This is a genomic window from Cerasicoccus frondis, from assembly GCA_031296915.1.
Taxonomy (GTDB): Bacteria; Verrucomicrobiota; Verrucomicrobiia; order Opitutales; family Cerasicoccaceae; genus Cerasicoccus; species Cerasicoccus frondis.
Genome location: JAVDPC010000003.1, coordinates 115344 through 173014 on the forward strand (window position 1 = coordinate 115344; position 57671 = coordinate 173014).

A 57671-nucleotide genomic window follows, 5' to 3' on the forward strand; every position below is an offset into this window, starting at 1 on the left:
TCTCGGCTGATGACGCTCATGCACCGTAATGGTTTTCGGGTGCCGGAAGATGTCATGATCACCGGTTATGACAATGATCCGTACTCCAGCCATGCGGACATCACCACCATGAGTATTCCAATCGAGGAGATGGTGACAGCTGCGTGCCGTTATCTTTTTGAGTACCGGGAAGAGGGGGATCTGCCAGAAGCCAAGACCCAGCGCTTTAAGCATGAGCTGGTGGTGCGAGGCAGCACGAACTTAATCGGCGCTTAGTGACGGCTTTAACGGGCGAGGTCGTTCAGCTTGAGCACTTTAATGCCGCTTGAAGTCAGGATGTCTGTAGCCATGTCGTTGTCTTCCAAGTGGAGGACGAGGCCGCACTTGCCCTGTGGGCGCATCAACATCGGATAGGTGTAGTGGATGTTGATTTCGGTCTGGGTGAGGGCGCAGGTGACATTGCGGATATCCTGCTCGGACTCGAATTCGACGACCATGACTTCATTGAGCGAGAAGGAAAGTCCCTGTTCTTCAAAGAGCGACTTGGCTGCCTCCCAATAATCCGGAATCAGCCGGATAATTGCGCTGTCCGTCGTATCGACCGTGCATATGGAAAGGATGTGGATGTCATGCTGAGCTAACTGCATGATGATGTCGTTCAATCGACCGACTTTATTATCCGCAAAAATGGAGAATTGCCGGATATAGTCATCACCCGGGCTGCGCAGTACTTCGGCACTCATAAGTTTATCTGTTTAAACAGCTTAAAGCAGATTTTAAAGCATAAAGTTTCAGGCGCGGAGAATCGCATGGCACTGACTAAGAATGAATCTATACGCCTTCAGTCCGCAACCAAGGACAGCCTTATTCACTCGAATCAGCTAGCTAACGAGCAAGCTTGAGGTCGACCATCAGGTCGCTGGCAATGGATTCCAATTCTTCCTGAATAGCGTTACGCGCATCTTCGTTTCCACCGCTGAGTCGCATTTTGGCGCGGAATAGTGGTGCGCCGGAGTCTGGCGCAGCTTCCGTGGAAGTCGCTAATTCTTCGATATTGACGCCAGCCACCGCCAGTGCGCGGCTGATCTTTTGCACGATGCCCGGCTGGTCGCTGCCAACCAAGTCCAGGCTGAAATACGGGCCGGAGGGGCTGGGCGCACGCTCTTCGATATGCATGGTCAGTTCCAGATCGGGAACTTCACGCAGGGCGTCGCACAACGCTGCGGCTTGCTCGGTTGCGACGTGCACTTCCAGCAGGCCAACGAAACGTTGGGCCAGGTGCGCCATGCGGCTTTGTTCCCAATTGCCGCCATTATCGGCGATGACACGGGCGAGACGCTCCACCAGGCCGGGCTGGTCGCGTCCACTGAGGGTAAGAATCAACGAGGAGTGGCTCATGGTTTGATGGGAAAGGAAAAAGGAAAAAGATTAAAGGAAAAAGTGGCGTGGAGGTGGTTTAGAGTGGCGAGCCTTTTGGCGCTTTCCAAACCAAACCCCACCAAGCATAGCGTAGCGCCCGAAGGCTACGCGCTCCATATCGCAAATTTGTTCAAGGGCCATGACTCCACGCCACTTTTTCCTTTAATCTTTTTCCTTTTTCCTCCCGCGCCACGGCGCGGGCTCTCATTAAACTTTTTCATGCAAATTTGACGATCTGGTAGCATAATTGCTCTTGCTGGGCGATTGTCTTGCCAAGTGCGCCGATTTTGGCGTCTTTTTTATTCTCCAAGCTGATGGTTCCGACCAAACATCCATTTCCGTTCGATCCAACGTATGGCTACACGTTGGAGACTTTGTTGGAGATCACGCCTCCGCCGGAGCCTGAAGGTTTCGTCGAGTTCTGGAAGGGCGCTTATGAGCAAGCCATGAAGGTTCAGCCCAAAGCGAGCGTCGTCGATACTGGCGTCACTGAGAACGGTTGGCGCTTATTTGACGTCTATTATACATCCACCAATGGTCAGAAGATCGGCGGTTGGATGGTGGTTCCGGCCAAAGGCAAGGTGCGGCGCGGCTTCGTGGTTGGCCATGGCTATGGCGGGCGGGGCAATGGCGATACGCATTACCCGCTGGACGAATCGGCGGTTATTTTTCCGTGCATGCGGGGGCAATGGTCGCGCAGCATGAGCCCGCCGATCTCCCACGAGGCGCGATGGCACGTGCTCCACGATATCGACAAGCGAGATCGCTATGTGATTCGCGGTTGCGTGGAGGATACGTGGATCGCCGTTACGGTTCTGCTAAATCTCTACCCACAAATCGCTGGGCACATTGGTTACTTGGGCGGCAGTTTTGGCGGTGGTCTGGGCGCCTTGGCTTTGCCTTGGGACGACCGTATCAGCAAGGCGCACTTACGGGTGCCGACTTTTGGCCATCATCCGATTCGCCTGCAATGCCCAGGGCAGGGGAGTGGCGAGTCCGTGCGGAATTTCGTCAAGAAATACCCGGGCGTCGCCGAAAAGACTTTGCCATACTACGATGCGGCCATTGCCGCGACGCACATTAAGATTCCGACGCATTCCGCCTGCGCGCTCTTTGATCCCAATGTGTGCCCGCCTGGCCAATTTGCAGTCTACAACGCGCTCGCCGGCCCTAAGGCGCTTTATGTCCAGGACGCTGGCCACTTTGCCTACCCACAGGAGGCTAAGCAGAGCCAGGAAATCATGGATGAAATTTGCGCATTCTTCAAAGACCTTTAACCATTCTAAACCGACCACCACCTGACCACCACACTGCGAATGAAAACAACTGCCAAGGCGCCAAAACCAAAAGCAGCTTCCCGCGCCAAGCGGGCCAAGGCTCCTACTAAAAAAGCTGAGCCTGAAATGATCGATACACGCCCCGAGATAAAGCGTGAATATCACAAGTGGCTCAGCCCGCGCCTGGAGCGTGACATGGAGTTGCTCGTGTTTGGCCACTCCGGAACCAAGATCCTCATGTTCCCAACGGCCGGCGGCACGTTTTACCAATACGAAGACCTGCGCATCATCGACCGTTTGCGCGACAAAATCGCCGCTGGCCACGTGCAGGTTTACTGCTTGGACTCGATTGACGGCGAGAGCTTCTACTGCTGGTGGGCGGAACCGCGCGGGCGCATTGAGCGCCACATGAAGTATGAGCAATACATTCTCGAGGAGGTGTTTCCGCTCATGGAATACAATTCTCCCGGCGCGCCGGTAATCTCCTTTGGCTGTAGCCTGGGCGCCTACCATGCCACCAACATTGCGCTGCGCCACCCGCATCTGTTCTGCAAACTGTGCTCATTCAGCGGTCGTTTCGACCTGACGACGCACATGAACGGGTTCCGTGATCTCTTCGATGGCTACTACGACCAGGATGTCTATTATCACACGCCAGCGCACTTCATTCCCAACTTACGCGATCACAACGTGCTCGAAGCCATGCGCCGCATGGACATCCAGATCGTGATTGGTCGTGAGGACGCTTTTTACCGGCATAATGTCGACTTCAGCACCAGCCTCCGCCGCAAGGGCATCCCGCACAAGCTACACACATGGAACGAAGAAGCCCACCGTGGCTACTACTGGCGCCGCATGACAAGCGCCTACGTATAAGTTGCGCCTCGCCGGAGGCGGGATGCTTGTTGTGGCATTTTGGTGAACTTGGTGAGACTGCATCACCTGCCTTGGCTCAGGGCTTGATGCGAAACGAAGTTATCGCTAGATGATTCCTATGACTGAACGGCAAGCACAGTTGGAAAAACTCTGGCAAAGACACATCGACACCGAGTTTACAGAAAAAGATGAAACTGCGGCCGTCGATACCATGGTGGCAGACTGCTACGTGAACCATGTGCCGGTTATCACTGGCGGTGTGGGGCGAGAGCACGTGGAGTATTTTTACGGCAAATATTTTATTCCGAACATGCCGGACGACGTAGAGCTCGTTCCCGTTTCACGGACCATTGGAGACAATAGTCTGGCTGATGAATTTATCTTCAAGTGTACGCATTCGGTCCGCATGGATTGGCTGTTGCCCGGAGTCGAGGCAACGGGCAAAAAAATCGAATTGGCCAAGGTGGTTATTATTCAGTTTGAGGGAGACAAGCTGGTCAGCGAGCATATTTATTGGGATCATGCGTCCCTGCTCGTACAGGTGGGCTTGCTCGATCCGAACTTGTTGCCGACGGCCGGGGCTGAATGTGCACGTAAGGTGTTGGATCCGTATTCTGTGCCCTCAAATGCGCTCATTAGACGCTATGTTGACGATCCTAAGATTTAAACTCGATGCCTCACGATAATTGGTCTGCCTCAGAATACGCGGACGCTTCCTCCCTGCAATGGCGGCACGCGATGGAGGCGTTGCGTTTCATCGAGTTCAAGCCGGATGCCGCCATCTTGGACATCGGTTGTGGCGATGGGAAAATCACGCGTTGGGTCGCGGAGCAGGTTCCGCAGGGGCAGGTTGTTGGCACGGATTTAACTGCTGACATGGTGCGCTTTGCGAATAAGCGGCACGCGGGGGTTCCCAATCTTTGCTTCGAGCAAATGAGCGGTGAAGCGCTGACTTTCGACGCCGCATTCGACCACGTCATTTCCTTCAGTTGCTTTCACTGGATGCGGGATCAGCCAGCTGTTTGGGCTGGAGTCCACCGTGCGCTGAAACCGGGAGGCAAGGCGTTGGTTGGGTTTCAGGCGAATCAAGAACACTTCTGGACGACGGTTGAGGCAGTTGTGAATTCAGCTAAATGGCGCTCCAGCTTTGACGATTTTTCTGATCCCTACAACCACTTCACACTCAGTGAGATGCGAAGTTATATTGAAGGTTCCGGACTGTTCCTGAAACGCATTGAGGAAATCCACGCGCTTGATGAATGGCCTTCGCGTGAGCATCTATTTCAATTCCTGCTGAGCTGGGTTCCGCAAATTCGACATTTGCAAGGCGCTGAACGTCAGGACTTTGCCCAGGAAGTTCTGGATCGTTATTTGGAGTCCATCGATCCGGAGATGCGGCGGCGTCACGCGATGCGGATGCGGCGATTTATCATCGTGGCGGAGAAGGCGCTCCAGTAGCGTCAGTTGCCGTTTTGCATTTCCATAATCAGGACTGGATATGGCATTGGGCGAAACAGTCTCGGGTATTCGTAGACCGTTACATCGGAAAAGACGGTGCGGGCTAATGCTTCAAAATCCTCACGTGGGCGAACAAACTTGCCACGGTCCATATTGAGAAACGTTTTTTCCAGCCAGGACTCTGACGCGAGGTGACAGCCGTCGAGCGTGAACATCTTTGCGCCTGGCTTGAGGGCCTTCGCTCCCACGCTCAGCAGGCCGAGCACCTGATCGTCTGGCAGGTGGTGAAGCACGCCCGTGCTATGAACGACATCAAATTGCCCGGCTTCTAAAAAGTTTTCAGTCGTGAGTATTTTACAGGTATACTGCCCTGGTTGCTCGCGATTGGCCTGCTCGATATACGCTTCGGACGGATCGTAACCATGGTAATCAACGTCGGGGAAGAAACTGCGCATGGCGCCGGTGCCGCAACCGATATCGAGCACCCGCTGTCCAGGCTGAGGCCGCACATGTTCGCGAATGAAGTGCTCGCGCGCCCGCGTGCCGCCTGCTACCTGCTGAAACCAATCATAGACCTTCGGTATTTCGAGCAATTTCTTCATTATAAAGTGCTCAGATGTTTCGCCGCTTAAGTGGATACGTCAACGGGGAATTCTCTCTTCTTAGCCACCCATTGCGCGTGACCGTTTACTGCTGCCGATTGAGGGCTGTGATTCAGATGAAGTTGTGAAATGCGCATTCTGGGGAGTGAAAATCGTAGCTTGCCCCTCACGCCTCGACTGCCACACTGGCTCGTTTTCAAATTTCTCGAGCCATGTCCGATCTAGCCAAAGCTTACGAACCAAAAGCCGTTGAAGAAAAGTGGTACGCCCAGTGGGAATCTGCCGGGTGCTTTAAAGGGCAACTTCCAGTTGCATCGGAGACGGAGGGCGGCACTGCGTCACCTGAAGCTCACAGCATTGTCATTCCGCCGCCCAACGTCACGGGCGTGCTCCACATGGGCCACATCCTGAACAACACCATTCAGGACATCCTGACGCGTCGCGCGCGCCAGCAGGGCAAGGCTGCGGTGTGGGTTCCCGGCACGGACCACGCGGGCATCGCCACTCAGACCCGCGTCGAGAAGAAGCTCCGCGAGCAGGGCAAGACCAAGTGGGACCTTGGCCGCGAAGCCTTCATCGAAGAAGCCAAGCAATGGCGCGACGAGCATGGCGGCATCATCCTCAAGCAGCTCCGCAAGCTGGGCGCCTCCTGCGACTGGGACCGCACCGTCCACACGTTGGACGATGGTTACTCCCGCGCCGTGCTGACCGCATTCGTCGAGCTCTACCACAAGGGCCACATTTACCGCGGCAAGCGCATGGTCAACTGGTGCCCGAAGAGCCTTACCGCGCTCTCGGACGAAGAGGTGATCATGAAGCCGCAGAAGGGCTTTCTCTACAAGATGAAGTACGCCATCGCCGAGCGCCCGGGCGAGTTCGTGGAGATTTCCACCACGCGCCCGGAAACTCTCATGGGCGACACCGCGGTGGCGATCAACCCGAACGACGAGCGCTACAAACACCTGCACGGCCTGCACGTGATCCGCCCGTTCCCGGAAGCGAAGATCCCCTTTGTCCTCGACGAACACGTCGACCTGGAATTCGGCACCGGCGTGCTGAAGGTCACCCCGGCGCACGACCGCGCGGACTTCGAGATCGGCCAGCGCCACAACCTCGAAGTCATCGACGTGCTCACGCCGGACGGCAAGATCAACTGCCCGGACTGCCCTGAGCTCCATGGCAAGGACCGCTTTGAAGCCCGCAAGCTCGCCGCCGATATGCTCGAGGAAATGGGCCTGCTCGTCGACCGCGAGAAGTACGAGAACAACGTCGGCTTCTCCGAGCGCGCCGATGTGCCGATCGAGCCGCGCCTGAGCGACCAGTGGTGGATGAAGTATCCGAAGATCGAGGAAGCCAAGCAGGTGGTCCGCGACGGCAAGATCAAGTTCTACCCGGAACGCTGGACGAAGACCTACCTCCACTGGCTGGAAAACATCCAGGACTGGTGCATTTCGCGCCAGCTCTGGTGGGGCCACCGCATTCCCGTTTGGTACGCGAAGGGCATCGACCGCAACGCATTGAGCGACGAAGACCTCAAGGACCCGACCAAGGTATTTGTCGGCGTCGATGGCCCCAGCGACCCCGAAAACTGGGAGCAGGAAGACGACGTCCTCGACACTTGGGCATCCAGCTGGCTGTGGCCGTTCGGAGTGTTTGGCTGGCCACGAAAATGGTCGGATGCAAAGCTGCTTAAAGCGTATCAAGGTCCAGCATATGACTGGGATGGTAATATCACTGATGTCGATTTTGCAGAGGGGCAAAATGGTTTTTTTGCATATGACCAAGAGAAGAAACGTCTACAATTTGGCGACGCAGAGCAATCGGATGGCGTTTTCACTGTCATTCACGAGAAGCTTGGAAAGCGTATCGGTATACCAGTCAATCTAGATGAGGTAGAGATTGGGCCAGGTTCAGATGCTCAGATATTGTCTCAGAAGGAACTCGACTTCTGGTATCCCACTCAAGCGCTGGCGACGGGCCCGGACATCATCTTCTTCTGGGTGGCGCGCATGATCATGGCGGGCCTCGAGTTCATGGGCGAAGTGCCGTTCAAGAACGTTATTTTCAACGGCATCATCCGTGACGCGCAGGGGCGCAAGATGTCGAAGTCGCTGGGCAACTCGCCCGACCCGCTGGACCTTATTGAGAAGTTCGGCGCGGACGGCCTCCGCCTTGGCATGCTGATGATCGCTCCCAAGGGCGCGGACATTCTCTTCTCCGAAGACCGCATTCAGCTGGGCCGTAACTTCTGCAACAAGCTGTGGAACGCTTGCCGCTTCCGCTTGATGCAACAGCCCAATGTTGCTGAATTGAAGACTGATCCCAACGTATTCGATATGGGAGACGTTGGAAATATCCTGTCATCGATGAATGCGAACAAGAGGGATCTGGATTCCATCATTGGCCGCCTGGAGTTCGACAAGTTCGACGCCGATGACCACGCAATTCTCGCCAAGCTGCTCGACGCGCTGGCGGGCTACGATGCGTCGTTTGAGACCTACGAGTTCAACCGCACGACGGACACGCTCTACAACTTCTTCTGGAATGACTTCTGCGACTGGTATGTCGAGGTGTCGAAGTCCAAGGCGCAGTCCGACGAGCTTCGCGGCAATTGTCTGGCTATTCAGGACCTCTGCCTGCGGAGCGTGATCCAGATGCTGCACCCGATCACGCCTTTCATCACCGAAGAGCTGTGGTCGACGCTGGGCTTCGGCGAAGGCTTCATTCATGAGACGACGATTCCAACCGCTGACGGCCTCCGCGCGCAGCTTGCCGCTGCCGGGGTAACCCTCGATGCGGCCGCGATTGCGGAAGTGGCCAAGCTGCAGGACTTCGTGAATCAGGCGCGCGCGCTCAAGGCGCAATACTCCTTGGCCGCGAAGAACGACGTGACCTTCTTCCTCGTCGCCGATGAGGGCGACAAGGTGGTGGTCGATTCGCACCTGTCGAAGCTGCGCAAGCTCGCCGGCGCGGGCGCGATCGAGCACCGCGACGATGTGCAGAACATGCCGGCCATGGTGTCGCAGCTCGGCACGCTTTACCTGGACCTTGCGGGTAGCGTGGACGTCGAAGCGGAGATCGCGAAGATCGACAAGCAGCTCGTTGGCCTGGACAAGGCGATCAAGGGGGCGGAAAACAAGCTGATGAACGACAAGTTCGTCAACAACGCCCCAGCCGAAGTCATCGACGGCGTGAAGCAGACTCTCGCGGACAACAAGGCCAAGGCCGAGGAACTACGCAAGCTCAAGGCCGGCTTGGCAGGTTGATTTACGCAGAGAAATTTAGCCGCGGATGCACGCGGATAAACACGGATGCCATCAGCACGGAGCTGGTGGCGTTTGTTTTTTGTATAAGGGCTAAGTCTGCGAGCTCATCGCGTATGCGTCGCTTAGGCATGGACGCTGCCAGATCAGAGCATGCTCAGCTCCGCGTCAATTCCTCGGCGAGGAACTGCCAGTTCCTCGGTTAGGAATCGCCAGTTCCTCGGCGAGGAGTAGCCAGTTCCTGGGCGAGGAATCGTTAGATCCTCGGGCAGACTCAGGTAGATGCTTTAACTATCTTCAACAGGGGCCCAGGTAAGCGAGCAAAACAAGACGGCGTCGCCGAAGAGGAAGCCGGTAAAATATTCTGGGTCGATTTTCACGCCTTGCCAGAACCAGCCGCCTGCCATGGCGCTTAGGTCCATGTATTGCGCCATCATGAGGAGCGGTTCGCGAAAGGCAAATTGCTGGCAGAGGCGGTCGGCTATTTCGGTGTTCTCTGTTGCGAGAGCTGCGCCAATCGCCATGCCCGTGGCGCTCAAACCCATATCCATCACGATTGGGCCGGAGTCATTGTCTTCCCAGCCGGCGACTCCCTGCGGGTACTCGTCGAAACCGTAGAAATTGCCGACTTTGCGCTCCATTGAACGACGGACATTGGAGAACAACTCTTGGGCGGCTGGTGGATCGACTTGGGCGATTAGTTGGACGCGCATCATCAAATCACAACTGCGGGGTGGCTTGGGTTCGGTCGGATCGCCAAAGCCCGCAATGCTGTAGGGGAGTTGAGTCGCGGAGTCTGTGGCATTGGCGTCAATCCACGCTTGATGTCTAGTCCAGAGAGTGTCGACGGAGACGTCGGGCGTCAGTTGAGGCGCCAAGCGTAAGCCGAGTAAGCTCAAGACTGTGTCGGAATTCCAGGCATAGGTTGGGTAGGAGCGGATAGGGCCGCCCTTCGCCTCCTGCAACGCATTCGCCAGTAGTCGATTTACATGCCTGTGGCATTGATCGAGGTCTGGATCCGAGCCACCTGCACGGTGATATAGGCCGAGTGCAATTGACACGGTGCTGAGCGTCGTTGCCTGGCGTTGGTAGTCCTCCAGGTTCAGTAAATTTTCACCCGGCGCTTTAACTATCTTCGCCGCGATGGGGAGTCCGTGCTTTAAGTATTTTTGTGCGTGTTCCAAGTGTAGACGCTGGTTCGCTGGGTCACTGACCGCAAGTTGAGTGAACGCTATCGCGGGCAGGAAATACGGGTAAAGGTGACCTTCAGGAAAAATGCCACACTCTCGGTCTAGTCGCTGCTGGTAGGCGCGGGGAGTCGTGCTCCAGCGGGCGAAGTTACGCTGCATGAGGTCAATGGCTCGTTTACGCTGTTGGGCGCCATTGACTGTTTCCAGACTTGGCAGGGATGGGAAGGCCGTCGCTGGGTTTTCGGCGCAGAGCAGATTGGTCAAAACCAGGAGAAGGCAAAAGGGCGGAAACAGGCGCATGAGATGAAATGGTGTCACTAACTAGACTTTAGCGACAATTCGTTGTTCCCAAGGTTTGCCAAAGGGGATTGTTTCGATCTAGCCTATCTCCATGATCCGAGGGATTTTAGGGAATCCAGGCGCAAGCTGCTGGCGTTTGTGGTTTTCGGTGGCGGCTATTCTGCTGTTGGCCGGATGGCCTGAGCGTGTGCGTGGGCAGGAAGCAGCCGTGGTCGAAGCGGTGGCGCAAGCTGTCGATCAGCCGTCTACCGATGAGTCCACGGATGATTCTGAAGAGGTGGACACCATCGTCAGCAGTGACGCGAACGAGCTCACGATTGATGACTTGAAGCAGCAGTTGGATAAGCTGCCTGCTCCGACGAAGGATGCGCCCGCGACTCGCGAATACAACGATTTGCAGTCTGCTCTGGACCAGCTCAACCAGGAAAAAGACTGGCAGGATAAGCTGGCCAAGCTCAAGCAAAGCATGGCTGCCAAGACCAGCTATGACTCAGACTTGGCCAAGGCGAAGCAAGACGCGGATTCGCTGAAAAGCACGCCTTTGCCTGAGACGTCGGAAGACAGCGAAAATGCGCTCAAGGCGCTGGCCCCTCAATTGGACGAGGTCAACGAGCGAGTGAAGGATTTAAGCGGTTTGTTATCCAATGCGCCGCAGCGTCGGCTGGAGCAGACTCAGCGCCTCAATGCGCTGAAGTCAGAAATGAATGATCTGAAAACTTCGGCGCAAGGCACGGATACAGCGGCGATCCTGGCCAAGGCCAAACTACAATCCGCCAGCGCGGAATCGGATTTTCTGGATTTATCCATTGCCTCGACTGACGCGCGAAAGAGCTCCTTGTCGATGGAATTGGAGATCGCCAAGACGCGTCAGGCGTCCCTCAAGGAACGCAATGACTTGCTGTCAGCTAACCTGAAAAAGCTACGCGCCGCCGACTTGAAAAAACAAGAGGCCGCCATGCGGGAATCTGCACGCAAGGCCGCCATGCAGTCACCTGCTCTGCAGGCGCTGGCCGCGAGAAATGAAGACCTGCTCCAGCGCCGCAAGGATCTGAATCAGTACCTCAATCAAATTGGGCATCGTTATGAGCATTATCAGGAGCAATCCGAGTGGATCAAAAAGCAGCTTTCGGAGATTCAGGAGCGGGTCAGCATTTCAGGTTTCTCACAAACAGCGGCTACGATCATGCTCAAGGAACTTCGCCGTTTGCCGCACGTTAAGGAGTTGGAAGACGAGCAGGATGAGTTGGAAGAAGAAGTCCGCGCCACACAGTTGGAGCTTTATGATCTGCCTCAAGATTTGAACGACTCTCTGAGCGCAGAGCAGCAGTTTGTCGCATTGGGCATTGAACTGACAAAGGACGAGCTCGCCTGGGTCAAAGAACACGAAGACCTGGATGTGCAGCAGCAGCTCTTGCAGCAAAGTCGGGAAATTGTCTCCGGTCTGCGCAAAGACGCCAACGCCTACTTCGAGGCATTGCTGGCGACGGACTCGGAGATACTGGCCACGATGCAGGCAACAGATGATTTCCGCAGTTATGCTTCCGAGAATATCCTGTGGATACCCAGTCGCGACGTCATGTCCACCAAGGACGTGACGTCCTTGCCCGGTTTGGTTGGCACGGCCCTGGATGAGTTTACCTCACTGCTGGATGTTGTCGTGAAGGGGCCCGTTCTACGGACGGTCGCCTTCGTCCTCATTCTCGGGTTATTGACGACGCTGACTCGCTACTGGGTGAAGGTCACGCAGGTGGAGCGTCAGTTGCCAGCGAGCATTGATAAGATCGGGCGGACGCTGCGTCTTGTCGTGTTCGAAGTGTTTGTGGCGTTGCTGCCGATGACGGTGCTCTATCTCTTGGCATGGGTGCTGGATGATCCCCAGCTCAATGGGAGCCTGTCATCCGCATTGGAATTCACCGCGCACACCGTGGCGACGGCGACGTTTTTCCTGACGCTGCTTTACCGCATTACGCGCATCAACGGCCTTGGGCAGAATCATCTGCGCTGGCCGCGTTTTGTCTGTGTGCGGATCAACATGGCGGTGAAGCGCTTCCTCGTTCCGGCGCTGCTATGTGCCTTTGTGTCGATCTTACTGGATAACTACGCGCAGTTTATCGACACGATTTCCGGCACCCGGATTGTGCTCCTGCCGTCTTTTATATTGTCGTTGCTGGCCTTGCACACCGTCTTTTCTCCCAAGTATGGCATTCTCTCCAAAGGCGACACCGTTTGGACGCGGACACCGTCGCTGCGTTGGGGGCTGTATTTATTTTTGATGTCCTGGCAGCTGTTCCTGTGCACGCTGGTGGTGAGTGGTTACATGCTGGGGGCTGTGATGCTGTGGGGGCACACCTTCCGAACTTTGTGGTTGCTGGCTCTGGTGTTCATCCTGAAGGGGCTGGTGGAGCTTTACCTGGAGATCCAGCAGTTCAATGCGCACAAACAAGAGCGGGCGGAGCTGGCTTCCGGTCAACTGGCCGCAGCGCAGGAGAAATTTGATTTCGAGCTGGATGACTCGATGAAGCAGGTCATCAGCTTTGTCCAGTGGATGTTCATTTTGTTGGGAGTCAGCGCGATTTGGGCGGATGCCTTTCCCTCAATGCGCAAGCTGGGCTCACACCCGCTGATAACCTTTCATGACGAACCGTTTTTGACGCTGGGGCAGGGGGGGATGCTCGTATTGTGCGTCGTGACAACGGTCATGCTCGCGCGCAGTTTGCCGCGGCTTTTTGAGATCATCATTCTGCGCCGCATTGCGTCGATTGACCCCGGTAGCAGGCATGCGTTTTCCACGCTGATCGCCTACCTGGTTGTGGTCATTGGCGTGATCTGGGCCAGTCAAATTTTGCTGATTGAGTGGGGAAATATTCAATGGCTCGTTGCGGCGATATCAGTGGGGCTGGGATTCGGAATGCAGGAGATTTTCGGCAATCTCGTGGCGGGGATTATCCTGTTATTTGAACGCCCGATCCGTGTGGGTGATATCATCACGATCGGCCAGACAACAGGTAAGGTGACGCGCATTCAAATGCGTGGCACCACCATCATGGAGTGGGATCGGCGGGAGTTGATTGTGCCCAACAAGGAATTCGTCACTGGGCAACTGACGAACTGGACGTTGAGCGATACGCTGACGCGTCTGACGCTGAATGTCGGCGTGGCCTACGGGTCGGAAATCACCAAGGTGAAGGAGCTTTTACTTGAAGTCATCCGCAAGGACCCTCGTGTGCTGGAAGACCCGGCGCCAGCAGCTTTTTTCAAGCAGTTTGGCGAGAGCTCATTGGACTTTCTGGCTTTCGCTTACCTGGGAACACTGGATGACCGCCTTGGCGTCACCAGTGATCTTCAGCAGGGAATTTACGAGGCGCTGAGTGCTGCAGACATTAAGATTCCATTGCCTCAGCGGGACATTCATATCGTTGATGGACCGGTAGATTGGCCAAGCAAGAAAACAGGGTAAAAGCTCAATGCAGCTTGCGGTTTCCCCCAAAATGGCTTTTCGTTTTTTTAACTAGAAGCTTTAACAAATTAGCTTTACTTCAGAACTGCTATGTCGAGTACCCACTCCGCCCTGATCGTCGATGATGAAGGCCACTTGCGCACAATGCTGCGCACATTACTGAAACGCATGGGCATCACCAAGCTCTACGAAGCCAGCAATGGCCAGGAAGCTTGTGAAGTCTATCGCACGAATACACCCACGATGGTCTTGATGGATGTGAACATGCCAGGTATGAATGGGATTGAGACTTTGCAGGAATTGCGCCGAACGGACCCGGACGCCGTGGTGGTCATGATGACATCCATGACTTCACGTAAGATGGTGGAGGCAAGCATCGACTCCGGCGCCGCTCACTTCATCCGTAAAGATACCCCCATGAAAGAAATCGAATCCATTATTCGCGATATCCTGGCTTCGTGCGAAGGGAGTGGCGCATGAGTGACGGTTCACTTGCCCCCTCGCAAAAGCTCTACTCGTTGGCTGAACTCTCCGCAAGTGTTGAGCGAGAGCGTCGGCAATCTGCTTTTGCAGACGAGCAGGTGGATCAACTGGAAATTAATCGCCTTTTTGCGGCTCGTCGCGGTCGCACCAAAACCAGGCCCGCGCCGCCCGTTCAAGCAGAGACCAAGCTGGAGCCTGAAGCGGAAAAGTTGCTGACGGAAGCATTGGAGTCTGGCGACGTTTTCATGCTGGATCGTCTCGTTGAGGATAAGTTGATTCCCAAGGGCGTCGCATGTCGAAAATGGAGCCAGCAGGTCGGCTACCCGCACGTTGATCCGTTCCAAAGCATTGTCACGCCGGAAGCGATTGCCAGCGTCCCCTTGGAGATTGCGAGTAAGGCCTCGACGTTGCCTCTCTATGTTTTTGATAATGTGCTTACGGTCGCCATGGCGACGCCTGACGATGTGGCGCTGGTCAAGCGTCTGGGCGCCATTACGGACCTGGAGATTAGCCCGGTCTTTTCTTTGCCAGCGGATATCAAGGCGGGCATCGCCATCCACTATGCGCCCAATGAGAGCATCGAGAAAAGCATTGAGGCATTTGAGCAGGTGCATGGCAACATTGAGCAAGCGCTCGAAAGTATGGGTGAGCAGGAAGCAGCTGACGCCAAGCCCATTGCCGGGATCCTCGACGCCGTGCTCCACTTGGCTATTCGCGAGCGCGCATCGGACATCCACCTGGAGCCTTTTGAGGTTGGCGTGCGCATTCGCCTGCGTATCGACGGCAAGCTGCACGAGATGCGGTATTACTCACACGCCGTGCATCGCGCAGTGGCGGCTCGCCTGCGGGTGCTGTGCAAGGTGAATGTCGCGGAGTCGCGTTTCCCGCAGGACGGTCGTTTTTCCATGCCACTGGGGTCCGGTGTGGCTAATTTTCGTATCTCTATTCGTCCCGTAGCCCGCGGGAGTAATGTGGTGATCCGCATATTAGGTTCATCGGGGCGTCGCCGTTTGATGTCGCTGGACAGTATGTTGATTTCGTCCGACATCCTCACGCCGTACCAGCAAGTCATCAAAAGTCCAAACGGCTTGATCTTCGTGACCGGTCCCACTGGCTCGGGTAAGACATCGCTGCTCTATGCGTCACTCGAATGCATCAACAACGGCGAGATCAACATCACCACGATTGAAGACCCAATCGAAGTGGAAATCCCCGGGATTGCGCAAAGCCAGGTGAATTCCCACATCGATCTGACGTTTCCGCTCTTGTTGCGCTCGATGCTGCGACAAGACCCGGACGTCATTCTGGTGGGCGAAATTCGTGACCTCGAAACAGCGCGCATCGCGACCGAAGCCGCTTTGACGGGGCACTTGGTCTTTGCGACTTTGCACACCAATAACGCGATTCAAGCGGTTGTGCGGTTGATTGAAATTGGCATTGAACCCTACATGGTGGCTCCGTCGATCAATGCGGTGGTTGCCCAGCGTCTCGCGCCCCGGCTGAACCCGCGTTACCGTGAGCCCTATGTGCCGTCTTCCACTGTGCTGAACGAGTTTTTCCACGATTGGATGGATGTGCCGGACTTCACGTTCTACCGCCCGCGCAATGATGCGGACGGCGCGCGTTTTGGCTTCCAGGGGCGTATCTCCTTCCATGAAATCGCAATAGTGAATGACCGGATGCGTTCGCTCATCGGGGCGAACGCCGGCACGATGGAGCTCCGTGAAGCCGCCGAAGAAATGGGCTATCGTCCCCTCCGCTACGACGGTCTGAAGAAGGCGCTCCTTGGTCTAACCACCATAGAAGATATTGCCCGCGCCACCCCACAGGAATGGCAAAGCAGTTAAAGCTGTTCGTAAATGTAGCCGTTTGGCCCAGCAGGTAATTCGAGCTCTAGGCTATTGTTAAAGTTACCGGGGCCTTTCGCTGCCTTTACGCGGCTCCACTTGCCTGGAACCTCAATTGACAGTTTGCCGCCAGGGCTTGTCGCGCTGGTGTCGATATAAAGTCGCTTGCCGGTTATCCGGAGGCAGACTGGCATGTCAGCTTTAATGCTGACATGCTCCCACTTTGCTTCCCCCGGAGCGCCCAGCGCCAGCCATTGCTCGCCTTTGCGAAGTTTAACGGAACCGGCTGTTCCATTGAAGCTGACTTGGTCCAGGCTTGAGCGTTCGGCTTTATCCGAGAGGAATACGTAGTCTTCACCTGATTGGTGGCTGACATGAATGATGTGTTGGTCGTCGTTGACGTCGAATTTGGGCGATGCGTCATCAGGAAGCTTGGGGAAGAGCGCGACGAAGTAAGCGCCATCGTCGGGACGTTGCAGGTGGAAAACGTCCTGATACTGGGTTTGTTTGCGGTCAATCTGGTCGTTGCCGCCATAGCGCAGTGTGTTGCGGGGCGTATTGTTGGGAGATGCGACGAAATACTCCAAATTGACGCCAAACTGACCGTGCGCCGTAAAGCGATTGGTATCGGGTAATGGGCGGGTAGGCAAAATTTGCTCCCCTCCTAGTTTGCTGGAAGTTTCTTCTCCTGTGGGGGTGATGCCGTTTGAGAGCGTCCAGAATTGCCAGGCAGTGGGCTCCCCTCCGCTCGTCGTGTCGCGAACAACCAGGTAGGCTGGCGTGGTAGGGGCAGAATCTTCACGAATGAAGGCGACTTGGCGGTCGACGGTGAGCTTGTCCGACCGGGCTTTTTTCAGCTTTGGGTATTGAGGTAGATGGGGAGGGAGCCAGTTTCGCTCGTCGGGTTTTATGTTGGTGCGCACGGTGCGGGCGTAGTCCATCCCGGGCAGTGTGGCAAAGGCGCTGAAGTCAGTGCTGGTGTAGTAACCGAAGGGGCTCCCTTTATCGCCCGGTTGATAATTGCGCGCCAATTGAACGCCCTCGCTGAGTAGCTCATGCCTTTCTTTGGTGCCAGTAAACAAGGTGAAGCAAGTGCTGATCGGTTTGCCGAGGGCATACCACTGGGCGATGTCCGTCACGCTGGGCGCCCAGATATCCAGATTGCGGATGGAGTCGACGCCAGCCAGGAAATTCACGAAGCTTTCCTTAGGCGTGTTAAAGCCCGCTCGAAAGACGACCCCGAAGTCTGGGAATTGCTCGCTATGCCATTCGGGCGCTTGCTGTGGGAGAGTCTTGTCGACGTAATAATATCGGAATCCGCCCAGCCGGTAATCTCCAAGGTAACTGGTGTAGTTTGTCTGCGCCCACAACCACTGTAATTTAGCAGAAAGTTCGGGGTCGGCTTGTGCATACATGCGGGCGGCAATTCCGATCGTCGACATTTTCTCACTGGAGACTCCACGGCCATAATTAGCGGTGACGCGGACGCCGCCTTTTTCTGGATTCGGCGGGGTATAGAGCTTCGCAAAATAAGTGATCAGGCGCTTCAGCCGTGGATCATTGGTGAAATCCCGGTAGCCAGCGCGTTGGGACGCAATCGTGAAGCTGACAATCGCTTCCAGACTTACGTTGCCGTAGTGCGAACCTTCGGGGACCCACTCGCCGCCGGGGCCTACTTCATGGTCGAGCCAATGATCCAGCCAGTCCGCAGCATAGTTCGCCCATTGCTCGGACATCGGATGGTCGCGAAGCACACAGGCCACGACGCCCAGTGTGAGGATGTAAGAGCAGTGCATATTGGGGTTGCCTGAGCCGTACCCGCGCTCACTGGACCAGCACATCGGGTCAGCGAGCAGGTAACCCAGATACGCCATTTGCGCGCGCATGATGCGACGTTCGTCCTTGCTGATCCAGTCTGAGTCAATCAGCGCATCATACATGCCAGCGACGCCAATCGCTTTGCGCATGACATCGTAATTGCCAAGCAATCCAAGCTGATCACTGAGTTTCTTGACCACTCGCTTCACTTGGGAATCTTTTGAATTAGAATTGAGGGACAGGACCAGCGCCGCCCAGTCGGAGTGTTGAACTTGGATTTCTTTCTGCTTTTTCGCAACTTCGTCTGCATCGAGGAAGAGCAGGGGATGTTGATCGCTTTCCTGCCATTCCAGGGTCATGGCCTGAATCTCCTCCAGCTCACGGCCAATGACTGGCTGTCCGTTTGCGACAGCCCATTCGCGTACGCCCGTGGAGCAAGGCGCGGTTAGCTCGATGCCGCCATCTGTAGCGTAGTTGACGGGCATACCGCTTGCCTGCCAGCCAGCCCACATTTTCTCGATCATAGGCAGACTCCAATCTTCCTGGCCATAGTAGGTTTGCATGGCGACGGGTTTGACCCAGTCTCCGGGCATTCGCGAAAACAGCGCTAATTGCTCTTTGCCATTATCGAAATCCAATCGCCAGGGATTCTGCGGGAACAATGCTAAGAGGCTGGTCTTCGGACTGAGCTGAATTTGATTATTTTGGAGCGAAGCAACGTTGATTTTTTTATCACTGCGCGCCCACTGGCCATAACCCTTTGGTTGAATCACTGTGGGCGCGCCTTGGATGGCTGGCAGATTAAAAATAACTTTCGTCTCCGGGTAATTCCCACTGACTGCCATGCGCCAGTAAACCGTGTTGTCACCCGCAATGATGGTGGCGGTAAACGAGGCGTAGGAACCATCTTGGAATTGGTAGCTGGTGCGCACTTTGGCGAAAACCGAACCACTCGCGATCACCTGACTTTGCCAGCTTTGAATGGGGCCAGGATTCGACCAGATGCTAGTCTTCGACAAGGTTCCTTCCTTAAAACGGAGTCCCAGCAGGGGGGGCGGGGGGGAGTCGGAGCCTTGTCCAAGTGGAAATTTCGCACTTAGCTCCTTGGTGCTGATTTCAACGCTCGCTCCACTTTCGTTGATGAGAAGGTCGGGTTTCGCGATATTGCCTGATGCCTGCTCTAGGTTGTAAGTTGCCGAATCATAAGGCTTAAGCGGGCTGGTGATGAACCAAACCACATCGCCTTCTTGTTGATGAGAAATAGGGCTCCCTGTATATGCTATCTGAAATCTATCTGGCGCGTCCGCAGGGAGGTTAACGTGAACCAATTCAGGACCGTAGTTCCGGCCGAGTAGCTCTTCTATTTTAAAGTCTGCTTGTGCACATTGCAGGCTTAGAAGCAGAAGGATAAGGGATCGGAGGAGTTGATAGCGCATGAAATTTTTCTTTAAAGTGCGCCCCTGGGAACGATGGCTGAGCTTGGTCGTTAGCTACTTGGCTGCTCTTTGACCACCTTGTCCAGGAACTGGTAGAGCGTCTGGTCGATGTCTACCTGCTCGGGCGCATTCACGCCAATGAGCAGAAGCTGATTCGTAAGCATGCTGTTCTCGTCGATCCGCTCCCAGAAATTCTCGTAGGTCATGCGCCATTTCTGCGACCAAGAGCCTTTTGCTTGCTCATAGAATTGGTCGTATTTCTCAGTGCTGACGGGCAGCATCATGCTGCGGTAAACTGCAATCCTTTGGGCGCTAATTGGGTTCAGGAATTCATAGTCTTCGTAAACAATGTCGCTCCATGATCCCTTCATGTTTTGGACTTCGACTTTCTTTGTTTGCTCAAGTCCATTAACCGTGCCCATGCAGACTTCTGGCGTGTGGGCATTGGCCCGCATGAGAGGATAACCATCCTCCCAGGACACAAAGTAGTAGGTCACCAGGCTGTTGTTGATGAGGAACTGGCCACTGAGAACTTCATCGGTTTCATAAATGTCCTTTACCAGGTCATTTACTTTCAACTGGCGATGCCAAGGGAGCTGCCTGAGTTGAGATTCATCAATACGCCAGGCTTTCGCCTTTGTCATTGCTGGTATGTCATACCATTGCCAACGGAATAACTCTACGCCGACATACGCGATTAACAACAGGGTGGAGAGCGGTAGGCAAATACCGGGGAGTTTGGCGGCTGGAGCGGTTTTGGCTGTTTGTTTTTTGGGTCCTGCTTTGGGCTCAATGATGAGGAACGCAATAAAGACCAGTGACAGGCCAATAACGAAAGTAATGGCTCCTGTGTTGTCATGCCATCGGTCATAGGCTTCCTTGCCTTCAATGCCGGTTATCCAGCCTAAGGCAAGAGCGCGAATGGCATTCTGGATAAACGAGGCGATCATGCCCGCCACTAAGAGCGCAATGCGTCGAGGGAGCGAAAATTTGCCGTATTCGCCCAAGAAGAGAGTCGTCACCAGCAGGAACTGCAGTGACCGGATTCCGCTGCAAGCTTCAGCCACTTCAACAACTGCATCACCAATGGAAATCTGTATGCCTTGCACCATCGCTGGGATGCCTAGTAGCTGGAGAGACACCGTGACAATGTGAGCGATGTGGCCCGTCAACCAGTCGCTCACGCCTAACTCGATGCGGCCAGGCCATGGAATGCACGCGAGGAAAAATAGAATCGGAAATGCATAGTGGCGCGTATAACGGCCTCCTCCCCAAGCTAATCCCCAGAAGAGCGTGAAGCCTGCGAGACAGAACCCTTCCGTCCAACTAAGCATGTGCCAGGAGCTCATTGTTTCCCACAGCACTCGTAGAACGGCGAAACCGATGAAACAGAATGCAGCAGGGATGAGCCAAGCCTTGGAGCCTCCCTCGGGGGTTGGCTCATCTTCGCCCCGCGTCCATATCAGGAATAGACTGAGCACTGGAATGCCCCAGCCATAGAAGTAATGGGAATCGGGATCCCAGAATTCGTGAAGTTGATAATAAAATGCGAACTGTAAAGCTAGAGGGAGTAGCCAGATTTTTAATGAGGTCGCATTCATCCTTAAGTCAATTTCGAGTAGTTTGCTTCAACCTGCTGCAGATTTTGGTCAGGAGCAAGCATGCACTGAAGTTTGATCCGCATGGTGAAGCCGACGAACATCCAGGCTTTGAATTGGTTTATGAGGCTACAAAGCAGCGGATTCCTTCGCTAGTGCATTGCGAAGATCACGCTCAGTTTTTAAAGGTAATTCACTTTCACTCGGCAGGAAAGTCGTGTCGCCAGTGATGTAAGCGTACATTAGCTTTTGCTGCGGATTGAGGGAATCACTCGGAGGAGGGAGCTCGGCGTTGATAGACTTGGCGATCTCTTTTTCATTACACTTTGCATAGACGTAAGCCAAGGTTCGGTATGCGGTGACATTTTTTGGGTATTCCCCAATCAGTCGCTCGAGGCGCGTGCGGCAGTAAGCTAGGTCTTTGTCATTAATTGCCTGTAAGTAGATCGTGAAATTGAGCAATTCGGGGCGCTTGCTGAAGCGCTCTGGCTGGATCTGCCGCAGTAGGATGCCGAGCTCATTTTCGAGCCCAAGCTGATAGGTGAGGATTAAGTAGCGCTCCGCAGCGAGAATGGGGCTTTCTGGTCGGCCAAACAACTCACGGTAGAAGGCGTGTTGATGGCGAGGTTCAGTATGCTTGACCAGAAGATAGTGGATGTAGTCCCAATCATTGGCGTTAGAGTTTTCGAGACTCTGTAGGAGGCGCACGGAGAATTCCTTATCGTCATGACGCTCATGGGCGATCATCGCCTGCCAGAAACGGCGCATTGCAGAGTTAATGGGCAAGGGGCGCTCTTTGTCGAAATCGAGCATTTTCTCGGCTTTATCAAGGTTGGCGTTTTCCGAGAGAATAAGCCACTCAAGATAAGCAAGCGCGTACGTCCCATTGAGGTATACTTGATCTTCAGTAATCAACTGGTCACGGCCGTAATATATGTCGTAGCGGCTGAGAACTTCGAGTGCATCTGGGATTTCCTTAGGACCATATTCCGCAATGATAGCCTCAAATGCCTCTTTCTGTGGTAGGTCGCCAATGAAGGCTGAGAGTCCATTGGCAGCAATGCGGTCTTCTTTTGTGGCCTCCGGGTGCATTATGATGATTTCCCTTAGCTGGAGGGTGGTGAAAGGCAAATCTTTGCGGGCAGACCGTGGAAGGCTTAGGGTCAACTTCGCTAATTCCAGCCCTACCGCATCGCTTTGTTCCAACTCGCTTTTCAAGGTGGAAATCGCCGAGTTTTTCAGTTTTTCATTCTGTGCTCCGATGCCGTATTCAACGTATACGCGGTGCGCCAGTGCGCTTCGGCTGTCCCCTTCAACCATTTTGATCGATTTAGACATCGCGTCCTCATACTTGTCTTGACGCAAAAGTAGCTCCAACTCCATGTCTGCTGATGTCAGACTGGCCGGGTAGCGTGTTCGCATGATGGATAGGTATTTGGCGCCGAGTCCGAGTTGTCCGAAGTTAATCGAGTGCTCGACAACCTGCGCAAGTGAATCGGGGTCGTAATCCTTGCTCTTTGCGACTTTTTCCGCCCACCAAGTCGTATTCGGGTGACGGAGTTTATCGGCTAAATCCAGCGTTTGCTCTAAGGTCTCCTGGCTATCTGGTTCGAGGAGTGAGGCTGATCTGGATTTTTCGTAAGCCAGTCTGAGTTGTTCGCGATCACGGAGTGACTGGGCTTCTTCTTTCAAGGTGGCGGCGCGCCACAGCTTAACTTGTTGAAAGAGCAGTGGGCTGGTCAACAGACCTAGTGCGAGTGAGCAAAAAATGATACCGTAAGCCGTGCGTAGATATACGTTTTTCTTTTTCCATTCCTTGTAGAGCTTCTTGGGGAAGTCCACCAAGAACTCGAGTACGGTCAGGTAGAGCTCCCATAATTCCAGAACCAGCTCTCGAGGAGTCATTTTTCGCACCTTTTTGAACCAAGTGCGCACACTTTTTGAGGTTCGTTGGGGGAGGGTGCGTATCCATTTGGCTAAATCGGTAATTTTTAGCCTAAACTTCTTTGGCGCTTTTGAAATTGAGCGATTGAGCTTGCGAGCATTTTTCTTGCGCTGTTGCTCACGGATTTTTTGTTCGATTGGCCTGCTCAGGCGCCATTTGCGGAGACTGCTTCTTTGCAGTTTCCACCATTTTTTCAGTCTATTCTTTTGCCGTTTTGCCCCTTGGGTGCGTAAATAATAGAGCTCGTCGAGCTTCTGCTTGATCCAAGATGGTCTTTTATTTTTTCGACGCGACTTCATCGAGTATATACTCTGATACCGGAGCCAGCCTTGGGGGGCTTGACTCGCAAGGCAAGTTCATGTAGTCAAAAAAGAAGCCTGCGGCTTTCAAGTTGCCGCAGGCTCAGTGAAATTTGTGCTTTAGAAGTTAGGCTTCAATTTCTTGAGTCGCCTTCTTTTGCTTACGGCGACGATAGATGAGGAATGCGCCCAAGCCGATAACCGATGCTCCAGCCATGTAGGTTGCAGGCTCAGGAATCGCGACCAGTTCACCTTCCAGTGTGCCTAAGTCACCACCAACAAAGGATGCTCCTACCGGAGTACCACTGTTAACAGCCACCAGATACATCGTATAGCTTTCGGTGTCTGGACCGTAAAGATTGCCAATGGTGCCGAAGGTGCCAACGAGGTCAAAGCTCAAGTCAAAGGCGCCATTGGCCGATGGGACTGTCAGATAAATGTATTCATTGGCGCTGTTCGCAAGGACAATACCGGCCAAATTGTTTCCGGTGCCTGAAATTGAGTATGTCGTTGCCTTAAAAGCGTAGCCTAATGGAGCACCATTACCTGGATCAGGTATATTCAGGCTCTGGATCGTGAATTGACCGATACCGGTGTTATTGAGTGCGAGTGCTGCAGATGTAGGAGATAAAGCACTTACTGAGCCGCCACTGTAGCCAGCGCCAACACCAGGCGTCATGCCCACGAAAGGAGAGCCATCTTGCTGAATCGTCATACCAACGCCAGGATAGAAGAATGGATTGGTATTAGAAATGACCTGTACATTGCCGCCTGAAAAATCTACAGGAGCGAAACCGGTCGTTTCGTCGATTGGTGCGTCTGTGAAGACGAATTCAAGTATTTTGGCCGCATTCATCGATGTAGTAACACCAATCGATAATGCAGCGATTCCGAGCAGTTTGTATGGTGAGTAGCGCATAATTAGATTCATAGTAACTTTATACCCATTTGTGTAAAGCCAATTTTAGACAATTCTTTTAAAGTGCGAGTGCTGCGAGTGCTTCGTCTCGTAGCTGTTTCTCCTCTGGTAATAAAGCCTCGGGTTTGATTGAGGTTAGCATGCTTTGGGCAATCTCTTTATTTCCTAACTTAATTTCTATCAACGCATTCAGGAGTGTAACGTCAGGCTGTGACCTAAGCCAGGAGGGGACGCCTGCCAAACGCTGCTCAGCAGCTTGGTAGTCTCCGGAGAGGTATAGGACAAAGGCAATTGTGGCGTTTAGCTCCGGCGCCTCCAGATTTTCCTGCAGTTCGATTAAGGTGGCCAGTTGGTCGGCGTCTTTGTTTCCGAGTAAGTTATTGAAATAGAAGTAATTGTTGATGTAGGTGGGATTGTTTGGGAATGCCTCACGCAGGTCTTTTGAGATTTTCAATGCCTTCGAGGTGTCATTCAGGTGCAAGGCCACTGTGAATTGCTCTCTTTTCAGATTGGCCGCCAGGAGGGGGTTAGATGCGAGTGCGATGGCATTTTCATAAGCTTGATTAGATAGGTTCCACCAACCTTGGCCTCCTGCCATTCGCGCTAATATCATCATGGAATCAGCTTCCTCAGCTTCCAGCGTGAGATTGAATGTATTCTGCCAGTCCTGCTTGGAGAGGGTTCGGGTGTCACGTAGTTGGAAGTAGAGTTCAAAGGTCGCTGTTTGCGGTTTCGAAGCAGAAGAATGTTCAGCAGCCAGAAGATCTTTAAGTTTATTAAAGTCTTGGTTCTGCAGCGCGGTGTAGTATTGCAACTCCCAGAGTTCCTTGGACTCAGGTATATCATACTGACTGAGTATGGCGTCCGCGTGTTTGGGCTGATTGATGTCAAGCAGCCACTTGCCAACCGCGAGTGGATTTTGCTGGGCTTCGGTTGCAATGGTCTGGGTGATGATTGATTCGGGGGCGGTTTCGCCAAGCAAGATCATCTGTGTTGCAGCCAATAGTCGTGAGTGAATCGTGCTGTGTGGATGGTTGTTCAGTTCTTCGATTAGCCATTTCCGCTCTTCGGGAAAGAGTTTGATCTCTGGTCGTGAACTGAGCATTTCCAAGGCAAGTAGCCCGACTTTAGCCTTCGAGCGGCTAGCCTCTTTTAGCGCAGATTTTGCCTCTATCCAATTGATTACTCGCGACTGCATTAGTAGTATTTGGGCGCGAGTGAACTGGGCGTCCGCGTTGTTTGGGTCGATATTGAGTACTAAGCCCAGCTCATCAATTGCCGAAACGAGATCGCCGCTTTGAGTGTGATAGCGAACTCGAAGTAGCATGAAGCTCGTTTCCCCACTCATGCTAGGGGCCATTTTTTCAATGATTTGATTAGCCTGCTCCAATCGGTTCAAGTCCAGGCAGAGTTCTAAATATGTTAGAGAGCTCTCTTTGAATTGAGTGGATTGAGGGTCTTCTATCAGGGGCTCCAGGGCGGCGAGGGCTGCCTCTGGATCATCTTTCATGGTCGCTTTTGCATAAAGCAGTGAATTGTCGCGAGAAGTTGGCTGGAGGAATTTTAGACGCTTGATGTGAGGCAGCGCCTCTTGATTTTGCTTCTCCTGAAGTGCGCGATCGGCCATCTGGTGCTCATAGCTAACCCATTTCTTGTAGCCCCAGAAACAGATGAGAGCTGTTGCTAGGATAAGCAGTGTAACTCCGAGCCAAACTGGTGGCTTCTTTGCAAATGATTGTCTTGGCATGCTAGTCGTAATAGTTTTGGGGAGCTTTTCCAGGGCCTAGGCTTAATCTGGCTCCCGCTGCAAAACAGACGCAAAATATGGCGATTCCCGCTGAAGGGCCCAGTGGAAAATCGAAAGATGCGAAACATAAGAATAGGCCGATGGTGAGTGCAATCCAGAAGCACTCAAGATACGCTCGCTTGCGTTTGAATGTCAGATAAATCACGCCAATAGGGACGGATAGAAGCAGTGCGTATCCAACGCTTCCCAGTTCTACCCAATACTCCATCCAATCATTGTGCGCATGCTCGTTATGGAGGATGAAGGCGCCCAGCTTGTGCTTGTATTCCGGCCCGGCGAACTTGAAGAAAATGTAAGTATATGAACCGAGGCCCCAGCCCCATACTGGCTTATCTTGAACCATTTTCCAGCAATCACGTGGCGATGCGTAGAATCGTTGGTCGATTTGCTCGGATTCGATTTGGTGGCGTGATTTTGCGATTCCAGCCTTGAGGTAATCCGATGCCAAGGTCGGTCCAATAATGCCTGCAAGTGTGATGCCTATTAGGATGCCGATGCCGAGTCGCTTGCGAGTCCTTCGTTCCATGTCCTCAAAAATAGATGTCCGGTTACGGTAGGCAATCGCTAGGCGGATGCTGGCAATGATGATGAATAGGGTTGCGAATAAGAGTCCTGATCTTGAGCCAGATAACGGAATCGCGATCCAGATGATCGCAGCAATGGCGACCCATACGACATCCCAGCGCTGTCGCGTGCGATCCTGGCGATCAAACTTGTTGAAGAATTGTATCTGTCTTTCAGCAACGGCGGCAGCGGCTCCAAGGCTTAACAGTGCAAATGCGACCCAATGATTATAATAACGAAATGATGCAAAGAAATGAGGGTTTACTGGTTCAAAATAACCGAGGACATTTGGGTTTTTTGAAAGCTTGAACCATGAGCCAATGATCGCCAGTGTAACACCGTTGAGTGCGATGATGCTCAATAGGGCGTAAATTTGCTGCCGACTGCGAATTACGGTGAAAACGGTCGCAGCGGTTGCCAGGCAACCGAGTTGAATCAACGCGAATTCTTTCGTTCTCGCTGGTTCGTAGCAAATGGGAAAGTAGGGGATCGGTGTGTTTTTCTGCCAGGTGATGTAGAGAGAGTCAGAGCTTGCTTCCGGGATGTTCAGTGGATTGAAAATGCTGATTATTACTTGTAGCGACAGTAATAACCAGGGGCTTATACATAGAAGCCATTTCTTTATTCCGTTCCACTCGCGCTGGTTCCAGTAGATTACGAGTGGGACAAGGCTTAGCCAAGCCAAGATAATAATGATGATTGCACAGCCTGGATATCTGCCACCTAGCGCCCAACTGGAGAAGATGACTAATGCCGATGCTTGTGCGATTGCTAGTTTGGGCGCCAGATTGTTCTGAGCTGCAGTTTCATGATCCATAGGATTTAGACAAAAAAAATGCTGGATCACCTATAGGCGATCCAGCATTTTCGAAGAAAATATTCAGTTTAGAATGCGCTGGTCGGGTTGATGATGCCGCCATCTAAGTTGATGGTATTGCCAGTGCGGAGCGGGGTGAGCACTAAGTCACCTTCGTCGGCGCCTGGCGATACCAGAAATGTGTTGTTCTGGGCATCTTCCAGTTCGCCAGCCATTTCATCGATGGCTTGTTGGTCTGCAGCCGTAATGTTCTCGTTGGGAACATCGTCGGTTGCCACAGTAATTTCCAGAGTGCCACCCTCGCCTTCGCCAATGCTAACGGGAATCGAAACCGTCTCACCTGCTTTGACCGTGTATTCTTTTGCGCCAACCTTTAAGACAACTTCACCTTCGCCAACAGAGAGCACGGTGACTGTGCTTGATAGGTCACCGTTGGATGCATCAATGGCGTCGGACTTGGTGAGAGTTGCGAACACGAACGTGGTGCCGCGGATACCAGCGCTTCCGGTTGGGGAATTGATGGTGTATGAGGACTCTGGTTGCAGCTTGCGCACGCTGCCAACTACCTTGCCATAATGCAGTTCAAGGGTGGTGGTGGATTTTGATGGGTCTTCTCCCATGAGCGCATAGTTCTTTACTGGAAGATCGAAGGGCTCTTGAGTGAATTCTGCAATTTTCACGTAGCTGTCCGGGACAACGTTGATCGAGCTGCCGTTAGAGAAGAGCAGAAGCGCAGAGGAGTTGGAGCCAGTTTCAATTGCATAGCCTTCGCTGATCAGGTCCCCGCGCTGCAATGGCGTCTTCTCACCAGACTCAATGTCGATGAGCGTTACGTCGCCTTTAACCAAGTAAACTTGTACGGTAGGAGTCTCGACCATGCCTGCGGATAGAACACCTACGCAAGCTAGCCAGAATATGAAATATTTGATCATTTTCATTGGATTATTTCCTTAATTTGAGTGGGCAGTGTAGTGTACTTCTCTTAGAATGCTATGGTGACGTTACCGAATATTTGCCAGCGGTCATAGGCGAATGTCGAAATGGTCGAATCATTCCATTGGTAGGATGCATTGGCGCCTGCGCTTGCCCAGCTATTGATGTTATAGTTGAGATTGCCGCTGATGATAAATGCATCATCGGTTCGGTTAATCAATCCGCCAGTAAAGAATGTCCGGAGATAAGTGAAGTCTAGCCCTGTGGTAACTTGATCAGAGAATCTGTGTGTTGCTCCAACGCTCGCACTAACGGACTCTAAGCCTTGGTTGGCGGGGGACTGGCCGGTGTCCACGCCAACATTGGCGTTGAATGTGGTTTTGTCGGAATAGTCCCAGTCTACGCCAATATTGACGTACGGATAGACAAAGTTATCTTGATTGCTTGGCTTAACCCAGTCCCGATAGCTAATACCAGTCTGAACATTGCCACTCAGCTTGGGGGCCAGAACACCAAAGGCGCCAACGAATAGCGTGTGGTCCATTGATTCATGAGTTGGACCGCTTGCGCTGCTGGGGACGTATTGATAACGGTAACGATAGCCAGCATCAAAGGTCAACTTCTCGGAGTAGCTATATTGTCCATCAATTGCAGCGGCTACCGATGTGATGTCGGCAAAACCCGGTGTTTTGTAATCTTGATACTGCACTGAAGGTGAGAATCCGATCGACCACTTGCTGTTTAGACTATAAATGAAGTCCGTAGTCAGGTCGTAATTGTAGATGTCAGTTATTTGGCCGACCAAGCTGTTCGCGTTGGTGGTTCGGGCAAAGTTGAATCCCAGGTTGTAGGTCAGGTTGCTTTGTATGCCTTGGGGCCCGGCTAGCGTCGCGTAGAAATTCGGGTTGATCGAGTCATTTTGGGTGCCGGTGTCTCCGTAGCGGACCACGCTGAAACCAGTGCCCATGGTGATGACGTTGATTCCTTGTTTACGGACGAACTGAACCGATGGGGTGACGGTCAAAATGTCGTCTCCGCTTTCGCTGCTGTTCGCGTTGATGTTGGAGTCATAGCCCCATGAGGTGTCCAAGGCCACACCAATTTCACCACCCAAAACTGGGAATAGTGCGTGAGCTTGGGTCGCTAAAGCAAGGCATGCTGTAGTAGTGAGCAGAGTATTTCTAGTGTGCATAGCTATTGTATCGCAGTTAGTTGCAGTTTGTTTTTACGAATAGTTAGTTGGGCGATAGTCGCAAGGCTATTTTTTCACTATTTTCATAATTGGTAAGCGTTTAGCACCGTTATTGCGTCGAAATTTAGTGAGCCATATTGGCGCCAAATTCTCACGGTTTTGCCGCCACTTTTAGGCATTTTTATTTGGTAAATTTTGTTCCAAACGGTTATCTCTGCGATTGATGGCGTCTGATTATCCCATGTGGTTAAGTGGATTAAGGCGGACTGAGAATCGGCCATGCCTGACCAAATTACTTGATTGCACGTGTCTTCAGGGAATCCGAGTTCGCAGGCGTATCCATCTTTAAGTAAGCTCCCAAAGGGTTCAAGAATTCGCCAGACGTCGCAGGCATCTTGGATTTCGGCTTGATGCTCATCGGGCGTAAGGTAAGGCGCATTAAAAATAAGCATGCTGTCGATGTCTCTAAGCCACAGGTGGCGTAATGCTTCACGATAGGCAGAGCGGCTCATGGTTGGAATCTCGGAATTCTTAGAGTCGCGGACAATTCTGGCAACCCAGGGAATCGAACCGATGTAGGGCGCGGCTGCTTGTCTATTGCTCGCATCGATAGAGGTATGTTGAATCAGCAGTTTGAGATAAAATAGATCAACGGCTTTTTGTGGTAGATCGAATGGGAGCTCGGACTTTTCGTATGCGAGTGTGTTGCCGTAAGCGTAGGGGTTGGAATGGGAGAAAAATGACGGGCCGCTGCTTGGCGTTGGCTGGCCGAGAGCATTGATGATGGGCGCTTGTGGAAAGGAGAGATTGACCAGCCAGTTGAGAGTGGTGATGTGTGGGTAGACTTCGCGCGCTGGCGCAGCAATGTAGGTGCTCGCAATGTTCAGTGCAAATTGCCTTCGATAGGCAGGCCAGTCGTCAACGTTTACTTGCTGAGCTGATGGTGGGGTCTGCTCATTCAGAAAAGGTGAGCTGAAGGGATATCCTTCGTAGTCTAACCAAAGAGAACTAATCGTTAGATTCAATTCCTGATAGTGGCTTAGTCTTTCTCTGATTAATTCCCCTACTTTTCGCCAGGACGCGAGATTGAATGAATCTTGTGGCTTTTCTGGAAAAAAGTCGTAACTCCCCTCGGAGGTTGGCAGGGGGAAACGCTTTAAGCCCTCCATTAGTTGAAGCGGAGCGCCTGCTTGATCTAATGTCCGTGCGGTTTCGTCAAAATCTTGCAACAAGGGAAGGTGCTGGTTCAAGCCCAGTGTGCGTAGGGCCTGTATGTCGTCAGGCGCCAAGGGGGCAAAGCCGACTCCGGTCCATAGCAGCATCGGTCCGGCGGGGGGAGGGGTGATTGGCTGATTTTCGGCAGAGAGCGTCCGCACAATTTTTAAAATCTCCGAGCAGTTTGATTGCTCCGAATTTCCCATGAGTATAGGGGCGAGTAGTGCTAGACAGGCTATACTGTGGAAATGTTTAACCATCGGTGCTTCCGGTGATGCCGAACATGAATGGAATAGGGCGGGAAATGATTTTCTCAGGCGGCGGGGTTAGTGAGTAAGCATCTTGCTTTTTGATTACCATTGCGGTGCTGGAGCCGCCATCAAAGTTAAGGGCCCGGTCTACATTCAGTGAAATCAAGTGGTTCGCCATTTCTGGAAGTGATGCGCCTTGTTTTTCGGTGCTGTCGTCTCCAGAAGGGCCGCAGACTGCGAGGTAAAACCAGCGGCCGTCTTTTGAAATCCCGGCAGAGGTGCGACTTGTCCGTTCGATATAGGGGAGGATTGCCCGATACGGCTGACCATCTTTAATCAGCCAGTGGAATGCGCTGAAGGCCCAACTGGCGTCTGTGGGATATGGGCCTGTTGTGAGCCCAATCTCACCATTCTTTCTTTGCCAGAGAGTTGGGTATGAGGGGGCTGCTGGGCCGTCGCCAATGGGTTCGTGGTCGCGCGCCTTGGCGAAGCCACGCAGTGTAACGTTTGTGCCGGGGATAAATGTTTTCCAGCTTTCCGTCGCTGCTGGCGTTTTGTCAGGGAGAGTGTAGGATGTGGCGTTGACTCCGACCAGAAATTTACCCACTTGAGCAATCGTGATCGGCAGTTCTAGTCTCGAATTGGCTGAATCGGGGGCCCTTGGCCCAGGCGGGTTGATGAAGAGGTTCAACGCATATAGGTCAGAATGGAGGTCAAGGCGCACAGTCGTGAATTCGCCTAGTCCGCTTTTTGTTTTTTCCTGCCAATAGACCAGTGGCTCTTCGTTATCTTGCGTGGGCCGCTCCTTAAGTTCAAGTGCTAGCGGAGGGGAGTCGCTGCCTACCAGCAGCGACATGCTTATTGCGAGTATTGCGCTGACTGCGCAAGCAATGACTACTAGCCGTCTGCGATTAGCTCTGCAACAAGGATGCTGAGTCACGAAGGAGGGTCTGAGTTTGTGGACTGGCAGGCAGTCCAGTGCTGTACGTGTTCTGCCAGCTTGGCTCGTCAAGCGAGCTTGGGACGGTGAGCAGCCGACTTAAGCGACATTCTGGACGCAACTGGGTTGAGCCGATTCATTGCGTAGCCATGTGTAGACATCATTTAGCTGCTTGGCGAAACCACCCCATCCGTAGCGTTCTAGGACGAGTTTGCGACCGCGTTGTCCCAAGTCTAAGCGTTGTTGATCTGTCATCGCCATCGCTTCTTTTAGAGCTTCCGCCAAAGGGTCTGCTCCAATGTCGACCCACCAGCCGCAACCATGTGTTTCGATCTCTTGCCAAGGGGCGCCTTTTGTCGTAATGACTGGTGTTTCACAGCCTAGAGCCTCAGCTACGGTCAGACCAAAATTTTCAGTATGAGTTGGGAGGACGAACAGGTCTGCATCGAAGTAGGTTTTCCACTTGCCCTCGTTGCTTTGAGGGGCGCAGAAGGTGATGTCCTGACGTACGCCTAGCCGTGTAGCGAGTTTTTCGAGCTCCGCCTTATGGTTGTCTTCTTCAGGTCCAACGATCTGGATGCGCCAGCCTGGTTGGCGTACTTTGGCCCATGCCTTAATCAGGTTGGTTAAACCCTTAACTTTTTGGATTCTGCCCAAAAAGAGCAAAGTGCGTATCTCTGGGTGAGCCCGTTTGTTTGACTCAGACCGTAGCTTCTCTAAATGCTCGTCAGAAATGATTTCCACGCCATTTGGGATGACCGCTACGGGAGCAGTGATTCCCAAGTCCCTGATTTGTTGCAGCTCACTATCTGCGGTAGCGTGAATGCACGAAGCGCGTTGCAATACATTGCGCTGGTAGAGTCGCCAAGCAATCGCCTTTTTGAGGCGCTTGTGTTTCATTGCCCATGGTGCGGTCATTCCCCGGGGGGAGACTAAATACGGCAAACCGAAACTACGGGCAAAGCGGGGGCCTGCATTGAGGAAGGGAAGCCAGAGTCCATTGACGTGAATGATTGTGCTTTGCTGAGAGTTGATGTGCTCGTTCAGGTACTCATCAGCATTTGATGCATTCGCGTTCAGTAAGTAGCACTTTGGGCCGTCGACTACGAGCGGTGATGGGCTGTTTCGGGAAATGATCGAAACGTCCACGCCTTGTGTAACCAGTTCACGGCAAATCTGTGGAACGGATCGAGACAACCCTCCAGAGCTGGCATCCAGATCCTTAACAAAATGGTAAACACTGGCAGACGCCAGCTTCTTTGCGGATTTAAGCAGCCATGAGCGGTCTCGCAACTGTTGATTTAACTCGCTGGCGGACAGGCTGTTGAGAATCAACCGCGGCGAAGAGGCCGTGTGCTTGGCAAAAACCGGTGCAGTATTCTTCAGTAGTGTAGTCATGGGCGCGATCAGTGGCCGTTTTCAAACTCGGCAAGTCGGTAGCAATCGACTTGTATTGAGACCTTATGGGCTGCGCGGGATAGATAAATTGCAACAATTTTGCCGCGCCGCTGATTGAATCAGTGGTCATTGGCAAGTGATTGTGTGCAAAAGCGCGTGTCATTGTTTAGTAGCGATTAACAGGGCGAGCATGTCTCATACCAAGAACTTCAGCACTTAGTCTGGCGTCTCTTAATTTGAGATGAGTATATCAATTTTTACATTTAACTTAAGCAAAAATTAAGGTTTGGCGAGCCTAGAATTCTAATCAATTGGCTTCAGGGAGGGATCCGGTATCTTCCTCAGGGAAATCGGTATCGTCGTTGGTGGGGGATTCGGTGTCGGGAACTATATACTTATGGACGCCAAAAAAGGCGATTAGAGCTAATACTGTCCCCTTGATTAACTGGTTTAGCACGACAACCAGCTCCGTCTCCGCTTTGATTGCCTGATAAAATATTAAAGGAATCCAAAAGAGGAAATAGGCGTCTTTGTAGCTATGCCGGATGGCCAGGCGATAAAAGAATGCGTAAATCAGGCCCCAAAGGAACATGAAAACGGTGCCCCCAAACTTGCCAAAATTCGCGTATGCTTCACCTAGAATGCTAGTGCCCATTGAGGTGCCGCTTTCCAGATTAAGGCCGGTGAAACGTTCAAAGTTTTCCTGACCGCCAGCCCTCTTTTTATCAGCGTAAATCACCCGCGGGAAGATAGAACTGATGACTGCGTCCTTGATCGTTTCTCCTTCTGCATATGGTTCGACGAGAGGGACATGGAGCATGATTGCTGAAATAATCCATCCTTGGTTGATGCGTTGGCCTGCCGCAATCAGTGTGGGTTCGTCAAGGAATGCTTGCTGCCGAACGAGCTTGTCGTAAACCGTTGCAACTAGGGATGCGCTTTGGTGATTCCAGACCTTTGAGCGGTAGTCTGCCTTGATGACTTGAAGGGTGAAAATGAAGCTGAAGCCCGCGATAAAGAACAAGGCTTTCTTAGGAGGATTCCATCGCACGGTATGAAACCAGAAACATGCGACCAGACCTACCCAGATTATCAGGTCGTGGAACATGGCTGATTCGGCGCTCCGGATCAGCAATGAGACCATCGACAACCCTGCGAGATAATAGCGCATTGGATGGCCACTGTAGAGGAAGTAGATTGCTGCGATGTAGCGCAACTGACTCAACAACACGAAGGCGAAGGTGAGGCCGCCTACGCCCACTCTCAGCGCTAATTCAGAAACCAAACTGATGCCCAGCAACGCCAGCCCACGATAGTAGAGCCGATTGTCACTCAGTGTTGCTAAAAACTCACGCTGTTTGGTTTCGCTGGGGAAGACATAGAGCGCTGCTAGGTAAAAGCATGTGCCAGGTAAGGCGAAGGCATAATACCTCCCAGCCTCGATATACATCTCATAGCGAGGGTCTGATGAGCCAAAGGCGTAGCCAAGAACGGGACCGATCAGCCATTGAAGAGTGGCGATGCACGCAGTGATCTCAAGAATTGGGATATGCGTATCCAATCCACGGTAGAACGACCAAAACGTTGCCACAAAGACGGTTATCGCCAGCAAATCATTCGGCAGTGCTTGGAATGCGCCCAGAATGCCGATTGTGACAAAGACGATGATGTATGGTACGCGGCTACTCATTGAAAAGTTGATCTATTAGAGAAGTCATGGCGTACTCGCAACTGTAGTCTGTCACGAAATTTTGCTTCGCAACCGAACCTACAGTTGGTGGGGACAACTGACTCAGTGCCTTGTAGTCTATCTCTTTGAGCGGAAGTTCAGGTTGCTGGGTCTTCATTTCCACGATTTGTTTCATCTCTGGTGGAAACCATACTTCCAAGCCCGCTGCCCAGTATTCAAACAGCTTATTGGGCGCGTTGTAGACAAAGTTAACGGTATTGCCCTTATAAAGGATCAGACCGATGTCGTAGCGGCGTAGTTGTTCGGGTAGCTCCTCATAATCCCAGCCTTGTGGGTGCGACTCGATGTTAGGAAATTTCTTGTCCTCCAACCATTTCCAGACCGATTCATCGACATTGAATCCGCTGATGGTGAGGCTGAGTTGAGTAGGGAAACGGGCGACCCATTCCACCGCCTCCCGAATAAATGTATCGTGAAAAGAGGCTGAGCCGAGATAAAGTAGTTTCAGGGGGCCCTCTTGCGAATGGCGCACAGACTGCCTTCGCCATGAACGCGGAGGGTAATTAGGCCAAGTTTGGAATTTTTGATGAGCAATGTGCGGAATGTCCTTCTTGAGAAACTCTAAACGGTTTTCGTTGGTCTGGGAAATCCACTCTGCGCGTTGAAATAAGTCCTTTTTCTCCGCTGTATGTCCCCATTTGACGACACGCATACCTGGGCGATCATAGTCTTTGGGCGCGTAATACTCGTGATGGTGGATGAAGAGTCGTGCTTTGCCGCCAAGAATCCGATAATAAAACCACACTGCCAAGGCTGAGTGTGGTTCGATCGATATGATTACTTCGGTTTGCGCTTTTTTCAGCCCCCGGGCGCAAGACCAGTGCCACTGAATGCAACGGATGAGACGACGCACGGCATTGTCCGATGGGTTAACAAAGTCTGGGCGTCGGATCGTGACCTTTTCGCAGGCAAAGGGGGGACGATGTTTGCGGTTTTCACTGCTCCAAACCGTTAATTCGACATCATCGCGAGAGGCGAGTGCGCGAATCGTATTCACTGCCGGTGGGTAATATTCCAGCGGCAAAATATGCACATAGGCTATTTTCATGCGCGATGGGGGAGGGCGCCGGTTTCCGAGAGCAGTTGTGAGAGAATGGAGCGGTAGTCGCGTTGGTCACGCTTCACTCTGGCTGATCCCGCTGTGGCGATTGCGGCCAGCTTGTCCGGGCGCTGGAGTAAGTCGGCTATTTGCTGGGCTAATTGTTCGTGATCCGTAAAGAAAAGCGCTTCGTCTTCATTGAAAAAGGTACGGGTTTCCTCATTGGCTTCCGTGGCCAGGATACTGCCACAAGCCGGAATTTCGAAGGTCCGTGTCGTGTGAAGCTCGGGGAAGCGCTTGGAGACTAGCCCGAGGCCAATCCAGGAATTTGAAATGAATTCTGCGTAATCATCTCCGTAGACCGCAGAGCCTATAAACTTAAAGTGTGGCGTGTTTGCGTGTCGCTGGCAAAAAGGTTCCCAGTTGACGCCTGCGACACGCAGGGGGACACCGGCTTTTAGGAGCGCGTCTGCGCATCGTTCGCGGTCTGGCTCGCACAACCCAATAAACGCCGCCTCGGCGCGTTTACTGGCGAGGTCAGTCCTGGGGTAATGGACCTTTGAGTCGTAAGCTTGAGTGGTGAAGATCAGCCGTTCGCGAGGCATCCACCGCGTGTAGTGCTCTGCTTCAAATGTTTTCGTCGTAATCGCCCAGTCATAGTATTGTAGGGACTGGTTGAACGCTTTGGAGCGATTGGTGTGAAACGCGGTGTCGGGAGTGTAATGAATTAAGTTTCCCGTTTGCTTCCGCATTGCGCGCGTTGTTGCAAGGGAAAGGTTGGCGGCTTTATCTACCCAGATGATGTCTTGATTGGGCTTTAGTTCCTGCTGCACCAGTTTGTTCGTCTGGCTAATGACCGGGCCAAATTTCAACCTGAATGAGAGCGTCTTGGCCCAGCGGGGCGCCTGTAGGTAGGGCGTGTGTGTATCGATCCAGGTCCATTCCCAATCTGGCGTCAATGCCTTGAGCACGTCCGCCCGCATGCGTGAAGTGGCTCCAGGCGTCAGGATGCCGATGTAAGTGGCTTTCATACTAACCAGTTCTCTCCCGAATGTAATCAGCCAAATTAGAGCCAACGGCTTCCCATGTAAACTGCTGTAGCGCCATAGCGCGTGCAGCTTGTCGCATGCGTTGATAGCACTCGGTGTCTTGGATGAGCGTTTCGATGGCGGCTAGAAGTTCATTGGGCTCAACTGGTGGGTCGAGCAATAGGCCGGTTTGTCCGTCGGTGACCAAGCCTGGGATGCCAAATTTACGAACGCTGATAGATGGACAACCAAAATATGCGGCTTCAGTCAGGACGAGGGGACTGGTGTCCTCTCGCGTGGGGTGAATGAGCAGGAAGGCGTTGGCCAAAATGTTTTCGAAGCGCGCTAATTCATCAGCGTTGTCTGGGCGAAGTTTGCCTTCAAATGTTATTTCTGGAATGGATCGCCACGATTCATCTGCTGGTTCACCGCCGATGATGTGCCAGCGGATTTTGGGATGACGCCGGCGTAACTCCTTGAACGCAGTCAGTAGGATATCGCCCCCTTTCTGCTCGAACTTCATGGCGATCGTGACCAAGTTCAGGGATTCTCCATCCCAAGAGTCGCTTTCGGGGGGGGGGATGACGCCGCCTCTGCCCAACGCTACGTAATGGTCGCCAGTTAGCTGGTAAGCCTTGCGCGCCTCATCCAGACCCCATTGAGATTCAAAAAATACACCCGAGGCATTTTCGAGAAATGCCGCTTCTTCCGCCCAAATACGCTGCAGGTCTTGTTGGCAAAAGTCTGCTGGCTTGAAGGTATTGTGGAAGAATGTGTGAAAGACGACGTCCAGGTAGACAAAGTAGGGAACGCTTGGCTTACAGCGACTCCACCTGGTTGCAGAACGAAAGAAAACGGCTTGATGGCCGTTTTCGATCTTCGCGTTTATGCGGTCGGCGTTTTCATCCAACTTGGTTGGTGAAAAGTAGGCGAATTTTCCCGGCTGGTGTAAGACCTTGCGCTTAAATTGCGACCAACGTTGTTCGAGGAGAGAGGCCTTGGGAGTAATTACGATCGGATCGACTGTAGCCAGTCGCGCTTTGAGCTGGGCAAAACAGTGCCAGTTTACAGCAAAGGAACCCCCACCGGATGGGGTTATCGCCAAATCCGTTACGTAAGCAATGCGTCTTTGCTCTGTCATCGATGTGTTCTTAAGCGCTGCGCCGTTCTATCCGCTCAACGCGCTTGTTTTCCTTGCGCTTTAGCATGGAGGACCAGCCGTAACGATAGGCGCAGGTTTGCAGGCGTCGGACATTTTTCCAGCCCAGGACTGGCAGGAGCAGGTTAAGTGCGCGTCCGCCTTGTAAAGCCAGCTTGCTACCGCCAAGCTCTTGCACGGCCTTTTCCGTTTGTTGGCTTAAATCCGGGTATTCTGGGAAAAAATGATAAAGCCACATCTGGTAGCGGTCAGCACAGATTTGACGGATGCGTTCGCTGTTCTCCCTCGCCAGCAATTGATCGCATCCCAGCTTTGTGGTCAGAAAAGCTGAGTCCATTGCCTTGCGACTGCGAGACCCACTGAGTGAAGGAGTGGTCGTTTTACGGTAGGCATAAAGCGCGTTTTCTGCCCAACGTGTTCCTTTGGAGGCGAGCAGAAGACGGATGCTGAAGTCGAAGTCATTGTTTAGACTTAGTTTCGGGTTCCAGCCGCCGGCGCGTGAAATGATTTCCTGAGGGATCAGCCATTTCCAGCCGCCCATCATGCCCTCATTCTGCGTGAGTGACTCGACGAACCACTCGACCGGATCCTGGAAGTCTCTATTCGTGCTTTCAGCCCGTGTGGTAGCAGATTGCCAGTCTTCGACAAAGTAACCCCAGGCGCAATCAGCCAGAAGCTCTTTGCTTCCGTGAATCGCAGCGAGTTGAGATTCCAGATGGTTGGGCGAGAGCGCATCGTCGGCATCGAGAAATTTTACATAATCACCCTTTGCCTCGCTGATGCCTCGATTTGCGGCGGCGGACTGACCGCCGTTCTCCTGCCTGATTAGCCGAATGCGAGAATCCTTGATCGCGGTAACGACATCAGCAGTGTTGTCGCTGGAACCATCGTCAATGACGATTATCTCCAGGTCTTGATGGGTTTGCGCAATGGCGGACTCCAAAGATGCCTCAATCCAAGCTTCGGCATTGTAGGCTGGTGTGATGATCGAGATCAGGGCCATTGATCGAAGCTGGGTTATCCCTTCGGGTAACCTTTGAATCCCTGGAGCAGCTCGGGAAATGTCAGGCCCGAGTCTTGGAATGTTTTCCAGGCAATTCCGGGAGATTTACGCTTGAGCATCATGGAAAGCAGGCGGCGAGCATGAGTTTGTCGAATCCGTTGTGCGATGCGCTTTTTTTCGGAGTCGTTGAGATGCTGGGTGGCTTCCAGGGTCTCAATTTCCAAGTTATTACGAATGTTGAGCACTTGTGGCGTTTTGAGCTCAAGCCGCATCTGCTGTCCCTCGTGCTGGCGCCACCAGACCAATGCAGGTGGCAGGCTGACCAAGGGCCAACGTTCGGTCAGTTTATACCAAAGCTCTGTGTCCCCAATAAATTGTCGACCACTGAATCCACCGACTTCAGTAAATGCGTCGTTGCGAATGATGGCAGCTGTTGGGCCAACGCCGAAGAGGCTTGATCCGTTAAAGTGTGCGCGCATGGCGTCACCGGCACTGGTGTAGAATGGGAAGGGTTGAGGGAGATCTATTTTATTAATTGATAAGGCCAGAGCGGCCTCAGGAAAGCGCTCCATGGCATTGACCATGACCTCCAGCGTATGTGGATAGACGAGGTCGTCGGCGTCTACATACTTGATGTATTTGCCGCGTGCTTTTGCCGCGGCGGCATTACGGTTTCCGTAGTCGCCTAAATTTTCTGGATTCTTATATGCGTGGATTCGGGAATCAGCTTTAGCTAGCTCGCACGCTATCTGGTAAGATTTATCTTTCGAGCAATCATCGACCAATATCAGTTCATAATCTTGGTAGGTGGAGTTGAGGATGCTTTCGACAGTTTCCTGCAGAATATGCTCACGGTTGTAAATCGTGACCAAAACGGAAACCGTTGGAGTCTTGTGCGCGCTCATGTGACCAATTGCGGGTGAAGAATGGCTTATTTATCCGACAGCTTGGGTGGCTGATAATGAAACTGCTTTGCGTCTTGCGCGAATCGTTCGCCTAGTTGTTCGACCAATTCTTTGGTTAGCAGGTTGTGCGGTTTCAGTTTACTGGAATAATCGACGAGCTCACTGGAAACTAATGCGGACAATTTACTATCGGGGGGAAGAGACTGTTTCGCTGGTTTTGAGTCTGCATTGTGGAGGCGAGCGAGCTCAATGTTGGGCATGTTTATCGCGTTCTCAAATTGAGTGACGTCATGGTTCAAGTCCTCAACTTTAAGGACCCATTGAAATTGGTATTTGCCTAAAAATGAATGTTGGGGAAGCCAGTGGGCATCGAGCTCCCTGTTCGGAGTTAGGCTGAGGTACTCGACAAAGTCCTGAAAGCTGATGCCCTCATGATAAGGTATGGCAGGGTCCATGGGCATCTTGATCTCTTGGCCCATTGTCTTCCAAATATACGTACCAGTGCGATTCACTTGATGCCCCTTTCGCCGGTATATCGCTTCCATGACGTCGGCCTTGGGGGGATTGAATGGTTCGCGTACAAATTTATCAATATAACCCGATACGATACGTGACCAGGGATTTCGGACAACCACCATACGTTGGTAATGGTGGATCGCATGTTTCGCCTGTCGTCTGTCGGTGTGAAGCAATGTGTAGTTTTTATCTACGTGTGCATGGGCTTCGGAAATGTCTTTAAAATCAATGTCCTCCCCTAGGCTATGGATAAACCAGTGCTTGAGACTTGTGCAGGCGACTTTCGGAATTGGGCAATAAATGAAGTGGTGCTTGGGGTTAATGAGCCAAGTTTGATACGGCCACAGTGTGTTCGGGCAGATCGCTAAACGAAGCTGGTTGCGCATGCTTTTGCTCATACACTTCCCAGCAGCTTTAATTGCTATAGATCGGATATTGCCCATGTCGATGCTTGCTGAATCTAAGAATTTTTGTTGGCGCCTCTACCTTGTCGAAACGCGGCCCGAAAACCTAACTTGCGATACTCTGATAGCGTGAGGTGACGACGGAAGAATGCATGGTAAACCAACCTGCGGATTGGCGATTTAATGCGTTCAAAAAATTCGACTCCGTAATGATATAGATACCATTTACGAAGAAAAAAGCACCTGACGCTTGGATCATATTCACGAATGTGTCGGGTTACAATCATATGGGGCGTTTCCGGGCAGTCGTCCTGACTGGTCTTGTTTGAGTCCGTGAAATAGAATGTGCCGAATACCAAATCCGATTCACAGACTGAGAATTTCGACAATGCCCGGAGGATGAACCAGTAATCCATCGCGAAATGTAGCTCCTCAGGAAAGGGCCCCGTGGCTTCTTGAACTTCTCTGCGGTAAAAGTAGGAAACCGGGTTTAGTGGAAATCGATATTTGTAATACTGCAGACAACGTCGGTAATCTTTCACTGGCTTGGTCAGTCCTACTGCCTCACTGCCTTCTCGACGGTCATATAAGTTGCCAATAACGAGGCCGTGTTCCGGCGCCGCCTTAAACATTGCTCTGACGTGCTGAAAAACGTTGGCCTCGAACCAGTCGTCTGCATTCAGGTAGACAATGACATCACCAGTAGACAGAGCAAAAGCTTTATTCATCGCGTCCGATTGACCGCGATCTTTTTCGGAAATCCATTTGATGTGTTGATGCCGCTCCAGTATCTGCACCGTACCATCTGTTGAGCCGCCATCCACAACAATGTGCTCGAAGTCTGGATCATCTTGGATCAGTACGCTTTGGATCGCGCGCTCAAGATATCGCTCTGCATTGTACGATGGTGTGAGGACGGATATCTTCATTTAATCCAATGCGTTTTCAAGCTGAGTGAGGGCTGCTTTGGTGATCTGACTCCATTGGTATTTTTGTTCAACCAACTTTCTTGCGTTTATCCCTAGGGATTCTCTCAAGGATTTATTTTGAATTAAGTTCAGGATCGCGCTCGCCATTGACTCGGAGCTCTCGGCCAGAATTAAATCCGTCTCAGGTGTGACCTCCAATCCCTCTGCGCCAATACTGGTCGAAATGACTGGCTTACCCATGCTCATGGCTTCGAGAATTTTGAGTCGTGTGCCTCCTCCGTACTGTAAGGGAACGGCGAAAATATCTGCATCTTCAAAGTATGGACGCATGTCGGGGGGATCTGAAATGACCTCCAACCAATCTCGACCATTCTGCAAATGAGCCCACTCTGCTTTTGCATTTCTTCCGGCCAAGCGAAGTCGGCAGTGGGGCGAGTGATGGTGAACAAGCGGCATGATTTCCTCTACCAATAGCTTGCCTGCTTGTTGGTTGGGGCCGTAGCTAGCGCTTCCCGTGAACAGGATGAGTGGAGATTCGCTATTCGGAGCCACCTTGAAAGTGTGGAAGCAATCGGTGTCGACTCCATTGGGGGCAACGAAAATTTTTTCTTCGCACTCGGGCTCCAAATTGACGAGTCCTTGGCGGTCGATTTTCGAGCAACAGAAGGTAAGCTTGCATTCTCGCAGCATTTGGCTCTCCCAATAGCGAAGCATGTCAGATTCTAACGTTCCCCATGCTCGGGCTAGCGGAGTTTTGTATTTTCCTGCGGTTCGCTCTTGGAGCTCCCATTCGTTGTTATGCGCATTGCATACCACTGGCGCTTCGGGAAGGCTGTTTCGCAAGACTTTGACTAATGGATAGAGGTAGGAAAATTCCATCCAGATTAGATCGAACGGCTTAGAGCGGTGTTCCTGCTCAATTTCCGGCAACAGGCACTCTAGTTGCTCAAGATAGATCAGGCCGAGTGTTGGGAACAGTTGCTGCTTATGCCATATTCCACGTGCGCGCTTAAGCAATAGATGTGCATAGAGGCGATGGAAGGTGGACAGCTCTTCTTTTTCAGAACGAGCCACGCAGTTGCCCATCCCGGGGATAATGAGCCGCTTTCCGTGATCCAGGTTGGAAGCAGTGAACGCTTGCATGGCCCGACTGAAACCTGAGCGTCCTTGTTTCGCTTGCTGAGCTTCGAGATTGTAATCTGGTGGTGGTGACAGGAATCGGGTGGGGGATTCAGGTGGCGAAAACCAGTCTGGAAAATTGGCGTGAGAGGTAACGGATAGTATGGCTGTGGTGACCGTATGCCGGGAGGCCAAGGCGCGGGTAAAATGCAGGCTGCGAGTACAGCCGCCACCACCAGTTGGGTCCGGAGCCTGAGGCATTATCTGTAAGATTTTCATCACAAAGCCTTGGCAAGCTTGCCTACTGCGGCCTCCCTAATTGCTGGCCAGGAGTAGTTGCTTCGAGCCCAGTTTTGACCTTTGCTGGCGAGCTTCTTTGCCTTCGCTTGGTCTTCTAAGAGCTCGATGACACTTTCGGCGAAAGCGTTTGGTGAATCTGCAATCAATAAGTGTTCACCCGATTCATAAGGGACGCCCTCAGCTCCAATGCTGGTCGATACGACCGCACGACCAATTGATAGTGCTTCGAGTATTTTAAGTCTGGTGCCACCGCCAATGCGAAGTGGGACAACTACCACCGCAGCCTGATCAAAGACCGGTCGTATATCTTCTGGGTCAGATATGACGACAATGTGAGAGGCAACTTTTTCCGGCGGGAATGCTTTCGCTGCACGTCGCCCCGCAATGATGAATTCACAGTTTGGTATTTTTTTACGAATCAACGGAAGGATGTCAGATAGGAAGTAGTCGGCCGCATCTTTATTGGCGTGGTAGTCCATTGTGCCGGTAAAAAGAACTCTTGGTTGATCGAGCTGCTGCAGTTCGCGTGGCGAAAAATAATCGATGTCGACTCCGTTTGGCGCAACCTGGTAGCTTCCGTCCGGGCTTACTGTTTTGGCCGTAAGCATATCTTTTTCTGAACAAGTTAGAACGAGGTCACAGTCGCTAAAAGCGCGAGCCTCCCAATGCTCCAAGAGTTTTTTCTGAATCTCGTTGTGGCGTTTTGCCTGTTTATCATTCTGGGCCAGTCGCTGGTAAATCACTGATTCAATATTGTGCGCATTGCAGACAATGAATGGGCGATTGGAAAATTGGATCCGACTAGGAATTAATGGATAAGTAAAGGAGTGCTCGAAAAAGACTAAATCAATAGTCTGGCTTGCAGTTAGGGATGCGATTGTTCCCTGTATGTCGCTGAAACTGCGGTTGATATAGTGAGTCGTTGAGGGGGGGGGAGATTTGCCCACTAAGGCGGCTAGCTCCGTTTGTAGGAGCCAAGACATGAGTTTGTGAGTTAGACGCTGTCCTGATTTTTCGAGCCTTGTTTGATAGTAGTAGAGGTAGCGGTCGAGAAAATTGATCCAGTGGTTCTTCTGGGGCTGAAAGATGGACTGGATTGTTTGCAACGCACTGCGCCAACGTCCGCTTGAGGCAGAAATTTGCTTAGCTGCCGGCGCGATGATTTTACGGCAATGCGAAGACAGGGAATCGTAAGTAGCTTGGTCGGAAATTGGGGTTAGAATCACCAGCGTCAGTTCGAAACGTTGTGCGAGTTCCCAGAAAAAATGATAGCTGCGGACTTGTCCTCCGGTTCCGACTGGTCGGGGAATTTCGGGGCAGATCATCAGTGCTTTCTTTTTCTGGCTCACTTAGGCTTGCGAATGCGATTTAAAACTAATCCGCGGACAGCTTGCTTCCAGAATCTTACAGTGCTCAGCAGCGTTGGTTTTGCCGAGAGGGACTTGAGTAAAAGCGCTCCGCTGGTGCTTGGGCAAACGTAGGATATATACTCCGAGTGGGTCAGGTATATTTCGGACAGCGTATTTTGGAAGGTTGAATAAACTGTGTTGGGCTCTCTTTGCTTTGCAATGGAGCTGAATGTTTCGAGGTAATGAAATGCCTGCTTTACCAAGTCCAGGGGAAGTCCCTCGTGCGTCATGAATCGGTGAAGCAGCATTCGATCTTCGTCAGTCAGGCTCAGTCCCGTGTATTGGTTGAAAAGGCTTTTCGAAACACTTAGGACGTTGTTCAAGCATTTCGGCTGGGTCGCCATCACTGATGAGCCATGCACACGGTAGGTCACCAAAGGTTCGAGGATATTGGCAAATTGTGTGATTGGCAGCAGGCGAGACCAGAGCTCATAGTCTTCGCCTCCGGCAGCGAATTCACTCCGATAACCGCCTACCTGTTCAATCAAATTTCGTCGATACATTGTGGTGGGATTCCACAAGCATGGCAGTAAGTTCATGAAAAAACGAATGCTCGAGTCATCAGGATAAATGTCCTGATGAGGTGATCTGCCATCGTATTCGATTTTATAGTCAACAGTGCTTCCTAATGCTCCAACTTCGGGATTGTTATCCATAAAGGAGACTTGTCGAGCTAGCCGATCAGGATGCATGATGTCGTCCGAATCCGCCAACGCGATTAAGTCTCCCCGTGCTTCTTTGAGAGTGCGGTTTCTGTTTTCGATGAGACCTTTATTTTCTCCTTGGGCGAATACACGAATGCGTGAATCCCGTTTAGAATAGTCTTCGGCAATCGCCAAAGTGCGGTCAACGCTACCATCATCAACAAAGATTATTTCGAAATCTTTAAACGTTTGGGCAAGCACGCTATCGAGCGTTTCGCAGACATATTTTTCTACATTATACGCCGGAATACATACGCTGACTTTAGGGGCAGGCGTGGACATCAGTTTTCTGAATTAGTGACGGCGGCTATCATCGGACTTTCCACGTAAACTGGGATTGAGACAAAAGAAAGCACCGCTCAACGTGTGCCAGCAGTCTGCAAGCGTTCTAACTGAACTTGCGCCTGAGCAGTAATCTGCTTCCAGTCGTAGCCAGTGCGCACAAACTTAAGTCCGTTCTCTGCAATCCTATCTCGTTTCGGTTTGTTCTGAAGTAGATCAATGACGCCTTGAGCAAAATCTTCGGCTGCATTCTTCAAGAGAATGTTGTGGTCTTGAACAACAGGCAGACCCTCTGCGCCGATAGATGTCGAAACGACAGCCTTTTTCATCGCCATGGCTTCCAGTATCTTCAGTCGTGTTCCTCCCCCGGAGCGCAATGGAACGATGCAGAGTGACGCTTGCTCGAACCAAGGGCGCATATCAGCAGGATTGGGCGCCGCTTGTACGCCACTTGGTAGAGAGCCGTAGTTTGACGCATAAATCTCTGCTTTGCGGCCAGCAAAGATGAATCGGACATCTGGGCACTTTTGCTGAATAAGCGGGTAGATATTTTTAAGAAAGAAGTTAAGCGCGTCTGTGTTCGGTTCGTAGCTGATGTTGCCGGTGAAAAGCAGCGTCGGGTTGGCGCTGGATTGTTCGGCAGGTTGAAAGTAGTTCGTGTCTACGCCGTTAGGGGCAACAGAGAAATTAGCACTCGGCGCGAGCTCTAAGCCAAGTTTTCGGTCCTCGTCTGAGCAGGCAAAGATCAAGTCCGCTTCGTTGAAGCAAGCTGTTTCGACTTTTCTAAGTATCTCTGCCTGACGCTTAAGCCATTTGAATAGCGTCTTATTGGGCGCTGTTTGGGCATTTCGCAAATGCAGTGCGTGCTCGATATTATGTGAGTTACAAATCAATTTCGACTGAGTGCTTCGGACGCTTAAATCCTGCATCAAGGGATGCATGAAGCTGTGCTCATACCAGATAAGATCGTAACCCCCGGCGGGAGCCATGTTTTCAATGTTTGGACGCATTGACTCGAAGGCTGACCAGTGATGGAAAGTAATGTAAGGCAATGCTTTTTTCCATCGCTCTAAGAGATCCAATTCTAGGCGAATGATTGTGCGTAGCAGTCTTTGCTTTCTGCTTGATGGGGTGGTCTTCGTGTCAGGGCGCAGGCTGATTTCCAGGGACTCAGCAAGTCGGTATAAATAGCCACTTTCATTTTGGGTAATAGCACACTTCATGATGCGCAAAATGTTACCCCAGGATGCTAGTCTGCCTTGTTGCTTATTCGCTCTTCTAGTGCCATGTGGTGAGGCCTGCGGTAGGATCAGATGACATGCCTCTCGAAAGAGCTCTGGGACCGTGGTTCCTTGGTCTGGGCGTGTGATGACAAGCGTGATGTCGTGTGTTGCGATTAGCGAGCTGATGAAAAAATAGCTTCTCACTGCAGCGCCAGATCCATAAGGCAGAGGGATTTCTGTGGTGACGACCAGCGCGGATGGTTTTTGACTTTCTTGTCTTTGAGGCACGAACTTACTTACCAGATTGGGGGCAGGTGAGATTACTTTATTCAATTCGTCGATTTCCTGGAAAAATCGATTAGCGGTTTTGTGCGCTTTCCAAGATTCTCTGTAGGTTGCTAAGGTGACGCTCCATTGAATAATTTTCGCGAATATGGCTTCGCGCGCTTTGTCCAAGCTTTCTTGCTAATGGTTCATTCTGCAAAATCTGCACCATATGCTTTGCCATCGTTTGGGTATCTAGTTCTTCGACGAGAAAACCTGTTTCGCCGTGGATTACCGCTTGCGGTATGCCAGCATGCCGAGTTGCTATGACAGGCAGTGCGGCCGCGCCGGCCTCAAGTATAGCAACCGGCGTTCCTTCGCAGACGCCACTCTGCTCTTGGATTGAATGCTGTACGAATGCGCGGGAATCGGTTAATAATTGTTGTGTTTTATCGTGCTTTAGAGCGCCGGGGAAGTCTACTTTGTCCGAAATGCCCCAGGAAATTGCCAGGTTGGAGCATGCTTCGCGTAATTCCCCATCGCCGACCATGATCAAACGAGCGTCAGGGCAAGTTTTTAACGCTTCACGGAACGCCGCTAATGTCAGATAGGGCGCTTTCATATTCACAAAACGCCCAACAGCGATCAACTGAGGCTTCGCGTAATTCGGTTCGAGCTCTAAAAAGTAATCGCGTGGGCCGTATGGATTGAGCTGAATTTTCTCTGGCGGTGCGCCAATGCTGATGAGTTGCTTTGTCATCGCCTCGGATACGCTGATGACTGTGCTTGCGTAGTCGAACATCGATTCAAGCCGCTTGGCGTAATCGGCTAGGTATTCTCGATTATAAGCATCGTGTCCATGAAAGTGGACGACCAAAGGGATACCGTGCCTTTGGGCAAATGGAGTTATGTCGGCTCCGGTCATCCCATACTCGGCTAATAAAACATCTATTTGCTCATGTTCAAAGAATTCGGAGAGGCTTCTAAGCGCAATGTCTCTATGTTCGCTCTGCGAAGTGATTCTTTCATAGCAGATTTGAGGGAGTAATTTGCGTAGACGACGGTAACGGTTATGGCGATTGTATTGCTTGATCAATCTGCCGCCATTGAATTCGTAATGTGGGAATTTGCCCGTTAGTATCAGCTTTTCACCGGGCAAGAAGTCTTCGTGAGCGCGGATAAAGGTCTCGCTCAAATAGTGAGGAGGCGTGACGATGCATATTCTACTCATTAAAATTCTCTGTTACGCAGTCGATGTAGAGCGCGCCGCAGACGAGCTCTTGGCGCGATCTGCTGCTTTAGCTGCGACCAGCAGTGTAATAGCCTATTTCGCCACAATACGGTTCGTCTTCGACCACGTGTATCTTCTCCGCGAAATCTTGGATCCACTGGCGGTAAATTGATTTTACTTGGCAGTTTTATAGAGCGGAGATTGGTTTCGCTTTCAGTTGAAAGCTGGGCGAGAAGTTTTGCCCAGCGCCCGTGGTTTATTGAGGTGCTGTATTCTTCTTCGACTGTTTTTCTAGCATTGGCTGCTAGCTGATGGCGTAGGTTGTTGTCTTCGGCTAATAAGTTCAGCGCTGAAATGAACGATGCCTTGCGATCATTGATTATGAGGCCGTTAATTCGATCATTAATTATCTCTGTTGAGCCACTTCTCGTTTTCAGACAGATTGGGACTAAGCCACATGCCATCGCCTCAACTAGGGCTATTGGCAGACCTTCATAATCTGACATGAGCACGAAGGCGTCATGTTGCGCCATCTGGTCAATGATTTCCTGGGGAGTTACTGAACCATGGAAAATGACATTTGGGTTATTAGCCTTGGCAAGTCGCTCAACAACTTGCTCTTGTTCAGGTCCATCTCCAAAGATTGAAAACTTGAAACCAGGCGCTGAACATGAGGCTGCGATAAACGCATCTGTGAGATCCAGAATTCTCTTTTGCTCCTGCACTATGCGGCCAGCATACATGACCCGAAGCTCTCCAGTGTTTTGCAATCTGTGATTGGCCAGCTCTGGTAAAGGACAGCCGCAAGGTATGCGCTTTAACAGTACATCATTGGGTATTTTATGATGGATTGATGATTCGAGATGCTGGGATACTGGAATGATTACGTCTGGTGAATGCCATTCGGGATTCACATAGAAGTGCTCAATCAGCGCCTCGTAGAATACATCATCGCTGTGGATTACACCAACTGTTTTGACTCCAAACGCTTGAAGATATGGAGATGCGATGTATGCTGGAATTACGTGATTGGCTACCAGAACGGCTGGCTTAATATCTTGCGCTTGCTCAATGATCCAGCGGACGCGTCGCTCGGCTGGGACTTTCCAGTCGATTTGCAATGTGCGAATCGGTACTGCGGAGTCTTCCAAATGCTTTTTGAGCACACAGACATCGGGTGAGTCCCATAACATCAATAAGGCGTGAACTTCAAAGCCTTTGGCGACGAGATCCGGCAGTAATCGTTGCAGCCAAACAATCGGCCCACCGGCGACCTTGCTGGAATCGTAGCCACAGAAGATAATTGGCTGGCGGGTGGACATGTCTTCAGATGATTATTCTAAGTGATTTTACACTGATGTTGATCTAGTCCTTCTTGGACTAATTGATCAAATAATTGGTTCATGCCCTTGATTGAGAAATCGCTTAGAATCCTCTTTTTATTCACACTGCCTAGCTGTTCTCGTCGGTTGGCGTCGGTCAGTAGGCTAAGGAGCTTTTGTGCTAGATGCCTTTCATCCTTAGGATGGGCGTAGACAAATTCGGAATGTTGGTCGCCAAGTGCTTGGCGCATTCCTGGGATGTCAGTGCCAATGGCTGGTTTGCCTAGGGCCATGGCTTCACAGACTGCATTTGGGCAGCCTTCCTTGATTGAGCTGTGGACAACGATGTCAGATTCCCAGATCAACTGATTCGTAGTGTCGATTGAGCCAAGGAAGCGTATGCATTCACCGATTCCCAAATCGAAAGCTAATGCTTTGAGGCGTAAAACATGGTTGGCTTCATTAAGGTGTCCTGCGAGTGCAAGATATGGAACCTCGCTTGGGCCTGTCCACTGATCCTTGATGATTGCCCAAGCTTTTAATAAGGTTTCGTGATCCTTAAATTGAGTGATGTTGGCAATCATGGACACGAGTAATCGATTGGGGGGAAGGCCAAGGTTATCCCGCCAAATCGGAGTTAGAGAATCCGTGTTAGGAACCGGGATGCCATTGTTGTAGATTAATATCCGATCTCTGGGGATGCCGTAGGTGTTTGCGATAAAAGTGGCGCCAGCGTCAGAGTTAGATGTTATGTGGCGTGCATTTAATAATGCGCGTCGCTCCATTGATGTTCCAAACATTCCCCGGCCTTCATCCTGCTGATTCCACCAGGCGTAACGAGCTCCAGTGTGTTTCCAAGTGAGGCATATCGGTTTACTGTGTATGGACACAAAGGGGAGAATGACATCCGGGCGAATCTCAGTCCGGATGTAACGCATCAGATCAAAGAGGTTTTTGATTTTTTTCCAGCCACTGAGCTTTTCGACATAAGGAAAGTTGAATATTTCACAGCCAATCGAGCGTAGCTTGTCGGATAGAGGCCCTTCACCATACCAGCCTAACACTGACACGGGTGCGTCGCGCTCATTTCTCAGGTATTCAATATAATGTATAGCCTGTCGCTCTGCGCCACCCATATGGCCATAGTTGCCAAGGACCACTAGGGTCTTGTTTTGATTATTGGAGGAGCTGCTAGATCTCATTAAGGTGTTCGATGGTCAGCGATTTTCAATGATGCCTGCTGTTGTGGCATTAGCATTAATCTAGTTTTTAGCAGCGATTGTCTCGGCAAATTTCATAAATTTGGTGATGCCTTCGTGCCGCAGATCTTCCATCGCGATTTTTCGGGATACAGTTTTCTGCTTTGCTTTGTTCAGTGCGCTCTCTAGCTGGCTTAATTCGATTTCCCCATTTACGCTTCGAATTATGCAGTCAGCACAACCCAGGCGTTCGTAGAGGTCGCGCACTTTGCCAGATCGGCTTGAGTATACCGTGTCGTCTTCGATGCCGACTACAGGACCTGGGCAGAGGATGCTTGAAAAAATTGTGCCGTGAAATCGATCTGTTATTAAGCCATTCATTTTACGATAGATCGACATAGCATCAATAAATTCGTATGGTTCCGACTCTTGTTTGCTCCATGGAAAAAGCTTTTTCTTTTTCTTGGGCTGACCATGGGCGAGATGCATGCAGTCGATGACTTCGTATCCTTGTGCTTGGAGATACTTCCAGATGGGAGCTCGAATGGAATCATTTTGTATGCTTATGCCGAACTTTTTTGATTTCGCTGAATCGAAAGGTTCAGGGGCAATGAGCATCGAGAAGTCGGTCATTATCGTTGGGTCTGGGGTGTAAGCTAGCATAGGCTTTGAGATGCCAGCTTCACACATAATGTCATAGGCATGCGCGTCGCGATAGAAAATTTGGTCAAAGTCACCTAAATGTTGGCGTATGCTAGCTAATTGTTCCGGGCTCGCTTCTTGGGGTGGGTCAAACGAAACGGAAGCGCCAATTTTCTTCGCGCTCATCGGACCAGGTAGGTAGTAGAGATTTGGTGCTGATGGGCCAGCAATCTTTCGTCCCAAATAGCCATCGATTTGAAAGACAGTGTCACTGCCAACAAAAATAGCATCGTAGCCCTGAGCATTGAGTATTTGCATGCCGGATTCTACATCGTCGCTCAAAATTTGATATTCACTAAAACGACAGTTCTTTTCAAGGAATTCGCGGAATTTTACTATTAATTCGGCTTTGCCGTGCTTCGCCGCATGTTGATTGAATTTTTGAGAATCTTCAGGATAGTAATCAATGATTTCGATGATATGACTTGGGAATGTGCTCTGGAGCAACCGATACAGGCAGGCGCACTGCATGATCGAGCCGGGATTCAGAACATGATGATAAGTCAGAAGCCCAATTTTTTTCATTTCTCTCATTATTTGTTTAGTGCAAAAATTACTGCGAATTCTTCAGTTTAATATATCCTGACAAAGTTGCTGCTGTTGATGTTCGAATCTTTTGTGCGAGATTGAGGTTACTCGTCTCAGATTCAAAAAATTGGTGGCCGAGAAAAGATACCGGCCCTTTAAAACCTGCTGGGCAAGTTTTACAGGCCTTTACGCTTTGGCCGAAAGGGTTGCTCACTACGATCAACTTTATCTCTGAACAAAGACTGCTGATCTGGCCATAACACTGCTCAGTAATATCTCCACTTTTGATTAATAACACGTCGAATGAATTACGTAATTCGTTGCGGAGGTGATCGATAAATGTCTGGGCAATGATAGAGGTTGTTCTGGCGTAGCAATGATTCTGGGAAGCGTATTCAATTAGGTCGATATGCTTTGGGCCCGCAGCAATGCACACGTTGTCCAGGTTGAACACTTCTGTATATTCATGCATTTCTCCATCCGTGCCGACAGGTAGCAGTTCAATCGGTATGTTTGGGCGATTGGTGGAGAGTTGCGATTGCAGATTTGAGCATTTAGTAGCTAAGCGAACATTCCAACCGAATGATTCTAGGAAATAGGAGTCGCTTAATGTCAGACCATCGTTTGGTTCAATTTCCAAGACAGACTTTCGGTCTGCTCCTGTGAAAAGCTCATCAATGAAAATCTCTACAAGTAAGCTTGAAGACTTGTTCAAGCAATTCTCCCGATAGTAGGGGTGAGCTTCCAAGAGGATTAGATTTGCTGTTCTACTGCATGCTGCAACTTGGAGGATGGAACGTGTGAAGTGCGATTGCATTTCCTCGTTCCCTATGCGGTCCACTTCCTTCTTCAGGTCCCTGATTTCGGCTTTCAATTTGAGCACATGGGCAAATGATTGACGATGCTTGTAGGTCATGTAAACCAACAGTGCCATTGTCGGTACTGAACAAATGAAGAGTAGGGCTATGATGCTATGTACTTGCATTAAGCTTGGTGTCTTGGCGCTGCTGATTCTCCGTCGAATGTCGTATCATAGCATGAGAAATCGCCTTTCCATGAGCCAAAATATATTCGACTATGCTCATCTACTAATGGCGTAGAATGACCTTTCCCTGTGTTGATTTCCCAAATTATGGAAAGATCTTGGTCGAGGAGGATTACTCTTCCAATACCTGGTTTATTTGAGTCAATCGTCGAAAGCAGAATCCTATTGTCCGGCAGTATGCTGGGGGTGGTCCAGAAGCAAGACTCCGATATCTTTTTTGATTTTAGGATCGTGCCTGTTTTGGATTCGATTATGCGCACGGCGCCATCATAAAAGCACCCGACGAGCAAACTTTCATGAGTAACGGCTAGTGAGCCTCTAATCGCCGCCGGAAGACATTGTTCCCATAATGGCGTTCCAGATGGGTCGAAAGCTACTATGATGGATTGATCCTCAAGTTGTGAAAAGGGGAAGAATGCAATTTCAGTGTTTGGGTCAAATGTAGGGGTTCCCCATAGATTGAATTGAGACTCGACAGCGTGTTGCCACTTGATGTCGCTGTCTTTTGTTATACGCGCTGCAGTGTGGTTGTTTAGGCCGATCAGAATATCGTCATCATTCGTCAGTGCTGCTCCAGATAAGCATGGCATGTTGGGACATTTTATTTGCCAGAGCGGACTACCGTTTATTGGATCGATTGCGCTTACGCCTGAAGAATAGCCCGATACGATAATCGCCCCTGATTTCAATTGCTTGGGGGAGGCCCAACTGCTGGCAGAGTCGATTCGATTTATTTCGTGCAGGGGATGGCTCTTTTGGCTGTGTAACTTGATCTTCTCGCTGAAAGCCCCGGACGACAAGTTCTGGCCGATGCGTGTTCGCCATTTTTCGGATCCTTGTAGATCTAAGCAGTATAAAACTCCGTCGCCACTGGCGAATGTCAGAGTGTTGTTGCTAAGAAATGTTGGACTGGAGTAAATTTTGTTGCCGGTGGGGAATCTCCAGCGAATCAGTCCAGCATTATTCAGTGAGTAAAAGAAGCTATCGTGACAGCCGAAGTACAGATTCCCTTCGGGGTCTAAAATTGCAGTTGATTCAGGAGACTTGGGAGGGAAATTGGGTAATCGGGTTTCCCATCGTAAGTGTGGTGTTTGGTTGCCGATCTGATGACGCGATCGCCCAGTACAATGTGCGTCAAAAAGAAAGGTTTTCGATGCCGTTTCCACTGTTAGGGAGTTACGATGAGGGTTGATTTTTAGTGACCTTGAAATCCGTTAGGTGGATCGTGTTGGCTCCACTTACGCAGAACGTAGGGACCTGTATGCTGATGTCTGGGCAGTAGCGCGCAATGCGTCTATCCAGATTCAGAGTATGAAAAACGACTTCTATTGAATACCTGCCGCCGTTGAGCTTTGTCTTGTCGATAGGGATTTCGAGTGTGATATCGTCACCGGGGACACTGTCTGTTGTAATGAATTCTTTGTCTTGGCTTAGGAGTTCCAGAACCGGATGCATGTCCTGATTCCAGATTACAATTTGGACTTTCAGGGGGGCTTTCTGGCTGATGTTTCTATACTTGATTTTTACGGTTGGCGATGCGCCGTATTCCAGGACTAATTTTGTCGGCGCCTCATACGTTTCTCCATTTGCACTAATGGAAATAGATTCGAGCTGGATGTGATCGTTCGAAGTTATTTCGTTAACGCTGGAATCCATTTTGGAGTAATACCTATCGATTGCATCCTTGATGGAATTGCCGGAGTAGACAATTTCCCCACGTTCGAGGAGCAGGGCTGAAGTGCAAATCCGGTATATTTGAGGAATCGAATGAGACACAAAGATCACGGCAGAATTCTGAATCAGCTTACCGATGGCATTCAGGCATTTGAATCTGAAACCGACATCGCCGACTGCTAAAACCTCATCCAGTAAAAGTATGTCTGGCTCCATTTGCATGGCCACTGAGAAGCCCAAGCGCACTTTCATGCCTGAACTGTAGTTTTGGAGCGGCATGTCGATGAATTTTTCCAATTCGGCAAAAGCAATAATCGCATCGAGTTTACGATCTACTACGTTTTTAGGGATTCCGAGTAAGGCGGCGGAATTGTAGATATTTTCTCTTCCGCTCAAAATTGGGTTAAAGCCAGCGCCGAGTTCTATAAGGGCGCACACGCGACCACGCATGGTGATTTGTCCGGTATCAGGCCTTACCAGATTGTTTAATAGTTTTAAGAGCGTGCTCTTTCCTGCTCCATTGTGGCCAAGTAGGCCAAGGCACTCACCCCGTCGCAGTTGGAAGTTTACGTCTTTGACTGCCCAAAATTCATCTTTGCGTAGTTCAGGTGCTGGCTTTGGGCCGGACGTGAGTAACGAAAATGGATTTACTGCGCCCGCAATGTCCTTGGCTCCATAGAACAATGAGCGTTTGAGTGATTTACAGAATTTCTTCCCTAAATCCTCTGCCTCGATTAGAATTTCTGAATGGTTGTCTGGCACGTGATTAAGCTGACAGTCTTTCGATTAAGTAAGGAATGGAGATTTTATAGATGAGAATTCCAATGAAAAGGGCTGGAATGATGATGAGCGACAGCACCATGAAGCTATCCAGCATGATCGGGCCTTCGCCAATCAGCCAGCTTCGTGTTGTGACGAGCAGGGGGGTTACTGGGTTCAAGTCGCTGATGACCTTGGCTAATCCCGAAGTTGGTAGGGGATAAACTACCGGCGTTAGAAAAAAAGCAAACCGCAAGAGAAGTTGCATGCCTCTACTGGTGTCGTTGTATAGGGTGGCGATCGGGAGTAGAAAGATGGCAATCGTTGCTCCCATTAGCATAATCGCGAAGACGCCCAACGGGAATAGGAGCATTTGCCATTCAAAGCTGGAGACGTAGAAGGGCAGCATTGGAATCACCAACAGTAAAGGGATTAACGCATTTACTGAGGCCTTGGCAAAAGTCGCCACTAGTAGCGCTTCGTGGGGGAAGTGGATTTTTGAAATTAGTCCACGTGATTCCTGCACGGTCGCGAGCATGCCGGTCAGGGTTGTATTGAAGGCGGTCCAGATTAGGTTGCCGCTAAGCACAAATATCGGGTATGCACCATTGCGTTCATCGCTTATCTGGATGACTTGCTGCTCATTTAAATATATCCACACCAGGCTGTTCGCAATCGGAGGAAGCAATATCCAGAGATAGCCTAGGATGGATTGCCTGAACATCGCCCGCATGTCGCGGATGAATATCCGTGTAGCCAATTCCCTAGTCTTTTGGGCGTTCTTGGCCATGCTGATGATGGTGGCCCCAATGGACTTGAGTCCGCTTTCTGGTCGAATGACATTTACATGCATGGCAAGGTTACTCCGTCAAATTTTAGTAAGCTGCCGCCCTTGGTCGATTCCAGGATTCTCGGAAAACCAGTGTAGTATTTTGAGCAGTTTGGCAGATGGCGGAAACGCCGTCATTAAATGATTCAAATTATATTGAACAAAAAATCTGTCAACGGGATTCGGCTTGTAGGCGCTGTGCGCATGGTCGGAATGAAGTATATTTAGGAATTTACTGAGGTTTGCGCCGTATTCATTGGGGCGAATTTCAATGAAGAGGGATAATGAGACTTGCTTCGAAAGGTGATGAAGGCTATTTAGGTCGGCTTGAATTTATTCAGTATGAAGGTAATTCTTAAGCGTATAGCCACAATTTCAACTGCACTCATGGTCATGTGCTCGGTCTACGGGCAGGATTCTGGTGGTTCCAGTTCCAACGGTAGTGATTCTGCAGAAGCGGGGCCTGCTGCGCTTCCAGCGAACTATAAGCTGAACGTTACAGATATGATCTCGATCGATGTCTTCGAGGAGTCTGAGTTATCTGTTTCGCAGCGTATTCCGGCTAATGGCATGATCCGCATCCCCATGTTGGGGGAAATTAAGTTGAAGGGGCTCACGATCCGTGAGGCTGAGTATAAAATCGAGAAGGCTTTTATTGATGCCCGATTGCTGCGGCACCCCCAAGTGTATGTTACGGTTTCAGGCTACGTTGCTCGTGAATTTTCGGTTTTCGGACAATTTGGAACGCAAGGACAAGTCTCATTTCCGGTTGAGAAGGATTCAATCGATATCGTTGAAGCAGTTGCGCGGGCAGGTGGTTTATCCAGCATTGCGCGGGGCTCAGAGGTGAAAGTAACCCGAAAGAGACCAGATGGCACTCAGGAATTTTTTATCGTTGATGTAGAATCAATGATTGAGGATCAGGAGGAGGGTAATGATCGCGACGAATACCTGATTTACCCCGGTGACATCCTTTACGTGCCAGAGCGTCTCTTTTGATCGACTTTTGACTGCCTGCTTTTCACGAGTTTTAGCAGCCACCTTACTACTACATCACAAGTAAAT

45 protein-coding genes (1 of these 45 only partly in view) are annotated in these 57671 nt (G+C 51.3%); 10 read left to right on the forward strand and 35 right to left on the reverse strand.

Annotation, left to right across the window (positions count from 1 at the left end; translation table 11 throughout):
* Positions 1–255, forward strand: partial view of a LacI family DNA-binding transcriptional regulator gene (locus RBB63_RS03285; RefSeq protein ID WP_309381046.1) — the 3' end only. Its footprint begins 795 nt before the window's first position; only the last 255 of its 1050 coding nucleotides appear in the window; its start codon lies beyond the left edge, outside the window; its stop codon occupies positions 253–255.
* An 8-nt stretch (positions 256–263) separates the two neighbouring features.
* On the opposite strand, the gene RBB63_RS03290 is transcribed toward RBB63_RS03285, so the two are convergent.
* A complete protein-coding gene (locus tag RBB63_RS03290; protein ID WP_309381048.1) occupies positions 264–722 on the reverse strand; it encodes an acetolactate synthase in 459 nt (152 codons plus the stop codon).
* A gap of 142 nt (positions 723–864) precedes the next feature.
* Positions 865–1377, reverse strand: a complete 513-nt coding sequence (locus RBB63_RS03295) for a glycine cleavage system transcriptional repressor (RefSeq protein ID WP_309381050.1) — start codon at positions 1375–1377, stop codon at positions 865–867.
* A 332-nt stretch (positions 1378–1709) separates the two neighbouring features.
* Here RBB63_RS03295 and RBB63_RS03300 point away from each other — a divergent pair, with 332 nt between their 5' ends.
* The 4 genes from RBB63_RS03300 (at position 1710) to RBB63_RS03315 (ending at position 5009) form a co-directional block, all read left to right on the forward strand.
* Positions 1710–2675: an acetylxylan esterase gene (locus RBB63_RS03300; protein ID WP_343219115.1), complete on the forward strand. Its 966-nt coding sequence runs from the start codon at positions 1710–1712 to the stop codon at positions 2673–2675.
* Positions 2676–2714: 39 nt separating this feature from the next.
* Positions 2715–3551, forward strand: a complete 837-nt coding sequence (locus RBB63_RS03305) for an esterase family protein (protein ID WP_309381054.1) — start codon at positions 2715–2717, stop codon at positions 3549–3551.
* A gap of 118 nt (positions 3552–3669) precedes the next feature.
* Positions 3670–4218, forward strand: a complete 549-nt coding sequence (locus tag RBB63_RS03310; RefSeq protein ID WP_309381056.1) for an ester cyclase — start codon at positions 3670–3672, stop codon at positions 4216–4218.
* Between the two features lie 5 nt (positions 4219–4223).
* Positions 4224–5009: a class I SAM-dependent methyltransferase gene (locus tag RBB63_RS03315; protein ID WP_309381058.1), complete on the forward strand. Its 786-nt coding sequence runs from the start codon at positions 4224–4226 to the stop codon at positions 5007–5009.
* Positions 5010–5011: 2 nt separating this feature from the next.
* On the opposite strand, the gene RBB63_RS03320 is transcribed toward RBB63_RS03315, so the two are convergent.
* On the reverse strand, positions 5012–5611 hold the full coding sequence (locus RBB63_RS03320) for a class I SAM-dependent methyltransferase (RefSeq protein WP_309381060.1): 600 nt from the start codon (positions 5609–5611) through the stop codon (positions 5012–5014).
* Between the two features lie 212 nt (positions 5612–5823).
* Between RBB63_RS03320 and RBB63_RS03325 the strand changes: the two genes are divergently transcribed.
* Complete coding sequence (locus RBB63_RS03325; RefSeq protein WP_309381062.1) at positions 5824–8877, forward strand: valine--tRNA ligase; 3054 nt, start codon at positions 5824–5826, stop codon at positions 8875–8877.
* A gap of 284 nt (positions 8878–9161) precedes the next feature.
* On the opposite strand, the gene RBB63_RS03330 is transcribed toward RBB63_RS03325, so the two are convergent.
* Positions 9162–10364, reverse strand: a complete 1203-nt coding sequence (locus RBB63_RS03330; protein WP_309381064.1) for a hypothetical protein — start codon at positions 10362–10364, stop codon at positions 9162–9164.
* A 91-nt stretch (positions 10365–10455) separates the two neighbouring features.
* On the opposite strand from RBB63_RS03330, the gene RBB63_RS03335 reads away from it, so the two are divergent.
* The 3 genes from RBB63_RS03335 to RBB63_RS03345 all read left to right on the forward strand — a co-directional run bounded on the left by RBB63_RS03335 (position 10456) and on the right by RBB63_RS03345 (position 16151).
* Positions 10456–13821 (forward strand): mechanosensitive ion channel domain-containing protein, encoded by a 3366-nt coding sequence (locus RBB63_RS03335; RefSeq protein ID WP_309381066.1) that lies wholly within the window; start codon positions 10456–10458, stop codon positions 13819–13821.
* A 90-nt stretch (positions 13822–13911) separates the two neighbouring features.
* Positions 13912–14301 carry a response regulator transcription factor gene (locus RBB63_RS03340; RefSeq protein WP_309381068.1) on the forward strand — a complete coding sequence of 130 codons (390 nt, stop codon included), beginning with the start codon at positions 13912–13914 and terminating at the stop codon, positions 14299–14301.
* Positions 14298–16151: a GspE/PulE family protein gene (locus tag RBB63_RS03345; protein ID WP_309381070.1), complete on the forward strand. Its 1854-nt coding sequence runs from the start codon at positions 14298–14300 to the stop codon at positions 16149–16151. The genes RBB63_RS03340 and RBB63_RS03345 overlap by 4 nt, the downstream gene beginning before the upstream one ends.
* On the opposite strand, the gene RBB63_RS03350 is transcribed toward RBB63_RS03345, so the two are convergent.
* From RBB63_RS03350 to RBB63_RS03500, 31 genes are all read right to left on the reverse strand, one after another.
* On the reverse strand, positions 16148–19207 hold the full coding sequence (locus tag RBB63_RS03350; RefSeq protein ID WP_309381072.1) for a hypothetical protein: 3060 nt from the start codon (positions 19205–19207) through the stop codon (positions 16148–16150). The two genes, RBB63_RS03345 and RBB63_RS03350, sit on opposite strands and share 4 nt — an antisense overlap.
* A 248-nt stretch (positions 19208–19455) precedes the next feature.
* A complete protein-coding gene (locus RBB63_RS03355; RefSeq protein ID WP_309381074.1) occupies positions 19456–21006 on the reverse strand; it encodes an exosortase/archaeosortase family protein in 1551 nt (516 codons plus the stop codon).
* A 126-nt stretch (positions 21007–21132) separates the two neighbouring features.
* Positions 21133–22908, reverse strand: coding sequence for a hypothetical protein (locus tag RBB63_RS03360; protein ID WP_309381077.1), 1776 nt, complete (start codon positions 22906–22908; stop codon positions 21133–21135).
* A 466-nt stretch (positions 22909–23374) separates the two neighbouring features.
* Positions 23375–24166 (reverse strand): hypothetical protein, encoded by a 792-nt coding sequence (locus RBB63_RS03365; protein ID WP_309381079.1) that lies wholly within the window; start codon positions 24164–24166, stop codon positions 23375–23377.
* A 58-nt stretch (positions 24167–24224) separates the two neighbouring features.
* Positions 24225–25913, reverse strand: coding sequence for a tetratricopeptide repeat protein (locus RBB63_RS03370; protein ID WP_309381081.1), 1689 nt, complete (start codon positions 25911–25913; stop codon positions 24225–24227).
* A gap of 1 nt (position 25914) precedes the next feature.
* Positions 25915–27354, reverse strand: coding sequence for an O-antigen ligase family protein (locus tag RBB63_RS03375; RefSeq protein WP_309381083.1), 1440 nt, complete (start codon positions 27352–27354; stop codon positions 25915–25917).
* Between the two features lie 68 nt (positions 27355–27422).
* The gene (locus tag RBB63_RS03380; RefSeq protein WP_309381085.1) at positions 27423–28292 is read right to left on the reverse strand and encodes a FecR family protein; all 870 of its coding nucleotides are present in this window, start codon (positions 28290–28292) and stop codon (positions 27423–27425) included.
* 44 nt (positions 28293–28336) lie between these two features.
* On the reverse strand, positions 28337–29401 hold the full coding sequence (locus RBB63_RS03385; RefSeq protein ID WP_309381087.1) for an outer membrane beta-barrel protein: 1065 nt from the start codon (positions 29399–29401) through the stop codon (positions 28337–28339).
* A 161-nt stretch (positions 29402–29562) separates the two neighbouring features.
* Positions 29563–30900 (reverse strand): hypothetical protein, encoded by a 1338-nt coding sequence (locus RBB63_RS03390; protein ID WP_309381089.1) that lies wholly within the window; start codon positions 30898–30900, stop codon positions 29563–29565.
* A 46-nt stretch (positions 30901–30946) separates the two neighbouring features.
* Entirely contained in the window at positions 30947–31801 is an 855-nt protein-coding gene (locus RBB63_RS03395; protein WP_309381092.1) for a phosphodiester glycosidase family protein, read from the reverse strand.
* A 183-nt stretch (positions 31802–31984) separates the two neighbouring features.
* Complete coding sequence (locus RBB63_RS03400; protein ID WP_309381094.1) at positions 31985–33283, reverse strand: glycosyltransferase; 1299 nt, start codon at positions 33281–33283, stop codon at positions 31985–31987.
* 307 nt (positions 33284–33590) lie between these two features.
* The gene (locus RBB63_RS03405) at positions 33591–34973 is read right to left on the reverse strand and encodes a hypothetical protein (protein ID WP_309381096.1); all 1383 of its coding nucleotides are present in this window, start codon (positions 34971–34973) and stop codon (positions 33591–33593) included.
* Complete coding sequence (locus RBB63_RS03410) at positions 34966–36081, reverse strand: glycosyltransferase family protein (protein ID WP_309381098.1); 1116 nt, start codon at positions 36079–36081, stop codon at positions 34966–34968. The genes RBB63_RS03405 and RBB63_RS03410 overlap by 8 nt, the downstream gene beginning before the upstream one ends.
* Positions 36078–37103 (reverse strand): CgeB family protein, encoded by a 1026-nt coding sequence (locus RBB63_RS03415; RefSeq protein ID WP_309381100.1) that lies wholly within the window; start codon positions 37101–37103, stop codon positions 36078–36080. Before RBB63_RS03415 ends, RBB63_RS03410 begins: the two co-directional genes overlap by 4 nt.
* A gap of 1 nt (position 37104) precedes the next feature.
* Entirely contained in the window at positions 37105–38241 is a 1137-nt protein-coding gene (locus RBB63_RS03420) for a glycosyltransferase family 4 protein (protein ID WP_309381101.1), read from the reverse strand.
* Between the two features lie 10 nt (positions 38242–38251).
* Entirely contained in the window at positions 38252–39262 is a 1011-nt protein-coding gene (locus RBB63_RS03425; RefSeq protein WP_309381103.1) for a glycosyltransferase family 2 protein, read from the reverse strand.
* Positions 39263–39276: 14 nt separating this feature from the next.
* Complete coding sequence (locus RBB63_RS03430; RefSeq protein WP_309381105.1) at positions 39277–40167, reverse strand: glycosyltransferase family 2 protein; 891 nt, start codon at positions 40165–40167, stop codon at positions 39277–39279.
* A 26-nt stretch (positions 40168–40193) separates the two neighbouring features.
* Positions 40194–41126: a sulfotransferase family protein gene (locus tag RBB63_RS03435; protein ID WP_309381107.1), complete on the reverse strand. Its 933-nt coding sequence runs from the start codon at positions 41124–41126 to the stop codon at positions 40194–40196.
* Positions 41127–41143: 17 nt separating this feature from the next.
* Positions 41144–42016, reverse strand: coding sequence for a glycosyltransferase family 2 protein (locus RBB63_RS03440; RefSeq protein ID WP_309381109.1), 873 nt, complete (start codon positions 42014–42016; stop codon positions 41144–41146).
* Entirely contained in the window at positions 42017–43102 is a 1086-nt protein-coding gene (locus RBB63_RS03445) for a glycosyltransferase family 4 protein (RefSeq protein ID WP_309381111.1), read from the reverse strand. It lies immediately after the preceding gene.
* A 311-nt stretch (positions 43103–43413) separates the two neighbouring features.
* On the reverse strand, positions 43414–44784 hold the full coding sequence (locus tag RBB63_RS03450) for a glycosyltransferase (RefSeq protein WP_309381113.1): 1371 nt from the start codon (positions 44782–44784) through the stop codon (positions 43414–43416).
* Complete coding sequence (locus RBB63_RS03455) at positions 44781–45830, reverse strand: glycosyltransferase family 2 protein (protein ID WP_309381115.1); 1050 nt, start codon at positions 45828–45830, stop codon at positions 44781–44783. The genes RBB63_RS03450 and RBB63_RS03455 overlap by 4 nt, the downstream gene beginning before the upstream one ends.
* Positions 45831–45907: 77 nt before the next feature.
* A complete protein-coding gene (locus tag RBB63_RS03460; protein WP_309381117.1) occupies positions 45908–47509 on the reverse strand; it encodes a glycosyltransferase in 1602 nt (533 codons plus the stop codon).
* The gene (locus tag RBB63_RS03465) at positions 47412–48512 is read right to left on the reverse strand and encodes a glycosyltransferase family 4 protein (protein WP_309381119.1); all 1101 of its coding nucleotides are present in this window, start codon (positions 48510–48512) and stop codon (positions 47412–47414) included. Before RBB63_RS03465 ends, RBB63_RS03460 begins: the two co-directional genes overlap by 98 nt.
* A gap of 35 nt (positions 48513–48547) precedes the next feature.
* Entirely contained in the window at positions 48548–49870 is a 1323-nt protein-coding gene (locus RBB63_RS03470) for a glycosyltransferase family 4 protein (protein ID WP_309381121.1), read from the reverse strand.
* A 17-nt stretch (positions 49871–49887) separates the two neighbouring features.
* Positions 49888–51072 carry a glycosyltransferase family 4 protein gene (locus tag RBB63_RS03475; RefSeq protein WP_309381123.1) on the reverse strand — a complete coding sequence of 395 codons (1185 nt, stop codon included), beginning with the start codon at positions 51070–51072 and terminating at the stop codon, positions 49888–49890.
* 60 nt (positions 51073–51132) lie between these two features.
* A complete protein-coding gene (locus tag RBB63_RS03480) occupies positions 51133–52305 on the reverse strand; it encodes a polysaccharide pyruvyl transferase family protein (RefSeq protein ID WP_309381125.1) in 1173 nt (390 codons plus the stop codon).
* Between the two features lie 19 nt (positions 52306–52324).
* A complete protein-coding gene (locus RBB63_RS03485; RefSeq protein ID WP_309381127.1) occupies positions 52325–53233 on the reverse strand; it encodes a hypothetical protein in 909 nt (302 codons plus the stop codon).
* Between the two features lie 50 nt (positions 53234–53283).
* The gene (locus tag RBB63_RS03490; RefSeq protein ID WP_309381129.1) at positions 53284–54510 is read right to left on the reverse strand and encodes an outer membrane protein assembly factor BamB family protein; all 1227 of its coding nucleotides are present in this window, start codon (positions 54508–54510) and stop codon (positions 53284–53286) included.
* Positions 54511–54520: 10 nt separating this feature from the next.
* The gene (locus RBB63_RS03495) at positions 54521–55780 is read right to left on the reverse strand and encodes an ABC transporter ATP-binding protein (protein ID WP_309381131.1); all 1260 of its coding nucleotides are present in this window, start codon (positions 55778–55780) and stop codon (positions 54521–54523) included.
* Between the two features lie 4 nt (positions 55781–55784).
* Positions 55785–56567: an ABC transporter permease gene (locus RBB63_RS03500; protein WP_309381133.1), complete on the reverse strand. Its 783-nt coding sequence runs from the start codon at positions 56565–56567 to the stop codon at positions 55785–55787.
* Positions 56568–56948: 381 nt separating this feature from the next.
* Here RBB63_RS03500 and RBB63_RS03505 point away from each other — a divergent pair, with 381 nt between their 5' ends.
* Positions 56949–57605: a polysaccharide biosynthesis/export family protein gene (locus tag RBB63_RS03505; protein WP_309381135.1), complete on the forward strand. Its 657-nt coding sequence runs from the start codon at positions 56949–56951 to the stop codon at positions 57603–57605.
* Positions 57606–57671 lie beyond the last annotated feature (66 nt).

Excerpts from the sequence above, each read along its gene's own strand:
- RBB63_RS03290 (WP_309381048.1), bottom strand. The coding sequence starts at position 722 with ATGAGTGCCGAAGTACTGCGCAGCCCGGGTGATGACTATATCCGGCAA.
- RBB63_RS03295 (WP_309381050.1), bottom strand. The coding sequence starts at position 1,377 with ATGAGCCACTCCTCGTTGATTCTTACCCTCAGTGGACGCGACCAGCCC.
- RBB63_RS03305 (WP_309381054.1), top strand. The coding sequence starts at position 2,715 with ATGAAAACAACTGCCAAGGCGCCAAAACCAAAAGCAGCTTCCCGCGCC.
- RBB63_RS03310 (WP_309381056.1), top strand. The coding sequence starts at position 3,670 with ATGACTGAACGGCAAGCACAGTTGGAAAAACTCTGGCAAAGACACATC.
- RBB63_RS03315 (WP_309381058.1), top strand. The coding sequence starts at position 4,224 with ATGCCTCACGATAATTGGTCTGCCTCAGAATACGCGGACGCTTCCTCC.
- RBB63_RS03320 (WP_309381060.1), bottom strand. The coding sequence starts at position 5,611 with ATGAAGAAATTGCTCGAAATACCGAAGGTCTATGATTGGTTTCAGCAG.
- RBB63_RS03325 (WP_309381062.1), top strand. The coding sequence starts at position 5,824 with ATGTCCGATCTAGCCAAAGCTTACGAACCAAAAGCCGTTGAAGAAAAG.
- RBB63_RS03330 (WP_309381064.1), bottom strand. The coding sequence starts at position 10,364 with ATGCGCCTGTTTCCGCCCTTTTGCCTTCTCCTGGTTTTGACCAATCTG.
- RBB63_RS03335 (WP_309381066.1), top strand. The coding sequence starts at position 10,456 with ATGATCCGAGGGATTTTAGGGAATCCAGGCGCAAGCTGCTGGCGTTTG.
- RBB63_RS03340 (WP_309381068.1), top strand. The coding sequence starts at position 13,912 with ATGTCGAGTACCCACTCCGCCCTGATCGTCGATGATGAAGGCCACTTG.
- RBB63_RS03345 (WP_309381070.1), top strand. The coding sequence starts at position 14,298 with ATGAGTGACGGTTCACTTGCCCCCTCGCAAAAGCTCTACTCGTTGGCT.
- RBB63_RS03355 (WP_309381074.1), bottom strand. The coding sequence starts at position 21,006 with ATGAATGCGACCTCATTAAAAATCTGGCTACTCCCTCTAGCTTTACAG.
- RBB63_RS03360 (WP_309381077.1), bottom strand. The coding sequence starts at position 22,908 with ATGACTCCTCGAGAGCTGGTTCTGGAATTATGGGAGCTCTACCTGACC.
- RBB63_RS03365 (WP_309381079.1), bottom strand. The coding sequence starts at position 24,166 with ATGCGCTACTCACCATACAAACTGCTCGGAATCGCTGCATTATCGATT.
- RBB63_RS03370 (WP_309381081.1), bottom strand. The coding sequence starts at position 25,913 with ATGCCAAGACAATCATTTGCAAAGAAGCCACCAGTTTGGCTCGGAGTT.
- RBB63_RS03375 (WP_309381083.1), bottom strand. The coding sequence starts at position 27,354 with ATGGATCATGAAACTGCAGCTCAGAACAATCTGGCGCCCAAACTAGCA.
- RBB63_RS03380 (WP_309381085.1), bottom strand. The coding sequence starts at position 28,292 with ATGAAAATGATCAAATATTTCATATTCTGGCTAGCTTGCGTAGGTGTT.
- RBB63_RS03390 (WP_309381089.1), bottom strand. The coding sequence starts at position 30,900 with ATGGGAAATTCGGAGCAATCAAACTGCTCGGAGATTTTAAAAATTGTG.
- RBB63_RS03395 (WP_309381092.1), bottom strand. The coding sequence starts at position 31,801 with ATGTCGCTGCTGGTAGGCAGCGACTCCCCTCCGCTAGCACTTGAACTT.
- RBB63_RS03400 (WP_309381094.1), bottom strand. The coding sequence starts at position 33,283 with ATGACTACACTACTGAAGAATACTGCACCGGTTTTTGCCAAGCACACG.
- RBB63_RS03405 (WP_309381096.1), bottom strand. The coding sequence starts at position 34,973 with ATGAGTAGCCGCGTACCATACATCATCGTCTTTGTCACAATCGGCATT.
- RBB63_RS03410 (WP_309381098.1), bottom strand. The coding sequence starts at position 36,081 with ATGAAAATAGCCTATGTGCATATTTTGCCGCTGGAATATTACCCACCG.
- RBB63_RS03415 (WP_309381100.1), bottom strand. The coding sequence starts at position 37,103 with ATGAAAGCCACTTACATCGGCATCCTGACGCCTGGAGCCACTTCACGC.
- RBB63_RS03420 (WP_309381101.1), bottom strand. The coding sequence starts at position 38,241 with ATGACAGAGCAAAGACGCATTGCTTACGTAACGGATTTGGCGATAACC.
- RBB63_RS03425 (WP_309381103.1), bottom strand. The coding sequence starts at position 39,262 with ATGGCCCTGATCTCGATCATCACACCAGCCTACAATGCCGAAGCTTGG.
- RBB63_RS03430 (WP_309381105.1), bottom strand. The coding sequence starts at position 40,167 with ATGAGCGCGCACAAGACTCCAACGGTTTCCGTTTTGGTCACGATTTAC.
- RBB63_RS03435 (WP_309381107.1), bottom strand. The coding sequence starts at position 41,126 with ATGGGCAATATCCGATCTATAGCAATTAAAGCTGCTGGGAAGTGTATG.
- RBB63_RS03440 (WP_309381109.1), bottom strand. The coding sequence starts at position 42,016 with ATGAAGATATCCGTCCTCACACCATCGTACAATGCAGAGCGATATCTT.
- RBB63_RS03445 (WP_309381111.1), bottom strand. The coding sequence starts at position 43,102 with ATGGGCAACTGCGTGGCTCGTTCTGAAAAAGAAGAGCTGTCCACCTTC.
- RBB63_RS03455 (WP_309381115.1), bottom strand. The coding sequence starts at position 45,830 with ATGTCCACGCCTGCCCCTAAAGTCAGCGTATGTATTCCGGCGTATAAT.
- RBB63_RS03470 (WP_309381121.1), bottom strand. The coding sequence starts at position 49,870 with ATGTCCACCCGCCAGCCAATTATCTTCTGTGGCTACGATTCCAGCAAG.
- RBB63_RS03475 (WP_309381123.1), bottom strand. The coding sequence starts at position 51,072 with ATGAGATCTAGCAGCTCCTCCAATAATCAAAACAAGACCCTAGTGGTC.
- RBB63_RS03480 (WP_309381125.1), bottom strand. The coding sequence starts at position 52,305 with ATGAGAGAAATGAAAAAAATTGGGCTTCTGACTTATCATCATGTTCTG.
- RBB63_RS03485 (WP_309381127.1), bottom strand. The coding sequence starts at position 53,233 with ATGGCACTGTTGGTTTACATGACCTACAAGCATCGTCAATCATTTGCC.
- RBB63_RS03500 (WP_309381133.1), bottom strand. The coding sequence starts at position 56,567 with ATGGCCAAGAACGCCCAAAAGACTAGGGAATTGGCTACACGGATATTC.
- RBB63_RS03505 (WP_309381135.1), top strand. The coding sequence starts at position 56,949 with ATGAAGGTAATTCTTAAGCGTATAGCCACAATTTCAACTGCACTCATG.